This window comes from Polaromonas sp., from assembly GCF_012927485.1.
Classification (GTDB): domain Bacteria; phylum Pseudomonadota; class Gammaproteobacteria; order Burkholderiales; family Burkholderiaceae_C; genus Polaromonas.
Genome location: NZ_JABBPC010000022.1, coordinates 1 through 56,855, shown reverse-complemented (window position 1 = coordinate 56,855; position 56,855 = coordinate 1). Strand labels below are relative to the sequence as shown.

General features: G+C 57.3%; 51 protein-coding genes and 1 tRNA gene (1 of these 52 running past the window's edge). 36 read left to right on the top strand and 16 right to left on the bottom strand.

Features of this window, described 5'->3' with window-relative positions:
- The 3 genes from HHJ16_RS09160 to HHJ16_RS09150 form a co-directional block, all read right to left on the bottom strand.
- Positions 1 to 458: the 5' portion of a ScpA family protein gene (locus HHJ16_RS09160; RefSeq protein WP_293642306.1), read on the bottom strand. 400 nt of this gene lie to the left of the window's left edge; 458 of the gene's 858 nt are visible here — the first part of the coding sequence; its start codon is at positions 456 to 458; the stop codon falls past the left edge of the window.
- A gap of 106 nt (positions 459 to 564) precedes the next feature.
- Positions 565 to 783: a DUF3460 family protein gene (locus tag HHJ16_RS09155; RefSeq protein ID WP_293642304.1), complete on the bottom strand. Its 219-nt coding sequence runs from the start codon at positions 781 to 783 to the stop codon at positions 565 to 567.
- Between the two features lie 144 nt (positions 784 to 927).
- Positions 928 to 1,152, bottom strand: a complete 225-nt coding sequence (locus HHJ16_RS09150; RefSeq protein ID WP_293642303.1) for a hypothetical protein — start codon at positions 1,150 to 1,152, stop codon at positions 928 to 930.
- A 266-nt stretch (positions 1,153 to 1,418) separates the two neighbouring features.
- On the opposite strand from HHJ16_RS09150, the gene hyfB reads away from it, so the two are divergent.
- Genes hyfB through HHJ16_RS09120 form a run of 6 tightly spaced genes read left to right on the top strand, consistent with a single transcriptional unit; the run spans position 1,419 to position 8,570 of the window.
- Positions 1,419 to 3,443, top strand: a complete 2,025-nt coding sequence (hyfB, locus tag HHJ16_RS09145) for a hydrogenase 4 subunit B (protein ID WP_293642302.1) — start codon at positions 1,419 to 1,421, stop codon at positions 3,441 to 3,443.
- Positions 3,440 to 4,390, top strand: a complete 951-nt coding sequence (locus tag HHJ16_RS09140) for an NADH-quinone oxidoreductase subunit H (RefSeq protein WP_293642300.1) — start codon at positions 3,440 to 3,442, stop codon at positions 4,388 to 4,390. Before hyfB ends, HHJ16_RS09140 begins: the two co-directional genes overlap by 4 nt.
- A complete protein-coding gene (locus tag HHJ16_RS09135; RefSeq protein ID WP_293642298.1) occupies positions 4,387 to 5,046 on the top strand; it encodes a formate hydrogenlyase in 660 nt (219 codons plus the stop codon). Before HHJ16_RS09140 ends, HHJ16_RS09135 begins: the two co-directional genes overlap by 4 nt.
- A gap of 2 nt (positions 5,047 to 5,048) precedes the next feature.
- Positions 5,049 to 6,503 (top strand): hydrogenase 4 subunit F, encoded by a 1,455-nt coding sequence (locus tag HHJ16_RS09130; RefSeq protein WP_293642296.1) that lies wholly within the window; start codon positions 5,049 to 5,051, stop codon positions 6,501 to 6,503.
- A gap of 4 nt (positions 6,504 to 6,507) precedes the next feature.
- Positions 6,508 to 8,058 (top strand): NADH-quinone oxidoreductase subunit C, encoded by a 1,551-nt coding sequence (locus HHJ16_RS09125; RefSeq protein ID WP_293642295.1) that lies wholly within the window; start codon positions 6,508 to 6,510, stop codon positions 8,056 to 8,058.
- Positions 8,058 to 8,570, top strand: coding sequence for a formate hydrogenlyase (locus tag HHJ16_RS09120; protein WP_293642318.1), 513 nt, complete (start codon positions 8,058 to 8,060; stop codon positions 8,568 to 8,570). Before HHJ16_RS09125 ends, HHJ16_RS09120 begins: the two co-directional genes overlap by 1 nt.
- Before the next feature lie 16 nt (positions 8,571 to 8,586).
- On the opposite strand, the gene metG is transcribed toward HHJ16_RS09120, so the two are convergent.
- Entirely contained in the window at positions 8,587 to 10,677 is a 2,091-nt protein-coding gene (gene metG / locus HHJ16_RS09115) for a methionine--tRNA ligase (RefSeq protein WP_293642294.1), read from the bottom strand.
- A 200-nt stretch (positions 10,678 to 10,877) separates the two neighbouring features.
- Here metG and apbC point away from each other — a divergent pair, with 200 nt between their 5' ends.
- The 13 genes from apbC to HHJ16_RS09050 all read left to right on the top strand — a co-directional run bounded on the left by apbC (position 10,878) and on the right by HHJ16_RS09050 (position 25,554).
- Complete coding sequence (gene apbC, locus HHJ16_RS09110) at positions 10,878 to 11,969, top strand: iron-sulfur cluster carrier protein ApbC (RefSeq protein WP_293642293.1); 1,092 nt, start codon at positions 10,878 to 10,880, stop codon at positions 11,967 to 11,969.
- 139 nt (positions 11,970 to 12,108) lie between these two features.
- A complete protein-coding gene (locus tag HHJ16_RS09105) occupies positions 12,109 to 12,681 on the top strand; it encodes a DUF3305 domain-containing protein (RefSeq protein ID WP_293642317.1) in 573 nt (190 codons plus the stop codon).
- A complete protein-coding gene (locus tag HHJ16_RS09100) occupies positions 12,674 to 13,387 on the top strand; it encodes a DUF3306 domain-containing protein (RefSeq protein WP_293642291.1) in 714 nt (237 codons plus the stop codon). The genes HHJ16_RS09105 and HHJ16_RS09100 overlap by 8 nt, the downstream gene beginning before the upstream one ends.
- Positions 13,314 to 15,401 carry a 4Fe-4S binding protein gene (locus HHJ16_RS09095; protein WP_293642290.1) on the top strand — a complete coding sequence of 696 codons (2,088 nt, stop codon included), beginning with the start codon at positions 13,314 to 13,316 and terminating at the stop codon, positions 15,399 to 15,401. The genes HHJ16_RS09100 and HHJ16_RS09095 overlap by 74 nt, the downstream gene beginning before the upstream one ends.
- Before the next feature lie 14 nt (positions 15,402 to 15,415).
- The gene (locus tag HHJ16_RS09090; protein ID WP_293642288.1) at positions 15,416 to 16,036 is read left to right on the top strand and encodes a molecular chaperone TorD family protein; all 621 of its coding nucleotides are present in this window, start codon (positions 15,416 to 15,418) and stop codon (positions 16,034 to 16,036) included.
- A 203-nt stretch (positions 16,037 to 16,239) separates the two neighbouring features.
- Complete coding sequence (locus tag HHJ16_RS09085) at positions 16,240 to 16,446, top strand: formate dehydrogenase (RefSeq protein ID WP_293642286.1); 207 nt, start codon at positions 16,240 to 16,242, stop codon at positions 16,444 to 16,446.
- A 32-nt stretch (positions 16,447 to 16,478) separates the two neighbouring features.
- On the top strand, positions 16,479 to 19,454 hold the full coding sequence (locus tag HHJ16_RS09080) for a formate dehydrogenase subunit alpha (protein WP_293642284.1): 2,976 nt from the start codon (positions 16,479 to 16,481) through the stop codon (positions 19,452 to 19,454).
- Between the two features lie 11 nt (positions 19,455 to 19,465).
- Positions 19,466 to 20,086, top strand: a complete 621-nt coding sequence (fdh3B, locus tag HHJ16_RS09075; RefSeq protein ID WP_293642282.1) for a formate dehydrogenase FDH3 subunit beta — start codon at positions 19,466 to 19,468, stop codon at positions 20,084 to 20,086.
- Positions 20,083 to 20,313: a hypothetical protein gene (locus HHJ16_RS09070; RefSeq protein WP_293642281.1), complete on the top strand. Its 231-nt coding sequence runs from the start codon at positions 20,083 to 20,085 to the stop codon at positions 20,311 to 20,313. Before fdh3B ends, HHJ16_RS09070 begins: the two co-directional genes overlap by 4 nt.
- A gap of 11 nt (positions 20,314 to 20,324) precedes the next feature.
- Entirely contained in the window at positions 20,325 to 21,545 is a 1,221-nt protein-coding gene (locus tag HHJ16_RS09065; protein WP_293642280.1) for a formate dehydrogenase subunit gamma, read from the top strand.
- Positions 21,542 to 21,931, top strand: a complete 390-nt coding sequence (locus HHJ16_RS09060) for a hypothetical protein (protein ID WP_293642279.1) — start codon at positions 21,542 to 21,544, stop codon at positions 21,929 to 21,931. Before HHJ16_RS09065 ends, HHJ16_RS09060 begins: the two co-directional genes overlap by 4 nt.
- A 64-nt stretch (positions 21,932 to 21,995) precedes the next feature.
- Positions 21,996 to 22,910 carry a formate dehydrogenase accessory sulfurtransferase FdhD gene (locus tag HHJ16_RS09055; protein WP_293642278.1) on the top strand — a complete coding sequence of 305 codons (915 nt, stop codon included), beginning with the start codon at positions 21,996 to 21,998 and terminating at the stop codon, positions 22,908 to 22,910.
- 70 nt (positions 22,911 to 22,980) lie between these two features.
- Entirely contained in the window at positions 22,981 to 25,554 is a 2,574-nt protein-coding gene (locus tag HHJ16_RS09050; protein WP_293642277.1) for an FtsX-like permease family protein, read from the top strand.
- Positions 25,555 to 25,722: 168 nt separating this feature from the next.
- Here the strand turns inward: HHJ16_RS09050 and HHJ16_RS09045 are convergent, their stop codons facing one another.
- Together HHJ16_RS09045 and radC are read right to left on the bottom strand one after the other, a co-directional pair.
- Positions 25,723 to 26,403 (bottom strand): Smr/MutS family protein, encoded by a 681-nt coding sequence (locus tag HHJ16_RS09045; protein WP_293642276.1) that lies wholly within the window; start codon positions 26,401 to 26,403, stop codon positions 25,723 to 25,725.
- Positions 26,404 to 26,430: 27 nt separating this feature from the next.
- On the bottom strand, positions 26,431 to 27,105 hold the full coding sequence (gene radC / locus HHJ16_RS09040; protein WP_293642275.1) for a DNA repair protein RadC: 675 nt from the start codon (positions 27,103 to 27,105) through the stop codon (positions 26,431 to 26,433).
- A gap of 153 nt (positions 27,106 to 27,258) precedes the next feature.
- Between radC and HHJ16_RS09035 the strand changes: the two genes are divergently transcribed.
- From HHJ16_RS09035 to greB, 6 genes are all read left to right on the top strand, one after another.
- Positions 27,259 to 27,756, top strand: a complete 498-nt coding sequence (locus HHJ16_RS09035; RefSeq protein ID WP_293642274.1) for an FKBP-type peptidyl-prolyl cis-trans isomerase — start codon at positions 27,259 to 27,261, stop codon at positions 27,754 to 27,756.
- Positions 27,757 to 27,773: 17 nt separating this feature from the next.
- Positions 27,774 to 28,754: a 4-hydroxy-3-methylbut-2-enyl diphosphate reductase gene (ispH, locus tag HHJ16_RS09030; protein ID WP_293642273.1), complete on the top strand. Its 981-nt coding sequence runs from the start codon at positions 27,774 to 27,776 to the stop codon at positions 28,752 to 28,754.
- Between the two features lie 20 nt (positions 28,755 to 28,774).
- Positions 28,775 to 29,716, top strand: a complete 942-nt coding sequence (locus HHJ16_RS09025; protein ID WP_293642272.1) for a threonine/serine dehydratase — start codon at positions 28,775 to 28,777, stop codon at positions 29,714 to 29,716.
- A 40-nt stretch (positions 29,717 to 29,756) separates the two neighbouring features.
- Positions 29,757 to 31,100, top strand: a complete 1,344-nt coding sequence (serS, locus tag HHJ16_RS09020) for a serine--tRNA ligase (RefSeq protein WP_293642271.1) — start codon at positions 29,757 to 29,759, stop codon at positions 31,098 to 31,100.
- Positions 31,101 to 31,145: 45 nt separating this feature from the next.
- Positions 31,146 to 31,235 (top strand) — tRNA-Ser (locus HHJ16_RS09015).
- Positions 31,236 to 31,705: 470 nt separating this feature from the next.
- Complete coding sequence (gene greB / locus HHJ16_RS09010; protein WP_293642270.1) at positions 31,706 to 32,293, top strand: transcription elongation factor GreB; 588 nt, start codon at positions 31,706 to 31,708, stop codon at positions 32,291 to 32,293.
- Here greB and HHJ16_RS09005 read toward each other — a convergent pair.
- The 4 genes from HHJ16_RS09005 to HHJ16_RS08990 form a co-directional block, all read right to left on the bottom strand.
- Positions 32,290 to 34,527 (bottom strand): bifunctional (p)ppGpp synthetase/guanosine-3',5'-bis(diphosphate) 3'-pyrophosphohydrolase, encoded by a 2,238-nt coding sequence (locus HHJ16_RS09005; protein ID WP_293642316.1) that lies wholly within the window; start codon positions 34,525 to 34,527, stop codon positions 32,290 to 32,292. The two genes, greB and HHJ16_RS09005, sit on opposite strands and share 4 nt — an antisense overlap.
- A 118-nt stretch (positions 34,528 to 34,645) precedes the next feature.
- Positions 34,646 to 34,849 carry a DNA-directed RNA polymerase subunit omega gene (rpoZ, locus tag HHJ16_RS09000; RefSeq protein ID WP_293642269.1) on the bottom strand — a complete coding sequence of 68 codons (204 nt, stop codon included), beginning with the start codon at positions 34,847 to 34,849 and terminating at the stop codon, positions 34,646 to 34,648.
- Positions 34,850 to 34,874: 25 nt separating this feature from the next.
- Complete coding sequence (gene gmk / locus HHJ16_RS08995; RefSeq protein WP_293642268.1) at positions 34,875 to 35,495, bottom strand: guanylate kinase; 621 nt, start codon at positions 35,493 to 35,495, stop codon at positions 34,875 to 34,877.
- Positions 35,496 to 35,540: 45 nt separating this feature from the next.
- On the bottom strand, positions 35,541 to 36,458 hold the full coding sequence (locus tag HHJ16_RS08990; RefSeq protein WP_293642267.1) for a YicC/YloC family endoribonuclease: 918 nt from the start codon (positions 36,456 to 36,458) through the stop codon (positions 35,541 to 35,543).
- 68 nt (positions 36,459 to 36,526) lie between these two features.
- Here HHJ16_RS08990 and HHJ16_RS08985 point away from each other — a divergent pair, with 68 nt between their 5' ends.
- From HHJ16_RS08985 to hemW, 5 genes are all read left to right on the top strand, one after another.
- Positions 36,527 to 37,534: a serine/threonine-protein kinase gene (locus HHJ16_RS08985; RefSeq protein ID WP_293642266.1), complete on the top strand. Its 1,008-nt coding sequence runs from the start codon at positions 36,527 to 36,529 to the stop codon at positions 37,532 to 37,534.
- A complete protein-coding gene (locus HHJ16_RS08980; protein ID WP_293642265.1) occupies positions 37,531 to 38,433 on the top strand; it encodes a protein phosphatase 2C domain-containing protein in 903 nt (300 codons plus the stop codon). The genes HHJ16_RS08985 and HHJ16_RS08980 overlap by 4 nt, the downstream gene beginning before the upstream one ends.
- Positions 38,434 to 38,521: 88 nt before the next feature.
- Positions 38,522 to 39,250, top strand: coding sequence for a ribonuclease PH (rph, locus tag HHJ16_RS08975; protein ID WP_293642264.1), 729 nt, complete (start codon positions 38,522 to 38,524; stop codon positions 39,248 to 39,250).
- Between the two features lie 42 nt (positions 39,251 to 39,292).
- Positions 39,293 to 39,898 (top strand): RdgB/HAM1 family non-canonical purine NTP pyrophosphatase, encoded by a 606-nt coding sequence (rdgB, locus tag HHJ16_RS08970; protein ID WP_293642263.1) that lies wholly within the window; start codon positions 39,293 to 39,295, stop codon positions 39,896 to 39,898.
- 39 nt (positions 39,899 to 39,937) lie between these two features.
- Entirely contained in the window at positions 39,938 to 41,101 is a 1,164-nt protein-coding gene (gene hemW, locus HHJ16_RS08965) for a radical SAM family heme chaperone HemW (protein ID WP_293642315.1), read from the top strand.
- A 64-nt stretch (positions 41,102 to 41,165) separates the two neighbouring features.
- Here hemW and HHJ16_RS08960 read toward each other — a convergent pair whose 3' ends face one another.
- Together HHJ16_RS08960 and HHJ16_RS08955 are read right to left on the bottom strand one after the other, a co-directional pair.
- Complete coding sequence (locus tag HHJ16_RS08960; RefSeq protein WP_293642262.1) at positions 41,166 to 41,576, bottom strand: EF-hand domain-containing protein; 411 nt, start codon at positions 41,574 to 41,576, stop codon at positions 41,166 to 41,168.
- A 156-nt stretch (positions 41,577 to 41,732) separates the two neighbouring features.
- Complete coding sequence (locus HHJ16_RS08955) at positions 41,733 to 42,932, bottom strand: cation:proton antiporter (protein ID WP_293642261.1); 1,200 nt, start codon at positions 42,930 to 42,932, stop codon at positions 41,733 to 41,735.
- Between the two features lie 331 nt (positions 42,933 to 43,263).
- Here HHJ16_RS08955 and HHJ16_RS08950 point away from each other — a divergent pair, with 331 nt between their 5' ends.
- Positions 43,264 to 43,500 (top strand): DUF6139 family protein, encoded by a 237-nt coding sequence (locus HHJ16_RS08950; RefSeq protein ID WP_293642260.1) that lies wholly within the window; start codon positions 43,264 to 43,266, stop codon positions 43,498 to 43,500.
- 150 nt (positions 43,501 to 43,650) lie between these two features.
- Here HHJ16_RS08950 and HHJ16_RS08945 read toward each other — a convergent pair whose 3' ends face one another.
- From HHJ16_RS08945 to cphA (HHJ16_RS08935), 3 genes are all read right to left on the bottom strand, one after another.
- The gene (locus tag HHJ16_RS08945; RefSeq protein ID WP_293642259.1) at positions 43,651 to 44,082 is read right to left on the bottom strand and encodes a hypothetical protein; all 432 of its coding nucleotides are present in this window, start codon (positions 44,080 to 44,082) and stop codon (positions 43,651 to 43,653) included.
- A gap of 124 nt (positions 44,083 to 44,206) precedes the next feature.
- Entirely contained in the window at positions 44,207 to 46,804 is a 2,598-nt protein-coding gene (cphA, locus tag HHJ16_RS08940) for a cyanophycin synthetase (protein WP_293642258.1), read from the bottom strand.
- Entirely contained in the window at positions 46,804 to 49,038 is a 2,235-nt protein-coding gene (cphA, locus tag HHJ16_RS08935; protein ID WP_293642257.1) for a cyanophycin synthetase, read from the bottom strand. The genes cphA (HHJ16_RS08940) and cphA (HHJ16_RS08935) overlap by 1 nt, the downstream gene beginning before the upstream one ends.
- A gap of 342 nt (positions 49,039 to 49,380) precedes the next feature.
- Here cphA (HHJ16_RS08935) and HHJ16_RS08930 point away from each other — a divergent pair, with 342 nt between their 5' ends.
- Together HHJ16_RS08930 and HHJ16_RS08925 are read left to right on the top strand one after the other, a co-directional pair.
- Positions 49,381 to 51,789, top strand: coding sequence for an ABC transporter ATP-binding protein (locus HHJ16_RS08930; protein WP_293642256.1), 2,409 nt, complete (start codon positions 49,381 to 49,383; stop codon positions 51,787 to 51,789).
- Entirely contained in the window at positions 51,786 to 52,304 is a 519-nt protein-coding gene (locus HHJ16_RS08925; protein WP_293642255.1) for a DUF1854 domain-containing protein, read from the top strand. The genes HHJ16_RS08930 and HHJ16_RS08925 overlap by 4 nt, the downstream gene beginning before the upstream one ends.
- A 13-nt stretch (positions 52,305 to 52,317) precedes the next feature.
- Here the strand turns inward: HHJ16_RS08925 and HHJ16_RS08920 are convergent, their stop codons facing one another.
- Positions 52,318 to 53,541 (bottom strand): ArgE/DapE family deacylase, encoded by a 1,224-nt coding sequence (locus HHJ16_RS08920; RefSeq protein ID WP_293642254.1) that lies wholly within the window; start codon positions 53,539 to 53,541, stop codon positions 52,318 to 52,320.
- Between the two features lie 699 nt (positions 53,542 to 54,240).
- Between HHJ16_RS08920 and HHJ16_RS08915 the strand changes: the two genes are divergently transcribed.
- The 3 genes from HHJ16_RS08915 (at position 54,241) to HHJ16_RS08905 (ending at position 56,238) form a co-directional block, all read left to right on the top strand.
- Entirely contained in the window at positions 54,241 to 54,933 is a 693-nt protein-coding gene (locus HHJ16_RS08915) for a DUF1697 domain-containing protein (protein WP_293642253.1), read from the top strand.
- Positions 54,917 to 55,291: a GFA family protein gene (locus HHJ16_RS08910; RefSeq protein ID WP_293642252.1), complete on the top strand. Its 375-nt coding sequence runs from the start codon at positions 54,917 to 54,919 to the stop codon at positions 55,289 to 55,291. Before HHJ16_RS08915 ends, HHJ16_RS08910 begins: the two co-directional genes overlap by 17 nt.
- A 581-nt stretch (positions 55,292 to 55,872) precedes the next feature.
- Complete coding sequence (locus tag HHJ16_RS08905) at positions 55,873 to 56,238, top strand: TipAS antibiotic-recognition domain-containing protein (protein ID WP_293642251.1); 366 nt, start codon at positions 55,873 to 55,875, stop codon at positions 56,236 to 56,238.
- The last annotated feature ends 617 nt before the right edge of the window (positions 56,239 to 56,855 follow it).

Below are 56,855 nucleotides of genomic sequence, written 5' to 3'. Positions count from 1 at the left end.
TGTTTGATTTGTTCGTACTCAAGCAGACGGCGCACCAGCTCGGCCCTGGGGTCTTCCGCCTCTTGGCCTTCTGCTGCCTTTTTGGGGGGCAGCAGCATGCGCGACTTGATTTCAATCAGCATGGCGGCCATCAATAGATATTCGGCTGCCAGCTCCAGATTGGTGGCGCGAATTTCGTCCACATACGTGAGGTATTGGCGCGTGACCGCCGCCATCGGAATGTCAAGAATATTGAAATTCTGCTTGCGGATCAGGTAGAGCAGCAAGTCCAGCGGGCCCTCGAACGCCTCCAGAAAAACCTTCAGTGCATCCGGTGGGATGTACAAATCGTGCGGCATGGCAAACAGCGGCTCGCCATACAGGCGGGCGAGGGCGACTTGGTCAATCGCCACAGGCAGGTCTTGCCCGATTAACGGCGGCAGTTCCTGGACCTGCGAGGAGGAAATAATTTGGGGCATGAAAGCAGCAGCTACGGCCAAATCGACTCAGAAGTCTGCTCTGAAAAATATAGCGACGTTCGCTCGCCTGATGGATCTCAGATCGAATTGCGAAAAAGCTCTCTTATTATTGGCTGTTGGAGTGGTTGTCGGTGCCATACACGTAGGGCTGTTGCGCGACCCGCGCGTCGCTGTAGTCCGCCTGGGCGGCGAGGTTGAGATTTTTGTCCCATAGAAGGGAGCGGCCAGCCCTTTGCTCCGCCTCAAGCGTGGGTTTCTTCGCCTTCAGCTGGTCGATGAACTGAGTGACTTCAGAGGTGTAGTCGGGACGGCGAAAAATGGACATGGTTCTAAGCTGCCTAAAACGTATAGTTAATTGATTTTAGCGGGGTCTGCCTGGCACTCATTTTAGGTGTTCCCGCGCCTGATAGAACGGGCCGTTGTTCACCTGTTTCTTAACCAGGATGTTGTCCGGCAAGTGGGGGTGCTGTCAGGCGTTTTTGGGCTGGTTGGCTGCGAATCGCAGCGCGTTGCCGAACTGGAGGAGGTGTCTCGCTAGAGGCCGATGTACGCGCCCGTTTCGGGGGCCTGAAAGAGTCTGGGATGCCAGGGACATGGCCACGACGCCCTTGTCGGGTGTTGCGAGCGTTGCGGTGGCCTCGGGTGCCCGCACGCTTGAATACAACCGCCAGCCTGAATGCTTGGTGAATGACATGATCACCATCGGACGCTTGCTCCGCACTTCAAGTAGGGGGGGCTGTCTGGCAGCGTTAGCCACTGCTGAACTTACTTCTGGCGGGAACGAATGTCAGGTCCTGAGACCGACTTCGGATTTGTTCTGCCAACGCGTAAATTGGTCGGTAAATGAGCGCTCGCTGCAGGTTGCCATCATGCATTGCCTTTGCAATCATGTGCGTCAATGCGACGTCAGCGAGTACCATACAGCCATGCCCTCGAATCTGTTTTCTTGACTGACGCTGAATGAGCGGTTTGACTCATCCTGCAGCTTGGGTTCATTTGGACTGGGTTCTCATCGTCGTCGTCGGCTGGCTGTTGATTGGTGTACTTGGTGTGTTTGCACTTCGACGTTTCACGTTGGTAGCCAATGTGTTGTTCCCGGCGGGTGGTCTTCTTTCCCTCGTGTTGTTGGGGCTGGCCTGGAGTGCTGCGGGTAGTGGGCCCGAGGTGGCTGTACTGCCAATCGGGCTGCCCCAGCTGCCTTTTCACCTGCGTCTGGACAGTCTCTCAAGCTTCTTCCTGATGGTGATAGGCGGTGTATCGGCAGGGGTATCAGTTTTTGCCGCAGGTTATTTTCGCAAGGGTGCGGGAACGCCCCCGGGCTTGCTCTGTCTGGAATATCACATTTTTCTGGCCAGTATGGCCATGGTCGTAATCGCCGACGATGCCTACGCCTTCATGGTGGTCTGGGAGACGATGGCTTTTTCCTCGTTTTTCCTCGTCATGGCAAATCACCGAATTCCCGAAATTCGCAACGCAGGTTACCTTTATATGCTGGTCGCGCATATTGGTGCCCTCGGTATTCTGCTGTGTTTTGGTGTGTTGCAGGCCAACACCGGCGACTACACCTTCGCCAACATGCGTGCCCAGCATTTGTCGCCGTTCTGGGGTTCCGTCGCGTTTGTTCTGGCCTTGTTTGGCTTTGGCGCCAAGGCTGGCATATTGCCATTGCACGCCTGGTTGCCAGAGGCGCATCCAGCGGCGCCGTCCCCTGTTTCTGCGCTGATGAGTGGCGTGATGCTGAAGGTTGCACTGTATGGTCTCTTGCGGATTTCGTTTGATTTGCTGCAAACGCGTATCTGGTGGTGGGGTGTGCTCTTGATGGCGATTGGTTTGACCACCGCGCTGTTCGGGGTCGTGTTCTCCACCGTGCAAGCGGAAATGAAACGTTTGCTGGCCTATTCCTCGATTGAAAACGTAGGTTTGATGTGCGTTGGCTTCGGTTTGTCGCTGCTGTTCTCGGCCTATGGCATGAAAGCGCTGGCTGCGTTGGCTCTGACGGCAGCCTTGTACCATCTGGTCAGCCACGCGTTCTTTAAAGGTTTGCTGTTCTGCAGCACCGGGGCGGTGATGCATGCCACAGGCGAGCGTAGTCTGGGCAAGCTCGGTGGCCTGATGCGCTACATGCCCTGGTTGGCCTGGCCTACTTTGATCGGTGCGCTGGCTTGCGCCGGCCTACCGCCCTTTGGGGGCTTCGTCGCGGAGTGGCTGCTGCTGCAAAGCTTTCTGTTCACGACGGGGCTGCCCGGTTCGTTCCTTAACATGCTGGTGCCTGTGGTGGCTGCGCTAATTGCGCTGATTGCCGCGCTGTCCGGCTTCACCATGGTCAAGTACTTTGGTGTCATTTTTCTCGGCAAGCCACGGGAAGAAAAATTATCTCAGGCGCATGATGTCGATGGCTGGGAGCGCATGGGTATGCTTTGGCTGGCGGTGGGCTGTGTAGTGCTGGGGCTGTTCCCCAATCAGGTGATCAGGCTGATTGATCCGGTGACGCAGTTGCTGGTCTCGGCGGGCATTGCGCAGACGGTGGCGGCCAGTGGCTGGTTGCTGGTGCCGGTCAGTATTGAGCGCGCCAGCTATGCGCCTGCAATCTTCTTGCTGGTCGTGATGGTCTGCTTCGGCGTGGCTTACCTGCTGGTGCGCAAGTTATACAGCGGGCGGACGCGCCGCGCGCCGCCCTGGGATTGCGGCTATCCGTGGCAAAACGCCCGTATGCAGGACACGGCAGAAGGGTTTGGACAGCCGATCCGACAAATCTTCCAGCCCATGTTCCGCATGAAACGGGAGTTGCCCACGCCTTTCGATGAGCAGCCGGTCTACCGTGTCACGATAGAGGACCCACTGTGGCACTGGCTGTATTTGCCGGTGGCGGCGCTGGTCGAACGCATCTCTAAAGTGATTGGACTGTTGCAGCAAGGGCGGATAGCGGTCTATCTGATCTACAGCTTTGTGACCCTGATCGCCGTGCTGCTGGTGGTGAAGCAATGAGCGTCCTTGGTCTGCTATCCCAACTGATGGCGATTGTGATGGCCCTTGTGCTGGCGCCTCTGTTGACTGGCTGGGTGAACCAATGGCACGCCTGGCTGCAAAACAAGTCGGGCCCCGGGTTGTTGCAGCCTTACCGTATGCTGCACAAGCTGTTTAACAAGGAATCCGTGTTGGCCGAGCACGCTTCGCCACTGTTTCGAATGGCACCCTACATTGTCTTTGGCTGCATGCTTCTGGCCTGCGGCATCATTCCGACCCTGTCCACCGATCTGCCCTTGTCGCCTGCGGCAGATGCCATCGCACTGGTGGGCTTGTTCGCGCTTGCCCGCGTGTTCATCTCTCTTGCAGCGATGGATATTGGCACGGCGTTTGGTACGCTCGGCGCGCGCCGCGAAATGCTGGTCGGGTTTCTTGCCGAACCGGCTTTGCTGATGGTGCTTTTTTGTGCTTCCATGATTTCCCGCTCGACCTCCCTCACCACCATCGTTGAAACGCTGGCGCATCGGGAGTTTGCGATCTATCCAAGCTTTCTGGTGGCCGGTGTAGCCTTCACCATGGTATCGCTGGCTGAGAACGCGCGGGTGCCGGTGGACAACCCGGAAACCCATCTGGAAGTCACGATGATTCACGAGTCGTTAATTCTCGAGTATTCGGGGCGCCACCTGGCGCTGCTCGAATGGACGGCCAGTCTGAAACTATTCGCTTATTCCTGTATTGGACTGGCGCTGTTTTTCCCCTGGGGTGTGGCGCAGGCCAATGCGCCGCTAGCCTTGCTATTGGCACTCCCGGTACTCCTCATCAAGCTGGCGATAGGCGGCTTTTTTCTGGCGTGCATCGAGACGGTCAACGCGAAGATGCGCATTTTTCGCGTACCTGAATTTCTCGGCACCGCTTTTTTGCTGGCGGTGATCGGCCTTCTGGTCAATATTTTGCTCGGACTGTCATGATCAAATATGTGCCTCAATTGATCAATCTGTTTGCGACGCTGATTCTGATGCTGTCGTTTGCCATGATCTCCCAGCGGCGCATTGTTTCCTTGATCAACCTCTTCACCATACAAGGCGCCGCCTTGGTAGCGGCGTCTATCCTGATCGGTTATGTCACGAATCAGCCCGATCTTTACGTTTCGGCGGGCTTGACCCTGGCGCTCAAAGTCATTTTTATTCCCTGGTTGTTACACCGGGTTATCCGGCGGCTGAACGTACGCTGGGACGTGGAAACCCTGATCAATATTCCGACTACGATGCTGGCGGGTATTGGGCTGGTCATTTTTTCCTTCAGTCTGGCCTTGCCGATATCGCGGCTCTCTCACTCGGTGGCGGGTGGTTCCCTGGGCATTGCGCTGGCCTGTGTCTTGCTGTCCTTCATGATGATGATCACCCGCTCCAAGGCGGTGCCGCAGGTTATCGGATTTCTTTCGATGGAAAACGGTTTGATTTTTGCAGCCACGACGGTCACTAATGGCATGCCCATGATTGTGGAGTTCGGCGTTGCACTGGATGTGCTGGTAGGCGTTCTGATTCTTGGTGTGTTCTTGTTCCAGATCCGCGAAAAATTCGACAGTCTGGATATTCACAATCTCGAAGCGCTCAAGGAAGACTGACCGTGCATGCCTTGTTTTTTGTTCTTGGTATTCCGCTGCTCGGCAGCGTCGTTCTGGCTTTCACTGGCCATCGTGATTTCGCACGCGACATCAATGTCGGATTCAGTTTTGGAACCTTCGTCGCCGCCTGCGTATTGACGGCCCGGATCGTTGCCGATGGACCGGTGCTGCTCTGGGATAAACAATTTTTCATTGATCCGCTGAACGTATTTCTGGTCACCCTGACCGCCTTTGTGGGATTCACCACCGCCATCTTCTCCCGGCCCTACATGCAGGTTGAGCAAGATCGCGGCAAGATGACGTCGCCACGGATGCGTCTGTACCACAGCATGTACCAATTGTTCAGCTTTACCATGCTGGTAGCGCTGACGACCAATAATTTGGGCATCACCTGGGTGGCGATGGAGGCCGCCACATTGACAACCGTGCTGTTGGTCAGTGTCTACCGCACTGCAGCCAGCCTGGAGGCGGCGTGGAAATATTTCATCCTGTGTGGTGTAGGTATTGCACAGGCGTTGTTCGGGACGGTGTTGCTTTACATGGCGGCCGAAAAAGTACTGGGCCCGGAAAGTGCCACCTTGCTATGGACCAGTCTGGATGTCATCAAGACTCAGCTTGACCCGGCCATCATCACGCTGGCCTTTGCTTTTCTGTTGATAGGTTACGGCACCAAGGTCGGTCTGGTGCCCTTGCACAGTTGGTTGCCCGATGCGCACGCGGAAGGCCCGACCCCGGTGTCCGCCGTGCTCTCCGGCCTGCTGCTGAACGTGGCCATGTACGCCGTGCTGCGCTGCAAGGTGCTCACTGACGGTTCTTTGCAGCGGCCCTTGGCCGGCCAACTCATGATGGGTTTCGGCTTGCTGTCGGTGGTGGTGGCTTCGTTTTTTCTGTCCCGTCAGAAGGACGTCAAGCGCATGTTTTCCTATTCATCGATAGAGCATATGGGTCTGATCACTTTTGCTTTCGGTATGGGCGGGCCCGTTGCCAACTTTGCCGGCCTGCTGCACATGACGGTGCATTCCCTGGTTAAATCAGCGGTCTTCTTTACCGTTGGCCACGCTACACAAAAAGCCGGTACCCAGGTCATCAGTGAAATTCGCGGACTCATCAAGGTCAATCCGACGGTTGGCTGGGGCCTGATTTTGGGGGTGATGGCGATTCTGGGCATGCCGCCGTTCGGTGTTTTTGCCAGCGAGTTCCTCATCCTGACCACGGCCATGCGTGAACAACCCTGGGCGACGCCGTTTCTATTTCTCTCGCTCGGGGTCGCTTTTGCATCAGTTCTCGTCCGGGTGCTGCCGATGGTGTTTGGTGAGACCTCGCTCAAGCCACTGGCACATCCGCCCGCTTTGTTGCCGGTGTTCGTTCACCTAGGTCTTGCTTTGGTACTGGGTTTGTATATTCCCCCTTACCTCAATATCTGGTACGTTCAGGCAGCGCGAATGTTGGGGGGCTGAATTGATGAATATTTTCGGTTTGAATGTCGCCCTGCAACCGATGTCGAGTCCCCTGCCAATCTGGCACGCCAGCGTGACTGCCGATGACTGGCAGACCACTGCCTTTGTGGTGCGCGAGGCGGGTGGGCGACTGTTGGCCGTGTGGGGCGGATCGCACGCTGCGGTTGCGACCGTGTTTGCGGCTTATGTGACGCTGGAGGGTTTGGTTTGGCTGGAATTGCCTCTAGAAGGTGGCCATTCCAGCTACCCCGATCTGGTTCCCTTCTTTCCGGCGGCCGCCAGAATGCAGCGGGCGGCTGCAGAGTTGTCAGGTATCCACGCCGAAGGTGCCAAAGACCAGCGCCCGTGGCTTAACCACGGAGCGTGGCCGGTGGATTATTTCCCATTACGCGAGGGTACCGACGAATTGCAGGCGTTTCCTGACGCCGACTTGCTAGATTACCCGTTCGTCCGCGTCGAAGGGGATGGTGTGCATGAAATTGCGGTGGGTCCGGTACACGCCGGCGTCATCGAACCCGGACATTTTCGTTTTTCTGTCGTCGGTGAAAAGGTTCTGCGCCTGGAGCAGCGGCTCGGCTACACGCACAAGGGGATCGAGCAGCGCATGACGCAATTTGACCCGCTGCAGGCGTACCGTCTGGCGGGGCGGGTGTCGGGTGATTCAACGGTGGCTTACGCCTGGGGCTACTGCATGGCCTTGGAGTCCGCGGCGGACTGCACTACTTCGCCGCGGGCGTCGTGTTTGCGCGCGTTGATGCTGGAGCGGGAACGGGTCGCCAATCATTTGGGTGATCTAGGGTCGCTCGCAAACGACGCAGCATTTTCTTTTGGTCTGGCCCAGTTCTCACGCCTGCGCGAAGACTGGCTGCGTGTATCCAAAGAAGCGTTTGGCCATCGCTTGATGATGGACTGTGTCGTGCCCGGCGGCGTCATCGCCGATATTGACCCCGCACAGATAGACCAGTTATGCCGCCAAGCTGATGCCGTTGAAAGCGAAGTGCGAACCCTGAGAGCGGTGTACGAAGAGCACGCGGGCTTGCAGGATCGCTTCATAAGCACCGGACGTGTGAGCCCGGCGCTGGCTGCGCAATTGGGGTTGACAGGTTTGGCCGGCCGGGCCAGTGCGCAGGCGTGGGACCTTCGCTGTAATCATCCCGTGCCGCCTTACGACACCTTGCAGGTGAAGATGGCCACACACCGCAATGGCGATGTTGCGGCCAGAGTGATCGTCCGATTCGATGAAGTGTTTGAGTCGCTGCGATTGATGCGGGAAATTCTGGCGGACCTTCCCGCGGGTGATCTTCGCCAGGCAGTTTTTTTGCCCGATCATGCAACCCGTGGTGCGGGTTGGATCGAGGGCTGGCGCGGGGAAATATTTGTTGCGCTGGAACTCGACTGGGTGGACGGCCAGCAGCGTATCCAGCGATGCTACTTGCACGATCCTTCCTGGCAGAACTGGCCAGTGCTGGAGCACGCGATGATCGGCAATATCGTCCCCGACTTTCCGCTCATCAACAAATCGTTCAACCTCAGCTATTCGGGGCAGGATCTATGATTTGGAGAATAGCCAAGCAGATTACCAAAAACGGTATTCGTACCGAGCCGGCGCCTTATTTCGGGGACGCCGTGCAAGACGAAGTCGGACGCATTCAGGCGAATGTGCTGGACATCCTGGGGCGCGCCTTGACCATTCGCATGGTGGATGCCGGTTCGTGCAACGGCTGCGAACTGGAGATCAATGCCTTGAGCAACCCTTATTACAACATTGAGGGTTTGGGTATCAAGTTTGTGGCCAGCCCGCGCCATGCCGACATGCTGCTGGTGACCGGGCCAGTATCCCGAAACATGGTGACCGCGTTGCTGCGTACCTTTGACGCCACCCCCGAACCCAGATTGGTGGTGGCGGTGGGCGATTGTGGTTGCGATGGCGGCATTTTCGGCGAGAGCTATGCCAGTTGCGGTCGAGTCTCCAACGTGATTCCGGTGGATCTCGTGGTGCCGGGTTGTCCGCCGCCGCCAATCGATATCTTGCGTGGCATCCTGGCCGCCGTACGCCGACGCGCCTGAGTACAGTCTGCCGCTTTTAGCTTACCCGCATGCCCGGTTGCGCGCCGGGAGTGGGCTCCAGCACATAAATGCCGGGCGTGGCTTTTTCGTCGGCATGGCTGGCGGCCAACACCATGCCTTCGCTGACGCCAAACTTCATTTTGCGCGGCGCCAGATTAGCCACCAGCACCGTGTGCTTGCCGATTAACTGCTCAGGTTTGTAGGCCGAGGCGATGCCGCTGAAGACATTGCGCATCTTGCCTTCGCCCGCATCCAGTGTGAGGCGCAGCAACTTGGTCGAGCCTTCCACCGCTTCGCAATTGACGATCTTTGCGATACGCAGGTCAATTTTGGAGAAGTCGTCAATGGTGATGGTGGGTGCGATGGCTTCGCCACCGGGCAGTGTCGCTATTGAATCTGTAACTTCCTGCTCAAATTCTGCCTGGGCTGGTGGTTCAAACAATGCGTCAAGTTGCTTGATATCGACGCGCTGCATAAGGTGCTGGTAGGGTGAGACTTTCTTGGGAAGCGGCCACGCATCGTCCCATGTGAAGTCCCGGTCAAAACCAAAGAAGTCTTTAGCGACGCGTTGGCTCAAAGCAGGGAGAATCGGGGTCAGCAAAACCGAAAGCAACTTGAATCCATGGAGTGTTCTGGAGCAAATGTCTTGTAAAGCGGCTCGCTTTTCTGGATCTTTGGCCATCACCCAAGGTTGGGCCGCATCGAAGGCTTCATTGATTTGATCTGCCAGCGCCATGGTGTCGCGCAAAGCCTTGTTGTATTCTCGATTTTCGTAGGCTGTTCGCACCAGAAAGGCGCTTCCCTTGGCACCCTCTAGCAAAGCCGATGTGTCGCCAAGAAATGCCAATTTACCATCAAAATTTTTCGTGATGAAGTTTGATGCCCGGCTCGCAATATTCACATACTTGCCAATCAAATCGCTGTTCACCCGCGCCATGAAATCGCCGGCATTGAAGTCAATATCTTCGTTGCGGGCATTGAGCTTGGCGGCCAGGTAGTAGCGCAGCCATTCCGGGTTCATGCCAAGGCTCAGGTACTTCAGCGGGTCCAGGCCGGTGCCGCGGCTTTTGCTCATTTTCTCGCCGTTGTTGACGGTCAAGAATCCATGCACGAAGACGTTGTTTGGGGTTTTTCGACCGCTGAACTTCAGCATGGCCGGCCAGAACAAAGTGTGGAACGTGACGATGTCCTTGCCGATGAAGTGGTACTGCTCCAGGGCGGGGTCGGCCATATAGTCCTCATAGCTTTGCCTACGTTTTTCCAGCAGGTTTTTCAGGGACGCCAAGTAGCCGATCGGTGCGTCCAGCCAGACATAAAAATACTTGCCGGGCGCATCCGGTATCTCAATACCAAAGTAAGGCGCGTCGCGACTGATGTCCCAGTCACCCAGACCTTCACTGGTACTGCCGTCGGCATTTTGCCGCGTCGAAAACCATTCCTTGACCTTGTTCGCCACTTCCGGCTGAAGCTTGCCGTCCTGAGTCCACGCTTGTAGAAACTCGACGCAGCGCGGGTCGGAGAGCTTGAAGAAAAAATGCTCCGAACTTTTCAGTACTGGCGTTGCGCCTGACAAGGCCGAGTAGGGATTAATCAAGTCGGTGGGGGCATAGACAGCGCCGCATACTTCGCAGTTGTCGCCGTACTGGTCCTTCGCATGGCACCTCGGGCATTGGCCCTTGATGAAACGGTCGGGCAGGAACATGTTCTTTTCCGGGTCAAAGAACTGCTCGATGGTTTTGGTCTCGATCAGCGAGCCTTCCGGGTTGTCGCGCAGGTCACGGTAGATCTGCCGGGCCAACTCATGGTTTTCCGCTGAGTCGGTGGAACTCCAGTTATCAAAACTGATGTGAAAGCCGTCCAGGTAGGGCTTGCGGCCGGCAGCAATGTCGGCCACAAATTGTTGCGGTGTTTTGCCGGCTTTTTCAGCGGCGATCATGATGGGTGCACCGTGGGCGTCGTCGGCGCCAACGAAGTTCACCTCAAGGCCCTGCATGCGCTGGAACCGCACCCATATATCGGCCTGGATATATTCCATGATGTGGCCGATGTGGAAATTGCCATTGGCATAGGGTAGGGCGGTGGTGACAAACAGACGGCGCTGGGGCATAGAACGGCTTTGAAGGGGACTTGGGAATGTTGGGGGACTAAGCAGCGATCTTAAGTCTCTAATGAAGGAGTCTGAAGACAATTCCCCGCGAGCTCATGGTTTAAGTCACCGGGTTAGACTTCCGGGTAGCCCCGCAGTTTGGACGCGCCCGAGCAAACGCATCCACCCCGCCTTGTCAAATTTAACCGGAGAGTTTCCCGATGGCCCTAGAACAACAGACCGTTTTGAATGCCTTGCAAACCGTAGTCGACCCCAATACCGGTAAGGATTTCGTTACGAGCAAGGCCATCAAGAACCTGCAGCTTAGCGGCGGCGATGTGTCGTTTGATGTGGAGTTGGGTTATCCCGCCAAGAGCCAGATCGCGGGGCTGCGAAAGAATCTGATTGCGGCCACCAAGGGTGTCGCGGGTGTGGACAACGTGTCGGTTAATGTCACGGTAAAAATTGCCAGCCATAGCGTTCAGCGCGGCGTTCAGCTCTTGCCGCAGGTCAAGAATATCATTGCCGTCGCTTCCGGCAAGGGCGGCGTAGGCAAAAGCACCACGGCAGTCAACCTGGCGCTGGCGCTGGCCGCTGAGGGTGCTAGCGTGGGATTGCTCGATGCCGACATCTATGGCCCCAGCCTACCCATGATGATGGGCATAGAAGGCCGACCTGAAAGCGTTGACGGTAAAAACATGGAGCCGATGGAGAACTACGGTGTTCAGGTGATGTCGATTGGCTTTCTGGTGGCGCAAGACGAAGCCATGATCTGGCGCGGCCCAATGGCCACCCAGGCGCTGGAACAGTTACTGCGTCAAACCAACTGGAAAGATCTCGATTACCTGATCGTGGACATGCCGCCTGGCACGGGCGACATCCAGCTTACGCTGAGCCAGCGCGTGCCCATGACGGGCGCCGTGATCGTCACCACACCGCAAGACATCGCACTGCTCGACGCCAAAAAAGGCATCAAGATGTTCGAGAAAGTTGGCGTGCCGATTTTGGGCATCGTCGAAAACATGGCGGTTCACGTGTGCAGCCAGTGCGGCCACACCGAACACATTTTTGGTGCTGACGGTGGCAAGAAGATGGCCGCTGAATACAACATGGACTACCTCGGTGCGCTGCCGCTAGACATGCAAATTCGCGTTCAGGCGGACAGTGGCATGCCCACGGTGGTGGCTAATCCGGACGGCGACGTCGCCGCCATTTACAAGGGCATCGCGCGCAAGATGGCCATCACCGTGGCGGCCAAGTCCAAGGACTTCTCAGCGAAGTTTCCAACCATCACGATTTCCAAAACCACCTGAAGCCCCCGGGACTCCTCTGTCCGCATGATTGGCCGATTGGCTTCCCAGCGGCGAAGCGCCGATAGACAAACTACCCAAAAAGCCCTTTCGACTGCGGGTATGAAGACCGCCGTACACTGCGGCCATGTCTGATTTTCTGATGCAATCTCCCGAATTGGATGCGGCGATTCGGCGACCCTTTGTAGCCGTGGCGGTTGTCATGCGCCGCGAGCGCATCGACAACCGCTGGCAGCCGTGGCGCTGGGTGTTGGCCGACGTTGTGCCGGACGAGGTCGGCTTTGGCGAGCGGCCGCGCTTGCTTCTCAAGGACGAGCGCGAAGAACGCTGGCTGCACCCTGGCTTTAAAGTCGAACTTTTTACCGATGATGCGGAGGGTTACTACCTCAACGTCACCACGTTGCGGCCCTGCTTCTGGGTGGTCTGGCGCATGGAAGAAGAGGCGGCACTTGCCGACGAGCCCGTGGCCGTTCCGCAGATTGTCACGCTGAGCTACCACGATGCCGGGCGCTGGCTCGATGCGCAGGAAACTGTGGAGCAGGTAGCCGCGCCGCTTGACGTCGTGCAGTGGCTGCAGCATTTTGTGGACGAGCATCACGTGCTGGAAGCCAAGCGCCGCCAGCGCCCGCAAAGCTTCAAGCCTTTGCAAGACCGCTTTGGCAACCCTGCGCGGGTGAGTACTGACAAGAAATTTGGCGGCGCTGGCCATGGTTGAGGCGTCCAAGGGATTCCTGGGTCGGTGGGCGCACCGAAAAACGGAAGCTTTAAAGGGCAACCCCCTGGAGGAGCCAGTACGGGGTGCAAAAACTGAGGCGTCGGACGCCGCCACGGGCAGGATTCCGTTGCCGGGCGCCGCACAGCCTCCTTCGCCCGCTGCTGGCGATTCCGTTTTGCAAGAACTACCGGCGGAACAAGCGCTGTCCCTTGACGATGTGAAGCACCTGACCAAGGACTCCGACTTCAAGCCCTTCATGGCAGGCAACGTCGGACCCGAAGTACGCAACGCCGCGATGAAAAAGCTGTTTGCTGATCCGCATTTCAACGTGATGGATGGGCTGGACATCTACATTGACGACTATTCCAAAGCGGATCCGATACCGGAGTCCATGCTCCGGCAGATGGTTGGATCGAAATTTCTCAAGTTGTTTGATGACGAGGAAGATGGAGAAAGCGGCTTAAATCGGAATGACGCCCCCTCTTTGTCCGGGGAAAGTTCGAATAACCTTAATACTGAAACCGTGGCACAGTCCTTGGAGTATCCGGATATAGCGCCTTCGGACCCTGTTAGCCTCGAAAATTCCAGCCCACCGAAGTTATTGCCTGACTCCGGTGGCAGCCCACAAGACCATGCCGACTCTCATTTGCGATTGCAACCAGACCATGCCCCTGAAGCCCCAGATCCTGGGCGCGGCACTTCATGAAAACCTAACCCTGCATTCAGCGCTTTGCCGGCGCGAAGCAGGTTCGTTTCAAAAGGCAATTCAATCGGGCGATGACGTCGTCGTGGCCTGCACCCAGGAAAAGCGTTTGTTTGCCGAAATCGGGCAGCAAACTGTTGGTGCTACCTCGGTCATCAAATTCGTCAATATCCGCGAAACTGGCGGCTGGAGTAAAGACGCGGCCGGTGCGATGCCGAAAATTGCGGCACTGCTGGCGGTTGCCCACTTGCCCGATCCCGAGCCGGTACCCACCGTCAGCTACAAAAGCGCCGGCCGTTTACTCATCATCGGTGAACTCGACGCCGCCGAGCGTGCTGCCGAGTTGTTGTCGGACACGCTGGAAGTGACCTTGTTTAGCATGGGGGCTGGCCGTGACGGTGGATTGCAGGAGCGGCGTTACCCGGTGCTGGCGGGACAGATTCGGCATTTGACGGGATGGCTCGGAGCGTTCGAATTGAAGTGGGAACGCAACAACCCGATTGATCTTGACCTGTGCACCCGCTGCAATGCCTGCCTGGTGGCTTGTCCCGAAGGGGCGATCGGTTTTGATTATCAAATTGATAGCGCCCTATGTAAATCTCACAGGGACTGTGTGAAGGTTTGCGGTGCCGCCGGGGCAATCGACTTCAATCGCGAACCGGTGGGATCGAGCGAAACATTTGACCTGGTGCTCGATTTGCGGGCCACGCCAGCGTTTACGCAGCAGGCACCGCCTCAAGGCTATTTCCGCTGGGATGGTCGGGACAGCCGTACCTTGCTTCAGGTGCGCTCGCTCGTGGGTGAATTCGAGAAACCCAAGTTTTTTGTCTACAAGCAAAAACTGTGTGCCCACAGCCGAAATGAGAAAACCGGTTGCAATGCGTGCATCGATGTTTGTTCGGCCTCCGCCGTGAGTAGCGAGCGCGACCGGCAGCAGATCAAGGTGAACCCTTACCTGTGTGTGGGTTGCGGTGCCTGCACCACGGTCTGCCCCAGCGGGGCGTTGACCTTTGCCTACCCGCGTGCCAGCGACCAGGGTACAAAAATCAAGACGTTACTGACTACCTACGAGCGCGCAGGCGGCAGGCACGCGGCATTGCTTTTGCACAGCCAGGAAGCGGGCGCGCGTCTGCTTGGAGATCTGGGACGGTTGGCTCAGCTTGATTCCGCTACCCGGGGCGTACCGGCGCGCGTTCTGCCGATGGCGTTATGGCACACCGCATCGACTGGTCTGGAACTTTGGCTCTCGGCCATTGCCTACGGCGCTTCGCAAGTGTGGCTACTCGTGACAGGCGAGGAAGCGCCACAGTACCTTGACGCCATGCGGACGCAGATGGATGTTGCGCAGGCCATCCTCAGCGGCCTGGGTTACCAAGGCGAGCACTTCCGGATTCTTCAGGCAAAAGACGCGCGCGATCTGGCCACGCTGGATGCCCAACTGCAGGCAGATCCGGCCCAGGGTGCGACGAAAGCGGCCGGTTTTTCCGTCCAGGCCGACAAGCGCGCCACGCTGGAGTTGGCACTCGACCACTTGGTGTCACAGGCCCCCGCGCATCCCGAGGTGATTTCACTGCCGGCGACCGGATCTCCCCTGGGCGCGCTGGCTATTAACAAGGACACCTGTACGCTGTGTCTGAGCTGCGTCAATGCCTGTCCAGCGGGCGCCCTGCAAGACAACCCGGAGCGCCCCCAACTCAAATTCATCGAAAAGAATTGCGTGCAGTGTGGCCTGTGCGTGAAAACCTGCCCGGAAAAGGCGCTCTCGCTCGTCCCGCAGTTCAGGCTTTCGCCGCAGCGCAAGGAGGCCATGGTGCTGAATGAAATGCAGCCTTATGCCTGCATTCGCTGCGGCAAACCCTTTGGCACTCTCAAGGCGATCGAATCGATGCTCGGCAAACTGGCAGGACACGCCATGTTTCAGGGAGCTGCCGCCGACCGCCTGAAAATGTGCGGAGACTGCCGGGTCATTGATCTCTATTCTGCGGACGATGAACTCAAAATTACCGATATTCGCTAACCAGGCCGCTACCCATGACGCAAGCCCAACTCGTAGCTTCCACCCTTGATGAAGAAACTGCTCGCGCCGAAGTCTATGGACTACTCGCAGCCCTTTACTACGCAGCGCCATCGGCTGAGCTGCATCAAAACCTGTGTGTTGCCGTTACTGAAGCGCCGGCCGCAGGCGCGTTGCTTGAAAGTTCATGGGGTGAATTGGTGGCTGCGGCACGCGGGCAATCCGTGGCGGAGCTGGGCCAGGAATACGACGCCTTGTTCGGTGGCGTGGGCAAGCCGGAGGTGTACCTATTCGGCTCTCACTACCTCAGTGGATTCCTGAACGAAAAACCGCTGGCTGCCCTGCGTACCGATATTGCGGCACTGGGGCTGGCCCGCGATGACGGAACCATGCCGGAAACGGAAGACCATATCGCCTATCTGTGCGAAGTCATGCGCTACCTGATTGCCGGCGACGATGTGGAAGTAGCCAACCTGACCCGTCAACGCGAGTTTTTTGCGCGTCATCTGCAGCCCTGGGTTTCAAGGATGTGCGAAGCCATCATGCAGCACCCCAGGGCTCGTTTCTATCGCGCTTTGGCGGTCTTCACACAAGCTTTTATCGGCGTCGAATCGCAGGGGTTCGACATGTTGGCCTGAATCGGCGTGTCTCTTGATCTGGTTGCCCTTAGTCGCCTTAGGTTGAGATCGGAGCGTTGAGCAGAAACCGGGCAGTACGTATAGGATCCGCTAGCGTTTTCCCTCGGGTTGCCAGTTTGATTGATGCGACCCATTGTGGTGCACGGCGCTCTGGCGTAAAGTAGAAAAAATTACAGATACATACAGTTTCTTTGGAGATAGAAATGCAAGATAGCCAGCCAAAACCCTCCCGCAGAAGTTTCTTTTTGGGTGCCGCAGTCGCCAGCGCGGCAGCCGCAGCCGTCGTTGCGCTGCCGGGCGTGCCCGCTGTAGACGCCATCCCTCGGGAGCCCAAGCCGGCCCCTGAGAAAGGCGGCGGCTACAGCTTGACGGACCACGTTCAGCGCTACTACAAAACCACACGCGTCTAATTTCTTCTTGTTTTATTGTTACGGAGAGCTGCATGCTTCTCACGAAAAAAACGCCCGGCATATCCAGCGATACGGCGCATCGCACCGGCTCGGCACGCTTTGTGCAAAGCCTTTCGCGGGGCCTGTCCAATGCGCTGCCCACCATGGACCGGCGTGCATTCCTGCGGCGCTCGGGCCTGGGCGTCGGTGTCGGCCTCGCGGCCACCCAGTTGACGTTGGTTAAAAAAGCCAGGGCAGCGACACCCGGAGCCGGTGAGGCGAAGGGGAAAATCGAAGTCAAACGCACGGTCTGCAGCCACTGCTCGGTGGGTTGTGCGGTCGATGCGGTGGTTGAAAACGGCGTCTGGGTGCGCCAGGAGGCCGTATTTGATTCGCCCATTAACCTGGGTGCTCATTGCGCCAAAGGCGCCGCCCTGCGTGAACATGGCCACGGCGAGTACCGCCTGCGCTACCCGATGAAGCTGGTCAACGGCAAATATGAGAGGATCACCTGGGACACGGCGCTTAATGAAATCAGCGCCAGGCTGCTAGAGTTGCGCAAGACCAGTGGCCCTGATTCCGTTTACTGGATCGGCTCTTCGAAACACAACAATGAGCAGGCGTACTTGCTGCGTAAGTTCGTCAGTTTTTGGGGCAGCAATAACTGCGACCACCAAGCCCGTATTTGCCATTCGACCACGGTGGCAGGGGTCGCAAACACTTGGGGCTACGGCGCCATGACCAATTCGTACAACGACATGCAGAACAGCAAGTGCGCGTTGTACATCGGCTCGAACGCAGCCGAGGCGCACCCGGTCAGCATGCTGCACCTGTTGCATGCCAAGGAAACCGGTTGCAAGATGATCGTGATCGACCCCCGTTTCACGCGCACGGCGGCCAAGGCAGACGAATACATCCGCCTCCGTTCGGGCTCGGACATCCCGTTCCTGTTCGGCATGCTTTATCACATCTTCAAGAACGGCTGGGAAGATACCCGGTACATCAACGACCGTGTTTATGGCATGGACAAAGTCAAGCAAGAGGTGCTGGCCAAGTGGACCCCCGACAAGGTTGAAGAAGCCTGCGGCGTTCCTGAAGCGCGCGTCTACATGGCGGCTGAAATGATGGCCAAGAATCGGCCCTCGACCGTCGTCTGGTGTATGGGTCAGACCCAGCTCACCACGGGTAATGCGTTCGTTCGGGCGTCGTGTATTTTGCAGCTTGCACTCGGCAACGTCGGCGTTTCCGGCGGTGGCACCAATATTTTTCGGGGCCACGACAACGTGCAGGGCGCTACTGATGTCGGCCCCAACCCCGACTCGCTGCCTGGCTACTATGGTCTGGCGGAGGGGTCGTGGAAGCACTTTGCCAAAACCTGGGGCGTGGACTTCGACTGGATCAAAGGACGTTATGCCTCACCGGCCATGATGGGCAAGCCGGGTATCACGGTCTCGCGCTGGATTGATGGCGTGATGGAGAAGAACGAGTTTATTGATCAGGACTCGAATCTGCGCGCAGTTCTCTTTTGGGGTCATGCGCCCAATTCGCAGACCCGTGGTCTGGAAATGAAGCGGGCGATGGATAAACTGGATTTGCTGGTCGTTATTGACCCGTATCCTTCGGCAACCGCCGCCATGGCGGCGATGCCCGGAAAACCGGAAGACCTTAACCCGAACCGTGCGGTGTACCTGTTGCCAGCGGCTACCCAGTTCGAGACTACCGGCTCAGTGACGGCCTCGAACCGCTCCTTGCAATGGCGCGAAAAAGTGATTGAACCGCTGTGGGAAAGCCGCAGCGATCACATGATCATGTACCAGCTCGCCGACAAGTTGGGCTATGGTAAGGAACTCGTCAAAAACTATAAGCTGCAGAAGGTCAAGGGTATGGACGAACCCGTGCCCGAAGACATCCTGCGCGAAATCAACAAGAGTTGCTGGTCCATCGGCTACACCGGCCAGAGTCCTGAGCGCCTCAAGGCGCACATGCGCAACATGAATCTTTTCGATGTGAGAACGCTGCGCGCCAAAGGCGGAAAAGACAAGGCGACCGGTTACGACCTCACGGGCGATTATTTTGGTCTGCCATGGCCCTGCTACGGAACACCGGAATTCAAACACCCCGGTTCACCCAACCTCTACGACACCTCAAAGCATGTCATGGACGGAGGTGGTAACTTCCGCGCTAATTTTGGCGTGGAGCGCGAAGGCCAGAGTTTATTGGCAGAAGACGGCTCACACTCTTTAGGCGCCGATATCACCACGGGCTATCCGGAGTTCGACCACTTGCTGGTGAAAAAGCTGGGCTGGTGGGAAGAGCTGACCGAGGCCGAAAAAGTGGCGGCCGATGGGAAGAATTGGAAGACTGATTCTTCTGGCGGCATCATTCGCGTGGTCATGAAAAATCATGGTTGCCATCCGTTTGGCAACGCCAAGGCGCGGGCGGTGGTGTGGAATTTTCCCGATGCCATCCCGCAGCACCGTGAGCCGCTTTACGGCATTCGGCCCGATCTGGTCGCCAAATATCCAACGCACGATGACAAAAAGACTTTCTGGCGGCTGCCGACTTTGTATAAATCGCTTCAGCAAAAGAATGTCACCGACAAGATACATGAGAAGTTTCCGCTGATCATGACCTCCGGCCGACTAGTGGAGTACGAAGGCGGTGGAGAGGAAACACGGTCGAATCCCTGGCTGGCTGAGTTGCAACAGGAAATGTTCATTGAAATTAATCCCAAGGTCGCGGCCGAAAAAGGTATTCGCAACGGCGAGCGTGCCTGGGTGAGCACCCCGACGGGCGCGCGTCTCAATGTTCAGGCGATGGTGACGGAACGGGTGGGTGTCGATACGGTGTTTATGCCATTTCACTTTTCCGGACGCTGGCAAGGGGCCGATATGCTGGCCTACTACCCGAATGGTGCGGCGCCGATAGTGCGCGGCGAGGCCATTAACACCGGAACCACTTACGGTTACGACAGTGTGACGATGATGCAGGAAACCAAAACGACGGTCTGCAACGTCGAGAGAGCGTAAGGGAAAAGTTTATGGCACGTATGAAATTTGTTTGTGATGCGGAACGCTGCATTGAATGCAACGGCTGCGTCACAGCTTGCAAGAACGAAAACGAAGTTCCGTGGGGCGTTAACCGTCGCCGCGTCGTGACGCTTAACGATGGTGTTCCAGGCGAAAAATCCATCTCGGTGGCTTGCATGCATTGCAGCGATGCACCGTGCATGGCGGTTTGCCCTGTCAATTGCTTCTATCGGACTGATGAAGGCGTGGTGTTGCACGACAAGGACATCTGCATTGGCTGTGGCTATTGCTCTTACGCCTGCCCCTTCGGTGCGCCCCAGTTTCCATCCACGGGCACTTTTGGTGTGCGGGGAAAGATGGATAAATGCACTTTCTGCGCGGGTGGTCCCGAGGTCAATGGCAGTCAGGCTGAATTTGAAAAGTACGGACGCAACCGTCTTTCAGAAGGTAAGTTGCCAGCGTGCGCCGAGATGTGTTCCACCAAGGCGCTGCTAGCCGGCGATGGTGATGTGGTGGCTGACATCTTCCGCAACCGGGTCGTACACCGCGGCAAAGGCGCTGAGGTCTGGGGCTGGGGAACAGCCTATGGTTCCAAGCAGGCGGGCCAGCCGCCCACAGGGGCGAAATCATGACCCGTTTTTTAATGCTGATCTCGGCGCTGGCCACTTTAGCCAGTATGTCGGCTTGTGGTGAAAAACCACAGACCTTGGGCAACATGAAAAACGATGTCGAGCCGTTTTATGGTGCGCAAAACAATTTTGTGGCGCCTGGTTGGAAGCCGGGGGACAAGGCGAGCTGGGAGCAAGCGCTCAAGGTCCGCGCCCAAAATAACCAAAACGAATATTCCAAGACAAAGTGACCGGAGCCATCATGGAACGAGCACTCTTAGCTATATTATTAACAGCATTTGGCTTGACCGGTGTAGCAGTCGCCGAGACTGCTCCAAGCCGATCAGCGCAGGCTTCGGGCGTCCTCACTCCAGCGCTGCCCGCTGCATCGGCGCCGGCTGCGGCGACAACTGCCGGCATTCAGAGCCAAAATATTTTTGAAGTGAAGCCTGACGCCAGTGCCGATCCCAACTATGCCAAGCAGACCAACGGCGAACGGGCCAAAGTCCAGCCGGGCAACAATGCGCCGATGTGGCGACAGGTCGGTAGCGGCGTGACCGGCCATAGCAACTTGCCTAAAAGCGAGGCGCCAGAAGCAGGCAACCTGATTCAGCCTTTTGTGCAGTACCCGGGTTCACGCCTGACCAATGCCGGCGAAGCGTGGCGTCAGGTTCGCAACAACTGGCTAATTCCTTACGGGGGGGCGCTTTTGCTGATCATGGCCGGTGCGATCGCATTGTTTTACTTTGGCAAGGGCCCGATTAAGTTGCATGGGGCTGAGACCGGCCGCAAGATCGAGCGGTTCACCTCCTTCGAGCGTTCGGCGCACTGGTCCAATGCCATTGCGTTTTGCCTGCTTGCCGTCTCCGGTTTGGTGATGGCGTTTGGTAAATTCTTTATTCAACCGGTCATTGGCGGCACGCTGTTTGGCTGGTTCACTTATGTGCTCAAAAACATGCACAACTTCGCCGGGCCGTTATTTGCCGTTTCGCTGGTGATCGTTTTCATTACTTTTATTCGGGACAATATCCCTGACCGCGATGACCTCAACTGGATCCTCAAAGGGGGTGGCCTTCTGTCGGGCACCGAGGTGCCATCGCACCGCTTCAACGCGGGTGAAAAAGTGGTGTTCTGGGGCGGCGTGTTTTTCCTGGGAATCATCGTTGTGGGCTCAGGTTTTGTGCTCGACAAGCTCGTCCCCGGCCTCGTCTACGTGCGTGGCACCATGCAACTCGCGGAGATGGTTCACGCGATTGCGACGGTGCTGATGATGGCGATGTTTGTCGGCCATATTTACATTGGCACCATCGGAATGGACGGTGCCTACCATGCCATGAAATCCGGCTATGTGGATGAAACCTGGGCCAGGGAGCACCACCAATACTGGTATGACGATGTTAAGGCCGGTAAGATTCCGGCCCATCGAGGCGGGTCAGTGCTCGCAAGTCAGATTGTTCAGGTATCAAGTGCGAGGACTTCATGAAAAAACTTCTAATGGCGAGTCTGCTTGCCAGTGCATGCGCGCTTACGTGGGCCACACTTCTTCCGCTGAGCAACGAAGCCAAGGCCAAAGCCGCAGAGGCTGCTGCCAAGACGGCCTGGGACGGGAAAGTGGATGCTTATAAATTATGCAAGTCCCAAGACAAAACGGCGGCCAGCTATTTCGCTGCGGCCAAGTCTGCAGGCAAGGAAACCAAGCCGCCGGCGGAAGCGCCTGCTTGCGCGGACCCGGGCGCTTTCGTTTACCTGCTGTCAGAAGCCGCCAAGCCCATAGAGGCTTCGGGGGCGCACTCTCCAACGACTTTGGCGATCAGTCCGCCCAGCAGCAAGCGGCCTGATGCTGATGTCAACCCTGCCAAAAAACCCTGAGACGCCATCCCGGGTAAAAGGCTGGCCCGCGAGGTGCCGGCCTTTTTTGTTGTAATCTTCATCGATGTTTTTGCCACTGCCCCACCTTACGTTAGCCCAGGCGCCGTTGACCTGCGAAATTGACGCGGTCAACGAATATGGAGAGCAGCATAAAGTCTCTATTCCTGCTGAGCGCGCGCTCACGGTGTATGTCGACAAGCGCGAGCTGGTCACCCTCATGACGCTGGGCGCCCACCCCGAGTTGTTGGTGCTCGGCTACCTGCGCAACCAGCGACTGGTCAAGTCGGTGTACGACATCGAATCCATCACGGTCGATTGGGAGGTCGGTGCTGCTGCCGTCAAAACCCGCCAAGGCATCGCGGATATTGAGGAAAAAACCTCCCGGCGCGTGGTCACCACCGGCTGCGGTCAAGGCAGCATGTTCGGCGGCCTGATGGATGAAGTCGATCAAATCGAACTGCCTCCGGGTGCCTGCATCACGCAAAGCCAGCTCTACGGTTTAGTCAATACGATTCGGCTCAAAGAAACCACCTACAAGTCTGCGGGCTCCGTGCACGCTTGCGCTTTGTTCGGTACGGCATCCGGTGATCCCGAGATGCTGTTTTTTGTAGAAGATGTGGGGCGGCACAACGCTATTGACACGATCGCGGGCTGGATGTGGATGCGGAACACCTTACCCATCAACGGCGGGAGCAGCGTGTTCTACACCACCGGCCGTCTGACCAGCGAAATGGTGATCAAGTCGGCGCAGATGGGTGTACCGGTTGTGGTCTCACGCAGCGGCATTACGCAGATGGGGCATCAGGTGGCCCAATCCGTGGGGCTGTGCGCCATTGGCCGCGCAACCAACAAACGCTTTATTTGCTACGCCCATCCGCACCGCCTTAAGTTGCAGGCTGGTCTGGTGGCCAAGCTGGAAGCGAAGCCCGGTAGCCCAGTCGACAATAGAAGCTATTTGAAGGCGGGTCAGGAAGCTTGATTAGCGGAGGCAAAGTCCTCCAAAATCCGGCAGCGTGATCTCGTTACCCTTTCCGTACTATGGTCGCGTTATGAACACCCTCTTTCTGAAGCTTGGCTGGAGAACTCTGTTCCGCGATTTGCGGGCCGGGGAGCTTCGCCTGCTGATTGTGGCCGTCACGCTGGCAGTCGCGGCCCTGACCGCCGTTGGATTTTTCGCAGACCGGCTCAAGGGTGGTTTGCAGCGTGATGCACAACAACTCTTGGGCGGTGATGCGGTGCTCCGCAGCGATGGCGTCACTCCGCCAGCGTTTATCGCCAAGGCTCAAGCGCTGGGTCTCAAGGCCGTTTCCACCGTCACTTTTCCAACCATGGGCCGCGCCCGAGACGAAGACGGCGGTGCCAGCAAGCTGGTGGCCTTCAAAGGCGTTCCTGATGGCTATCCCTTGCGCGGCGCTATGAAAGTTTCAGAAAGCACGGAGGGCGCGGGCCAGGTGACCCGTGAGATACCGGCGCGAGGTACGGCTTGGGCAGATGCTTCGTTGCTTGATGCCTTGGGTCTTCAGTTGGGCAAAACTATTTTGATGGGCGATGCCAGCTTCACGCTGACCCGCATCATCGTCCAGGAGCCGGACCGTGGGGCCGGTTTTATCAGCTTCTCGCCGCGTGTGATGATCAACCAGGCCGACGTTGCTGCAACCGGACTGATTCAGCCGGCCAGTCGCACCAGCTATCGGTTTGCAGTGGCGGGTGATGCCATCGCTGTCAAGGCGTATGTCAAGTGGGCGGCGGACGAAATCAAAAATCCGGCCAACCAGTCCGGCCTGCGTGGCGCACGGTTAGAGTCCCTGGAAAGCGGCAGCCCCGAGATGCATCAAACGCTGGACCGGGCCGAAAAATTTCTAAATTTGGTGGCCTTGCTGGCGGCGCTGCTGAGCGCCGTGGCCGTCGCGATTGTGGCGCGCGGATTTGCCGCGAAGCATCTGGACGACTGTGCCATGCTGCGCGTGCTCGGCCAGCCTCAGCGCACCATTGCCCTGGCTTACGCTTTTGAGTTCGTAGTGGCGGGGCTTTTCGCCAGCGCGTTGGGGGTGGCGCTGGGCTTTGCAGTGCATTACGGCTTTATTTTGTTGCTCGCCGGATTGGTCGAGACGGCGCTACCCGCTCCAACTTTCTGGCCGGTGGCGTTCGGAATGGGCATGGGCCTGACGCTGCTGTTGGCTTTTGGCCTGCCACCCGTATTGCAATTGGCCCAAGTGCCACCGCTGCGCGTGATTCGCAGGGAAGTTGGCAACCTCAAACCGGCCTCGCTGGTGGTGCTGGGTGTGGGCATGGCCGGTTTCGCGGCCCTGCTGGTGGCCGCCAGTAGCGACCTGAAGCTGGGCCTGATTTCGGTGGGCGGATTTTTAGGGGCGGTGCTGGTTTTTGCGCTGGCCAGCTACGTTGCCGTCAAATTGCTGCGAGCCAGCGTGAACGAGGCCACGGCACCACGTTGGCTGGTGCTGGCGACACGTCAATTGTCGGCACGCCCGGCCTATGCGGTCGTCCAAATCAGCGCCTTGGCCGTGGGCCTGCTGGCCTTGATGCTGCTGGTGCTGTTGCGCACTGACCTGATCAGCAGCTGGCGTCAAGCCACTCCCGCTGATGCGCCCAACCGTTTTGTAATCAACGTCCAGCCCGAGCAGGGCGATGCCTTTCAACAGGCGTTGCGTGCGGGTGGCGTGAAAAAATTCGATTGGTACCCGATGATCCGCGGTCGCCTGGTGGCGGTGAATGGCAAGGCCGTGACACCCGATGACTTTGCAGACGAGCGCGCCAAACGCCTGGTGGACCGGGATTTCAACTTATCGACCAGTGCGCAACAACCCACTTATAACCAAGTGGTTGCAGGCCGCTGGATCGCCGGTGAGCAAGACGCCATCAGTGTCGAAGAAGGTCTCGCCAAGACGCTCGGTCTCAAGCTCGGTGACCGCCTGCGTTTCGACATCGCGGGGCAGCTCAGCGACGCCAAAATCACCAGTCTGCGCAAGGTCGACTGGGGCTCGATGCACGTCAACTTTTTTGTAATGTATCCGGTGGCCCAACTGGCCGATGTTCCGGTGTCGTACATCAGCGCCTTCCGGGCGCCCGAACCCGCGCCTCAAGATGTCCGGAGTAACCCGGCCGATGGCAAAAGACCTCAAAGCTTCGACAACGCCCTTGTTAAAGCCTTTCCAAATATCACCAATGTGGACATGAGCAGCACACTGAGCCAGGTACAGCGGGTGCTGGACCAGGTGATTGGTGCGGTGGAATTTTTGTTCAGCTTTACATTGGCTGCCGGTCTGGTGGTGCTGTTTGCCGCCGTCACGGCGACGCGGGAAGAACGTGCCCGGGAATTCGCCATCATGCGTGCGCTGGGCGCGCGTGCTTCCCTGCTTCGGCAGGTGCAGCGTGCAGAGCTGGCCGGTGTCGGCCTGCTGGCTGGCTTCCTTGCTTCCCTTGCGGCGCTGGCCGTGGGATGGGCCCTTGCTCGCTACGTCTTCGATTTCAGCTGGACCGGTTCGTGGACGGTACCGATCTTTGGCAGCCTGGCTGGCGCAGTTCTGGCGCTGGCCGCAGGTTGGTGGGGGCTGCGCTCAGTGCTCAACACACCGGTTGTTGAGACACTTCGTAAAGCCCAGTAGGCACACGACGGGGCCGGGAATCGGGAAAGTGCGCTGGAACCGTCGTCCACCACGGGTGCCAGCGACCACAGAGCCGGTGGTAAATATTTTTAAAGCAGCGGAGGATCTGCTAATTTAATGACGAATGCAGGGAGCCATTTAATGGCTAGCAAACAGGTAGCAGTTAATTCAGCTCTGCGCCAGCAACACCACTAGCGCACCGGCACCGCCCTCGGCCGGTCGCGCCTGTACAAAGGCAAGCACTTCCTGCTTTTGAATCAGCCAGCTTTGTACCCTGCCTTTGAGAACCGGAGTCTTGCCAGGGGAGCCCAACCCTTTGCCATGCACCACGCGCACGCAGCGCAGGCCGGCTTTGTTGGCTTCGCGGATAAAAGCTGCCAGCGCTTCTCGGGCGTCTTCACGACGCAGGCCGTGAAGGTCGAGCTGGCGCTGAATGCTCCAGTTACCTCTGCGCAGCTTACGGACCACGTCGGGCCCCATGCCGGGACGCCGAAAGCTCAGGGCTTCGTCAGTGTCGAGCAGGGTCTCGGCATCGAACTCGTCGGAAATGGCCTCGCGCATCACGGCCAACTCGTCGCGCTGCTGCTGCACCGGAATCGGCGCTGGCTGGGCTCGCTGCAGGCTGGCCTTGTGGCCGGGCAAATGCTTGGTCGAAAGGGCCTTGATCGGCCCGATCGCGCGCGAGAACAGTTCTTTTTCAGATCTGTTTTTTGCGGTGGCAGCCAAGCGGGCGGCCACGCGCCCCTGTTCCAGCCGAGCGCGTGTTTCAATCTCTTTTTTCACCGCCTTGAGATCTTTTAAATCCTTGATCAGGTGATCTTTGAGACGTTTCGTGAGGAGCTGCTTCATGATGTGGCCGGAGGGTAATGCCCGATGCTAAAGCAGTCCCAGTTCGGCCATTGAAACTGCCTGGGTACTGGTCACCACGAAGTGGTCGAGCACGCGGACATCGACCAGCGCCAGCGCCGCCTTGAGCGTTTGGGTCAGCGCTTCATCGGCGCGTGAGGGTTGGGCGCTGCCGCTCGGGTGGTTGTGCGCCAGTACCACGCTGGCGGCGTTGAGCCCTAGAGCCCGCACTACCACCTCGCGGGGGTAAACGCTGGTTTGGGTAAGAGTGCCCCGAAACAGCTCCTCCAGCGCAATGAGCCGATGTTGGCTGTCCAGAAACAGCACGGCAAAAATCTCGTGAGGTCGGTGTCCCAGTTGCAGTTGGAGGTAGTCGCGGACGGCTTGCGGGGTGGCAAACACCGCCTTTTCTTTCAGCTCTTCGGCCAGTGCGCGCCGGGCTAGTTCCAGCACGGCGACCAGCTCCGCGCGTTTGGCCGGACCTAGGCCCTTGATACCTTTGAGCGCTTCGAGTCCAGTGTGAAGCAGCCCCGCTACGCCGCCGAAAGTAGTCAACAACTCCTGCCCCATCTGCAGCGCATTTTTGCCCGGCAAGCCGGTGCGCAGCAGCAGGGCCAGCAACTCGGCATCGCTGAGCGCACCGGGGCCACGGGCGAGCAGTTTTTCGCGCGGACGGGCGTCCTCGGGCAGGTTTTTGAGAAGCATGGGGAACTTCGTTTGGTTCAGGGTGAGTGACAGTGAGGATGAAAGGTGTGCGAAAAGGCCAAAAACCGGGGAATGGTTCGGATAATCCGTAGTTTCTACAATAGAGGCAGTTTACTAACAGTTGCTGGCCGTTTGAGCTGGTCCCAAAGTCTTATGTCCACCGTGGAGTCCTTCGTGCCATCCCTTGTTCATCCCATTATTCAGCCCACCGTCCAGCCCGGTTCATTTCTGACCCTGCATTACCGCATGGCGGGGCTGGGCGGTGCGGACATCATCAATACCTTTGACAGTAAACCTGCCACGCTGAGCTTGGGTACCGGCGAGTTGTCGCCGGCAATCGAGCAGCGCTTGCTGGGCTTGCAGGAAGGTACGCGGGCTACGTTTGAACTGGCTGAAGGCGTTGCTTTTGGTGACCGCAATCCCGAGTTGTTGCAATGGGTGGCGCGCAAACTGCTTAAAGACCTTGGTGATCCCGACGAACACTATGAAATCGGCGATGTGGTGCGGTTCCCCACGCCCGATGGCAGGGGGGAGTACGCCGGTTCGGTGCAGCAGATCAAAGAGGATGGCAGCGCAGTGCAATTCGATTTCAACCACCCTTTGGCGGGTAAGCGGGTGGAGTTTGAAGTGCAGCTTATCGGCGTTTTATGAGCACGGAAAGCAACGGTTTGAAAGAAATTCTGCTGGCGGAGCCCCGCGGGTTTTGTGCCGGGGTTGACCGCGCGATCGAAATCGTGGAGCGGGCCCTGACCAAGTTTGGCGCGCCGATTTACGTGCGGCATGAGATCGTGCACAACACCTATGTGGTGAATGACCTTAAGGTCAAAGGCGCGATTTTCATTGAGGCGTTGTCTGACGTGCCACCAGGCGCCACGCTGGTGTTCAGCGCGCACGGTGTGAGTAAGGCCGTGCAGGAGGAAGCTGCCGCGCGAGGTTTCCATGTATTTGATGCCACCTGTCCTTTGGTTACCAAGGTCCACGTGGAGGTGGCCAAGTTGCACAAGGAAGGGTACGAGTTCATCATGATCGGGCACAAGGGGCATCCCGAGGTGGAAGGCACCATGGGCCAGCTGGATTCCGGCATTCATCTGGTCGAAGACGTGCGCGACGTCGCGCGCATTTCGCCGTTGCAAACCGAGCGGCTGGCGGTTGTGACGCAAACCACGTTGAGTGTGGACGATGCGGCCGAAATCAGTGCGGCGATCAAAGCGCGCTTTCCCCAAGTGCGGGCGCCCAAGCAGCAAGACATTTGCTACGCCACGCAAAACCGTCAGGACGCCGTGAAGGTGTTAAGCCCGCAGGTTGATATCTTGATCGTGGTTGGAAGCCCGACGAGCTCCAACAGCAATCGCTTGCGCGAACTGGCGGCCAAATTGGGGACGGAAGCCTATATGGTGGACGACGCCAGCGAATTGCAGGAACAGTGGTTCGAGGGCAAGAGCCGTGTCGGTCTGACTGCCGGTGCTTCGGCGCCAGAGATTCTGGTCAAGCAGGTGATTGACCGCATCCGGGCGCTGGGAGCGGTTTCGGTTCGCAAAATGCCGGGGATTGAAGAAGCCATTAAATTTCCGCTGCCAAAAGGCCTGAAGGTCGATGCGCAGGGCCACACGCTCGCGGTTAGCGGTAGTCAGCTCCATCAATCCAGCTGACCGTGGTGACCGATCGTCTTATGCCTATTCGCGTTGAAATCGAGCGCTGCCAGCGCACTTTCGACAAGAACTACAGCCACTTTATTCGTCACACCCCGCTCTGGAAGCTGCCCGGCAAAGCATTGGGAGTGAACTGCGCCGAAGTCTGGCTCAAGCTCGAGCATTTGCAAACAGGTGGCAGCTTCAAAGCACGTGGCATGCTCAACCGTTTGATGTCGAACGTCATACCGACTAGTGGTGTGGTTGTGGCCTCAGGTGGCAATGCTGGCATTGCCACGGCCGCAGCAGCCAAAGAACTGGGGGTGCATTGCGAGGTGTTTGTTCCTGAAATTACCAGCCCCGCAAAACGCGCCCGATTAGCAGCGCTAGGTGCCCATGTCGTGGTGGCAGGCGCCGCCTACGCTGATGCACTGCGCGCCTGCCTGACCCGCCAGCAAGAAACCGGCGCATTGCTGACGCATGCCTACGACCAACGGGAAGTACTGGTGGGGGCCGGCACGATAGGGTTGGAAATCGAGCAACAAGGTGGACTGCCGGATTCGGTGCTGGTGAGCGTCGGAGGGGGTGGACTGATTGGTGGGTTAGCGAGCTGGTTTGAGCAGCGCAGCCGCTTAGTCGCCCTCGAGCCCGAGCGGGCGCCAACTCTGTTCAGAGCGCGAGAAGAGGGACGCCCAGTGGACGTGGTTATCAGCGGCATTGCGGCCGATTCGCTGGGCGCCCAACGCCTTGGTGCCTTGGCATGGGAAATCACCCAGGCTCAGGTGGTGGATGCGTTGCTACTCGATGACGAGTCGATTCGGGCGGCGCAGCTTTGGCTCTGGAAGGAATTGAAACTCGCGGTCGAACCCGCTGCCGCACTGCCGCTGGCTGCACTGCATAGCGGCCGTTACCTGCCGCGGGTGGATGAAATGGTGTGCCTGGTTATTTGCGGCGCCAATATGGATCCCGCTAGTCTGAACTGAATTTACCGTGACCGGTGCGGTACAAAATACAATCAACCCCATGCTAGATATCAACTTGCTCCGTAAAGATTTGCCGTCGGCAATCGCGCGTCTCGAGACCCGCAAGAAGCCACAATCATTCCTCAATGTGGAAGCGTTTCAGTTGCTGGAGGCTGAACGCAAAGCGCTGCAGATCAGGACGGAAGAGCTGCAAAACCAGCGCAACATCCTGTCGAAGCAGATTGGGCAACTCAAGTCAAAAGGTGCAGACGCCAGCGCCGTGATGGCCGAGGTCAGCGGCTTCAAAGTCGAGCTGGAGTCTTCTGCCGCTCGGCTGGACCAGATTCAGACCGACATGCAGGCCCTGCTGCTGGCCGTCCCCAACCTGCCGCACGATAGCGTGCCGCTGGGCATGGGCGAGGCTGGTAATGTGGAGGTGCGCAAATGGAGCCCGCAGGAGGGCTTGGGCGGCTCACCAGCGGCTCTGACGTTCGAAGCCAGGGACCACGTTGACGTCGGGCAGCCGCTGGGGTTGGACTTTGAGCTGGGTACCAAGCTGACGGGCTCACGTTTTACCGTGATGAAAGGTCCTCTGGCGCGCCTTCATAGGGCCTTGGCCCAGTTCATGCTGGATGTGCAGACGGAGGAACATGGCTACACCGAGTGCTACACGCCCTATATTGTCAATGGTGACTCATTGCGCGGTACCGGCCAGTTGCCCAAATTTGAAGAGGATCTGTTTGCTGCCAGGAAAGGAGGACAGGAGGGTGCTTTGGAGGCTGAAAGTACGGCGCTGTACCTTATCCCTACGTCCGAGGTGCCGTTGACCAATTTTGTCCGCGATGAAATTGTTGCCGAGTCGAAGCTACCTCTTAAATTTACCGCCCATACGCCTTGTTTTCGCTCAGAGGCTGGCAGCTACGGTCGCGATACGCGCGGCATGATCCGCCAGCATCAGTTCGACAAGGTTGAAATGGTGCAGATTGTCCACCCCGATAAAAGCTACGAGGCGCTCGAAGACATGACGGGCCACGCCGAAGCGATTTTGCAAAAGCTTGGCCTACCTTATCGCGTGATGTTGCTGTGCACGGGCGACATGGGCTTTAGCGCGAGCAAAACCTACGACCTCGAGGTTTGGCTGCCGGCCCAGAATACCTACCGCGAAATCAGCTCGGTGTCTAATTGCGAAGCTTTTCAGGCCCGCAGGCTGCACGCCCGCTTTAAAAATACGCAGGGGAAAAACGAATTCGTTCACACCCTGAACGGCTCTGGTCTGGCCGTGGGCCGCACGCTGGTGGCGGTTCTCGAAAACTATCAGCAGAAAAACGGCACAGTGGACATTCCGGCTGTGTTGCAACCTTACATGGGGGGACTCACGGTGCTGGTGCCCCTTGAATCAACTTGAACGTCATACGGCCTCTTCAGCCTGCTAGAATTAACGCTCGACACAGGAGAGGTGGCAGAGTGGTCGAATGTACCTGACTCGAAATCAGGCGAAGGGGCGACCCTTCCGAGGGTTCGAATCCCTCCCTCTCCGCCAGTATAGAAAAAGCCTTGTAATTCAGTGAGTTACGAGGCCTTTTGCTTTTCGACGGGTGGCAGTCATGCTGACTTCGACGTGCAGTGCTGGGCAGTGAGGTGAATTTCTTCCTGCCCAAAAACTACATCATCAAGGTTTTATCAGGCTGTAGAAATGTCCCCAGGAGGTCTACACAAGTAGTCTCTGGAACGCTAATTTGAGAGCGAGCTACAGAGCGCACTTCATGCGCGGAGCCGACACCATCAGCGAGACGAGTTGTTCTCCGCCATCTACGAGGCAGGCAGGTCTCTGGATGATCGTGAAGCATTGCGTACTTATTGATCCTGGAGGCGACAAACCGACGCAGCGCGTGTTCCATTCATGCCAGCCGCACCAAAAGAAAAAGCTGCAACGAAAGTTGCAGCTTTTTTCGTTTTCAAGCCCACTATTTTTCACGTAAAGAACTTCTTAAATGCTATTGTGTCTAGCGTATGAACAAAGCTTTTACCAAAGAGACTGAGCCGGACGAAGAAGAGTGGGCAGCTGCGCCATTGCCGGTTGGGGGCAAAAATTACATGACCCCTCAGGGTTATGAGAGCCTCCGATCCGAATTGCTGGATCTGATTGACAGCGAGCGGCCCAAAGTGGTCGAAATAGTTCATTGGGCTGCAAGTAATGGCGACAGATCAGAAAACGGTGATTACATTTACGGCAAAAAACGCCTGCGCGAGATTGATCGACGTATCCGGTTTTTGACTCAACGCCTGGAAGTCGCTGAAATCAGCAACCCGTCTATTCATCACGGAAGTGATCAGGTTTTTTTTGGCGCCACCACCACTTACGCCCATGGCGATGGGCAGCAACGCTCGGTCACCATTTTGGGCATCGATGAGGCCGATAGTGCCTTGGGACAAATTAGCTGGGTATCCCCGGTTGCAAGAGCGCTGCTTAAGTCACGAGTGGGTGATGAAGTCAACCTCGTCACGCCTCAAGGCGTGCAAGTGATCGAGGTACTAAAAGTGGAATATCCTGCCCCAGCCGTGTCCGCGCCCGTGGTGAAAAGCGAGGAGGGGCGTTAACCGGTGGACTTGGCGCGTTGTACCCGAAGTACGGAAGGCGTGCGTTTGACGCTGCGTAGCGCCGAGGCCATGTGGGTGCGATCCCGCACCGCTACCCCGAAGCGCAGGTCTGTCGCGTCATGCGCGGGTTCATGTCCCATCTCGACGTGGGTGATATCGACTTCCGCGCTGGCCAGGGCGGCTGCCACGCGGGCCAGAACCCCTTTGCCATTGGAAACCGTCACCAGAATATTGGTCTCAAAGGTACGTACTGGCTCGTCCGACCAATCGACTGCAATGAATCGCTCACTGTCGCGTTGCAGCAGGCGCTTGGCGACGGCGCAGTCGTCGGTATGTACAAACAAGCCTTCCCCCCGACCCAGATAGCCAACAATGCCGTCTCCCGGAATCGGACTGCAACAGGGCGCGAACTGCACTGAGGCGCCTTCGCTGCCATCCAGCACCAGTCCGCCCTGAGATACCGACTCACGCGGGGTAAGGCGTTCACGGCTCATTAGCAGGGCGTTCGGTTTTTCGCCGCTTTCTGCGAGCAGGGTGACGATTCGTTTGGCGATGATGCTGGCGATACGCTTGCCGAGCCCAATGTCGGTCAGCAAATCAGCGCGTGAGCGGTTGCCGGTAAAGCGCAGGATTTTTTCCCATGTCGCGTGATGGGCATCATCGTCGGCGGATAGGCGCTCCCGGTCTATGCCTTCGGCCCGCAACGCCTGGGCCAGCATTTTTTCGCCCAGTTCCTGCGATTCTTCCAGTGCCATGGTCTTGAGGTATTGGCGTATCTTGGAGCGCGCCTTGCCAGTGCGCACGAAACCTAACCAGCCCGGATTGGGACTGGCGACGGCCGCTGTAATGATCTCGATCACATCGCCGTTGTGTAATTCCGAACGCAGCGGAACCTGTTCGCCATTGACTTTTGCCGCTACTGCTCGGTGGCCGACATCGCTGTGAATGGCATAGGCAAAGTCCACAATGGTCGCGCCGCGCGGCATGGCCATGATCTGGCTTTTCGGAGTGAACACGTAAACTGCTTCAGGAAACAAGTCAATCTTGACGTGGTCCCAAAACTCGGCCGCATCGCGCGTTTCCTGATGAATATCCAGCAGCGACTGCAACCATTGCGCTCCCAGTCGTTGTGAGGCATCACTGTCGGGTTCGTTAGCCTTGTAGAGCCAGTGAGCGGCCACACCTGATTCAGCCACCACCTGCATGGCCTCTGTGCGCATTTGGAATTCGATATTGGTTCCGAACGGACCAATTAAGGTGGTGTGTAGCGATTGGTAGCCATTGATCTTCGGAATCGCAATGTAGTCCTTGAATTTTCCAGGCAAGGGCTTGTACAACTGATGCAAAACGCCCATCGCGGTGTAGCTCGTCGTCAAGTCTTGCACGATGATCCGGAAGCCGTAGAGATCGGTGACTTGCGCAAAGGACAGATGCTTCTCGTCCATTTTTCGATAAATGGAATACAGCGTTTTTTCGCGCCCATAAATATGAGTCGGGATGTGGGCATTTACAAATGCTGACTCGACTTCAGACTGCACCCGCTTGATCACATCGCGCCTGCGGCCGCGTGCTCGCTGCAAGGCTTTGGTCAACGTCGCGTACCGCCACGGATGCAAATGCTGGAATGACAGATCCTGCAGTTCACGGTAGGTCGTGTTCAGTCCCAGGCGGTGGGCAATTGGGGCGTAAATGTCCAGAGTTTCTTGCGAAATTCTGCTCCACTTGGCGCGCGGCGCATTCCCCAAGGTGCGCATATTATGGGTGCGATCAGCCAGTTTGATCAGGATGACACGTACGTCGCGAGCCATGGCCAGTAACATTTTTCGAAAAGACTCGGCCTGATTCTCTTCCCGGGTATTGAATTCCAGCTTTTCCAGCTTGGTCAGGCCATCCACCAGCTCTGCCACTGGCGCACCAAAACGCTCGATCAGCTCAGGTTTGGTTACGCCACAATCTTCAATCGCATCATGCAGCAGGGCGGCCATCAATGCCTGCGCGTCAAGTTTCCATTCTGCACACTGTTGGGCGACCGCAATGGGGTGGGTGATATAGGGCTCGCCACTGTTTCGCAACTGACCAAGGTGCGCTTGATCGGCGTAACGGTAAGCACGGCGGACATTCTCGATGTCGGCGACGCTCATATAGTCCAGTTTGGCCGTGAGCGTAGCAAAACTGGCTGCTGCGGCGTTGGCGGCTGCCGGGGTTGACTTGCTGGGAATGTCGGGCGAAAGCATTGCGCACATGCCTTAAATGTAGCGCGCTAGCAATAAGATTTTAAAAAACGGACTTTACCGGGTTAAAAACAAAAATAGCACCGGGTTACGGTGCTATTTCTTAAAAGACCTGGTCAGATCAACCGGGCACTTTTTTCAGCATTTCCAGTCCAATTTTGCCTTCAGCGATTTCACGCAAGGCGGTTACGCCAGGTTTGTTTTTGCTTTCAATCTTGGCGGCATGTCCCTGGCTAAGCATGCGGGCCCGGTACGTGGCGGCCAAAACAAGCTGAAAGCGGTTAGGAATCTTTTCGAGGCAATCTTCGACGGTAATGCGGGCCATGGTGATCTCCGGTGTGATCGGTAGCTTAAGGAATGTGAAGGGCTTTGAAAGTCTCGGTCCGGGCACGTCGCTGGGCCGAAAACTTGAGCCGCTGGGCATGAACAATGGTCTTCAAGTCGAAAACCGCCCGTTCAAACAACTCATTGATTATAACGAAATCGAATTTTCTGGCCTGCGCCATTTCGATGGCTGCATTTTTCAGCCTTAGCTCAATGACTTCTGCCGCGTCTTCTCCGCGCCGTTGCAGGCGGGATCGCAGTTCCTCCCAACTGGGCGGAAGTATAAAAATCAAGACGGCGTTGGAAAAAATTCGCTTGATGTTGATGGCGCCCTGAAAATCAATTTCAAGAATCACATCGGCGCCATGTGTAACCCGCTCTTCAATGGTGTGGCGCGACGTGCCGTACCGGTGGCCGTGGACCTCTGCCCATTCCAGAAAAGCATCGCGCTGCACCATGCCGTCAAATTCTTCCGGGGACAGGAAGAAATACTCCCGGCCATGCTTTTCCTGTCCGCGCGGTGGCCGGGTCGTGTGCGACACCGCAGGCTGAATACGCGAATCCAGTTCCATCAGGGCCTTCACCAGGCTGGACTTGCCCGCGCCACTCGGGGCGGCAACAACAAATAGATTTCCAGGATAGTCCATGCTTAATAGTTGCTTATTGCTATGAATTTCGTAGTAAACAATCAGCTACTCGATGTTTTGAACCTGCTCGCGAATTTGCTCGATGAGCACTTTCATGTCCACAGAAACCCGCGTCAACTCCAGCGAGGCAGATTTGGAGCCCAGGGTATTGGCTTCGCGATGCAGTTCCTGGATCAAGAAGTCTAAGCGCTTGCCTAGCTCGCCGCCGCTGGAAAGCAAGCGCTCTATTTCTTCGAGGTGCGACGAAAGTCGGGTTATTTCCTCCGCTACATCAATTCGGATCGCAAAGGCGGTCGCCTCGGTCAGGGCCCGATCATGGGCTATTTCGGGCAGCGTGGTGTTGTCTGACAACGCCATCGCTTCTTGCCAGCGCTCCAGAAACCGGGCCTTTTGTTGCTCCACCAGCTTTGGAACCATGGGCACCGCAAGCGCCGCCAATACCCTTAATTGTGCAGTGCGGTCGAGCAGCATGTGGGTTAGGCGGGCTCCCTCGCGCTCGCGTGCAGACATCAATTCTTTCAAGGCCTTTTCCACCAGCGCGAGCAGTTCTTCACTGTGGTCGTGCGGCTTTTTGTCTTCATTGATAGCGATTCTGAGGATGTCGGCCACGCTGAGTGCCGCGGCCTGCGGCAACCAGGACTTGATGCTATCCTCCAGACAGCTTAAACGCTGCAAGGTCGCGGGCGACGGTGGACGAAGGCTGCCGCTCGATGCGCTTTCAAGCGCTACCCGCACTTCTACCTTGCCGCGCTTCAGCTTGCCGGTTAGCAGTTCCCGCAAGGCCGGTTCAGCCTGTCGCAATTCATCGGGTAGACGGAATGCCAAGTCAAGAAAGCGGCTGTTCACTGATCGTATTTCGACGCCGAGCCGCGACACGGTATCTTGGCGCGGTTCAGTTTCTGGAACAGCCTGTGTCGTGCTGGATTGCACGGTTGCATAACCCGTCATGCTGTAAACTGACATGTATTGATACGCTTTATTAGAGAGAGAAGAAGACCTGGTGGCTTTGTCACCGTGGCAAATCCCAAATTATGTCCAAGGTCAAGCCCGCACCATTGCCGCCCGACACCGTAATTGGGGGCTATCGTATTGTGCGAAAGCTTTCGGCTGGCGGGTTTGGTGTAGTTTACTTGGCTGTCGACAACGAAGGCCAGCAAGTCGCCATCAAGGAATATTTACCGTCTTCACTGACCAGCCGTTCCCCCGGTGAGTTGCTGCCGCAGGTGCAGCCTGAAAAGCTTTCGTTATACCGATTAGGTTTAAAGAGTTTTTTTGAAGAAGGCCGGTCGCTTGCCCAGATTTCGCATGGTTCGGTTGTGAGCGTACTGAATTTTTTTCGCGAGAATGAAACCGTCTACATGGTCATGAACTACCTGGAAGGCGGGACCTTGCAGGACTTCATCATTACCGCCCGCGAGCTAAAAAAACAGAAGGTGTTCCGCGAATCAACCATACGCTCGCTGTTCGACGAAATCCTGCGTGGGCTGCGAATCGTGCACCAGCACAAAATGCTGCACCTGGACATTAAGCCCGCCAACATTTTTATCACGGACGACAACCGGGCCGTGATGATTGACTTCGGTGCGGCTCGCGAGGTCTTGAGTAAGGAGGGCAACTTCATCCGGCCTATGTACACGCCTGGTTTTGCCGCCCCTGAAATGTACCGGCGCGACTCGTCAATGGGCCCCTGGACAGACATCTATGCGATTGGTGCCTGCATCTACGGATCCATGCAGGGCTACCCGCCTAACGATGCACCGCAACGCCTTGAAAAAGACCGCCTTTCCTTGGCGCTGTCTCGCTTGCGGGGTGTTTATTCCGACAATCTGATTGAAGTCGTTGAGTGGTGCATGTCGCTGGACCCGTTGTCACGGCCCCAATCAGTGTTTGCGTTGCAAAAAGAGTTGAGTCGGGAAGGTGAGCGTCGTTACACCAAACTGACTGTTGGCGAAAAGGTGCGCTTGCAGTTCGACAATATGGTGTCGGATACCAAGAAAACCGCGCGCAAAGCTACTGCCTTTGCGACCAGATTTAAATGAAATTTTCTGTTTTTCAGGTGAGCCGCAAAGGCGGGCGTGAGAAAAACGAAGACCGCATGGGTTACTGCTACACCCGCGAGTCGGGCTTGTTCGTGCTGGCCGACGGCATGGGAGGTCATCCCGAGGGGGAAGTCGCAGCGCAGCTCGCCCTACAAACCATTTCTGCGTTGTATCAAATGGAAGCTCGGCCCGCCGTTCCGGACCCGGCTGAATTTTTATCCACCGCGTTGATGGCGGCGCATCGCCAGATTATTCGCTATGCCACCGAAAAAGGCATGTTGGATACGCCCCGTACCACGCTGGTTGCCGCTATTTTGCAAGGCACCAGCGCCACTTGGGTGCATTGTGGAGATTCTCGCCTGTATGTTGTGCGGGATGGCGAATTGTTGATGCGCACCCGCGATCATTCTTACATCGAGCAGCAGAAGGCGGGGATGATTAAGCTTGAATGCATCAACCGCAATATTTTATTTACCTGCCTGGGCTCCCCCACCACACCCGTTTTCGACATCACAGGCCCTGTGACCCTGCTGCAGGGTGACAAGCTGCTGCTGTGTTCTGACGGTCTGTGGGATAGCCTGAGTGACGCTGAAATTGTCCGGCAGCTGGGCAGCAAGTGCGTTTCTGATGCGGTCCCCGAGTTGGTCGAGAATGCGCTGCGCGTCGGTGGCGAGCACAGCGACAATGTGACGGTTCTCGCCATGGAGTGGGAAACACCCGATGCGTTCGAGTCTACCCGTGGCGTGTCGACAGACAGCATCATGGATGGGGTGTTTGCATCCACCATTCAAGCCGGAGGGCTTGACTCGCTGGTCGACGATCTTGACGAGGCGACGATTGAACGATCAATTGCCGAAATCAACGAGGCCATACGCCGCTCGGCCGCAAGAAAAACCTGACAGCCGTGTTTCATGCGTTGGCGCAAGCGTAATCCTGTGCGCTCTTTTTCCAATCCGTAGGGCGTTTTTCGCCAGAAAGCCATTCACCATGAACCAGTTTTCCAGAGGCGGCGAACGGGCGGCCGATGCCCTCCGTCCCGTGCGCATCACGCGCCATTACACCGTTCACGCTGAAGGTTCTGTACTGATTGAATTTGGCGGCACCAAAGTGCTGTGCACGGCCTCGGTTGAGGAAAAGGTACCCGGGCATAAAAAAGGGAGCGGCGAAGGCTGGGTGACTGCCGAATACGGCATGCTGCCACGCGCCACGCACACGCGCAGCGATCGCGAAGCCGCTCGCGGCAAGCAAAGCGGCCGCACGCAGGAAATTCAGCGACTGATTGGCCGCTCCATGCGCTCTGTGTTTGATCTGAAGAAATTGGGCGAACGCACCATTTACCTTGATTGCGACGTGATTCAGGCGGACGGAGGCACCCGAACGGCCAGCATCACCGGCGCCTTTGTCGCTGCGCAAGATGCCGTCAACCAATTGCTGGCGCAGGGAAAACTCGAGGAGACGCCGATCCTCGATCACGTTGCCGCGATCTCGGTGGGCATTGTTCAGGGTACGCCCTTGCTGGATCTGGAATACACCGAAGACTCGGTCTGCGACACGGACATGAATGTCGTCATGACCGGTGCTGGCCACTATGTGGAAGTGCAGGGCACCGCAGAAGGCGCTGCGTTTTCGCGTAAGGAAATGGATGCGCTGCTCGTTCTGGCAGAAAAAGGCATCACCGAATTGCTTGCTCTGCAAAGGCAGGTATTAAATCAATAGCGGCTACTGATCTTCTCTAATGAACTGGCCCCACTTTTTGGTATGAAAATTGTCCTCGCATCGAATAATCAAGGCAAGCTCGCAGAGCTGCAAGTCATGCTGGCGCCACTGGGCCTGGACTTGCTGAGCCAGGCTGAGCTTGGTATTCCCGAAGCAGAAGAGCCTTTTCGCACCTTTGTGGAAAATGCACTGGCCAAAGCCCGTCATGCAGCCAAGCTGAGCGGCTTGCCTGCGCTGGCCGACGACGCGGGCTTGTGTGTAGACGCTTTCGGTGGCCTTCCCGGGGTGGATACGGCGTTTTATGCCATGCAGTTTGGCTACCCCAAGGGCGACGAACACAATGTCAAAGCCTTGTTGGAGCAGATGGCGGGCATGACGCAGCGCCGCGCTGCACTCGTGAGTACGCTAGTGGCGGTCCGGTCTGCCGACGATCCAGAGCCCCTGATCGCCTCCGGGCGGGTGTCTGGTGAGATTACCCTGGAGCCCGTGGGAAGCAACGGATTTGGCTTCGACCCGGTGATGTTTCTTCCGGAATTCGGCCAAACCTTTGCCCAGTTGCCAGTGAGCGTGAAAAATGCCAACAGTCATCGCGGCAAGGCCACGCGCCAGATGATCGAACTGATACGTGAACGCTGGCTGCAAGCTTGAGTTGAACTACAAGTGACTCAAAAAGATATTCAGCACTACATGCGCAGCGGCACACTACAGCTTGCTGCGCTGCCACCCCTGTCGCTTTACGTGCATTTGCCTTGGTGTCTTAAAAAATGCCCCTACTGCGACTTTAATTCGCATGAAGTTTCTGGAGAAATGCCTGAGCAGCGTTACATAGATGCATTGATTGCCGACTTGGAGGCGTCACTGCCACTCATTTGGGGTCGCGCGGTGCACAGCATTTTTATTGGCGGGGGCACGCCCAGTCTCTTTTCACCGCAAGCCATTGATCGCCTGCTGGCTGATATTCGCGCGCGACTGAGGCTCGACGCCGATTGCGAAATCACCCTTGAGGCGAATCCGGGAACGTTTGAAAAAGACCGCTTCAGGGCTTTTCGCTGCGCTGGGGTCACGCGCCTTTCCATCGGTGTGCAGAGTTTCGATGACCACCACTTGAAAGCGCTCGGCCGCGTCCATGACGGTGCTCAAGCGATCGCTGCCGTTGAAGAAGCGGCGCAGGCTTTCGATACCTTCAACCTCGACATCATGTATGCGCTGCCTGGCCAGACCCTGTTAAGTCTGGAGCAGGACATGCGGCAGGCCCTTGCGCTGCAGCCGCCCCATATTTCTATTTATCACCTGACGATTGAGCCGAATACCTACTTTGCGAAGTTTCCGCCGGTGATTCTCGAGGAAGACATGGCCTATGCCATGCTCGACCAGATCACCGAAATGACCGAAGGCGCCGGGCTTCAGCGCTATGAAGTCTCAGCCTACGCCAAGCCGGGACATCGCTGTTTTCACAACCTCAACTACTGGCAATTTGGGGATTACCTGGGAATCGGTGCGGGTGCGCACAGCAAGCTCAGCTTCGCCCATCGGGTGATTCGTCAAGTCAGGTACCGCGAGCCCAAGCTCTATATGGAACATGCGTTGGCCGGGGATGCTGTTACGCAGGAATCCGAAGTCAGCCGCGCTGACCTCCCGTTTGAGTTCATGCTCAATGCCTTGCGCCTCAAGGATGGATTCAAACTGCAGGATTTTGTTGAAAAAACGGGCCTGCCGTTCACGGCTATTCAGGCGGGGCTGGAAGAGGCTGAACGCAAAGGTTTGATCGAGCGCGATTTCGTCCGTGTCAAACCGACCGAGCGAGGCTTTGACTTTTTGAACGATCTGCAGCAACTGTTTTTAGCGGATTGACGAGTAACGCGACCGTCGCTCCATGTCGACGGGGCTTGCGCCGTTCGGCAGCAGCCACCCGGACTTATTGCGGCTTGACGGCATTCATCGCGTTTTCAAATTCCTCACGCGACAGAAAATTGTCTTTATTGGTGTCCGCTTCATCGAAGTGTTTCGCCACGCCGGGGAAGGCCGCCGCTTCTTCCCGGCTGATCCTGCCATCGTGATTGGCATCCATGAAGTCGAAAGCGCGTTCAAGATCTTGCGCCGCGTATTTGGGGGCCGTGGTGGCCGCAGGGGCTGTCGTCAAGGGCTTAACCGGACGCGTCTGTGCTACCGCTGGGGGCGAAGGCTCTGCGGCCTGAACTTGCAGACTAATGGTGACTAAAGCGAGTGCAGCAACCACCGTGAACATCATTCTGTAGCCGCCCAGATGAGACGCACGAAAGCGGGAGGGGGTCTGCTGGAAAATCTGTTTAACGGCGGTAAAAGTCATCGTATGGTTAAGGGTTTGTTCGACACAAAGTCTATTGAATGGCAATAAGTGTTTCAAGGCCAGTGTTCTTGCATGATGTTTCGCCGGTTTACATTCCACGCGGATGCGAAACATTTCTTTGCGTGAGTTGGCCTCCCAAGACTATGGGGGCGCCTTTTACGTGGACCGAAAAATAATCTCTTTGAGTCGTTGAAGCCGGGGCGACACTACCGGCACCGTGAGCATGGTGCTGGCGATGGCCATTAGCAGCAATGCAGTAAAGGTTTCGCTGGTAATGATGCCTTTGTCCAGCAAAATGTTGGAAAAAATAATCATGATGAGTGCTTTGGTTTGCAACAGCCAGCCAATGATTGAGCTTTCCCCTGGCGCCCATTTGAGAAGTTTTCCCGCGATGTGAGTACCGATCAGTTTGCCCCCTACAGAGGCGACGAGCAGTACGCCAGCAGCAACAAATACCGCTTCACCGCCCACGGTCCAGTTGGTTCGCAGTCCCGTGCTGAGGAAAAATACCGGCATCATTACCAGCAATACGTGATGACGCAGTAAGTCCATGTGGGCCTGATTGAACCACCCGCTGTCCATGATGGCACCTGCCAGAAAAGCCCCGACCATGAAATGAAGACCCGACCAGTCGGCGCCAAAGCTACAGACAATTAACCACACCAGACCTGCGTACCATCGGTCGCGCTCCGGCAGCCACAGCATGAGTTTTCTAAAGGCGTAGCCAATGCCCGCGAAGGCCGTCAGAAAAACAGCTTGCTTACCGACGCGCTGCCAGTCCATAAGGATGAGTGCGAGCACTCCCCAGATCGCGATGTCGTCCAGGCTTGCATAGCGCAGGATGCGCTGCCCGATAGGTTGTCGCAGGATGGCGAGCTTCTCCATCAGCAGAATCAGAATAGGCAGTGCAGTGACTGCACAGGCCATGCCGACGCCCATCACAAACTGCCAGTAAGTTCCGCGAGGCCCTACCCAGCCCTCATACATCAGCAGGCCAGTGGCGGCCAGACAGCCGAAAACCAATGGCGTGCCGAGCGCCAAGCCGGCGGTGATGCTACTTTCTCTCCGATGTGCCCAGGCCTTCTTCAGATCCAGTTCGATGCCGGCGACCCAGACGAAAATCATCACCGCCCACCAGGCGATGCCGTTCAAGGACTGAACGACCGGGGCACTGAACACCAACGAGTAATAGCCCGGGAACATTTTGCCAAGAACGCCGGGGCCCAGCAGGATGCCGACAATAATCTGAACCACCACGAGAGGCGCGTAATAGTCGGTTCGCCCGACTCGCCAGATCACATAGGGGAGCGTGAAAATAATCGCCATGGCGATCAGATAGATTTCGGTCGTTGTCATCGCGGGGTGCACAGCCTTTATTAAGAGTGGACGCACAAGGTCCAATCTTGCAGCTGTGGATGGTAAGGCATCCATGACGCACGAAAAGCGGGCGACAAAGCGCTAGGCGCTGAAGAAGCTTTATTGACCAGTCACTGCGTGCGCGCTAACAACGGGTTTTCAAAACGGTCCGTGCAAGCGCGAGTTCGAAAGGCATCACGACTCACGTCGTTTGCAAGATCCGAAAGCCAAGGCACTTTCCCTCCGAGGGCTCGCCGGGCTTTTATCCTACAAAAAAAATAGCGCCTAAGCGGTACTGTCGAGCGATCACCATTATGTGAAGGACTGAACCATGCGAGTAGACATTTACCGGCGAGCCGAGGCCAATAATAAATTTTCTTATCTCGCCGTGCCCGAGGGGCGGCTCATTCCCGAAGAGGCTACAAATTTTGATTGGGAAACCGATGGTCAAGCCAAAGAAATGGGAGAAAACGCCGAATCTCTGCGTTCCTACGGCATCGATGACCTAGACCAGCAAATCGCCGAGAAGGGTTACGCCATCACAAGCGTGGCAAGTCAGCCAAGTTGATTTTCAGACCCATTCCTCGACTTTTACGCACTTCCGTTGAGCGAATCAGCAGACCAGTCTAGCGGCGCGTGACTTGTCTTTGCCCATATTGGTCACTAGCAATGGGCTCTAGGTGCACGCAGTATCCGGTGTCCAGTGCCGGTTCACAAATTAAGGCTGAACCGGCGCTACTACCGTTTCAAGTTCCCGAATCACACCACCTTCGGCAACGCTGCCTTGAATTTTGACATCGCCGTCAATTCGGGCTTTGCAGGCGGCTTGATCGTCGCCTTTGAAGACATCGCAGCGTTTCAGGGCGTTGGCGGAAAATTGGCCGCCATTGTTGTCAAGCTTGCCCGCGCGCTTGGCTGCGTTAGCGTTTTTGACCTCGGTAATGCAGGTAGCCCGATTTTGTTGAGTCTTGCCGCTGTTGCAAGCAGCCATTTCGCTTTTCTCGTTTCCTGTGGCGTCGATACCGGTGGTCCCCGATGCAATCTGGGCAGAGGCTACGGTCAGGGTTAACGAAATGGCCAGGCCGAGGTACGCGACCCCCTTTCCAAGGCGGTTAAATTGGGAAGGGCAGAAACGGGTTGCTACAGTCATGGCCGAACTCCTTGGTTATTTGAATCTTCAACTCCAAGGATGCATCGATGGCCCGAGTTGCGATGAAAGACAACGCTGGAAACCAAAGTCGCCGCTCGCCGATTCTGCTGTAGGACGAAAGCTATTAGCGGACAGACGCCGTCTCTTTGGCTTCCTTCATGCGTTCGGCGAGATGATCTAGCGCCTCTTGCACCTGATCGATCAGGATCAGGCACAAATCGCCCGGCTGCAGACGCGCCAACGCGGTGTCTATGGCCAGAAACTCGCCGCGTATTTCCTCGATATGACGGGTTCGGCTAGCGATGTTTTTTCCTTCCAGTCCCTCTCGCAGCAAGGCCATCACTTCGCCATCAGCCCGCCCGCGCTGGGCGGCGTCCTGGTAAAGAATGACGTCGTCGAAGGCGGCTCCAAGGATGACGGTCTGGTCGCGGATGTCGCTGTCGCGCCGGTCCCCGGCCGCGCTGATCACCACGCTGCGCCGCTGTGCGGGGATGGCGTCTACAGCAGCCACCAGGGCGCGCATGGCGTCGGGGTTATGGCCATAGTCGGCAATCACCGTGGCGCCGCGGTAGTCCATCACATTGAAGCGCCCCGGCGCGTTGTGCGCGTCGGTGGCAAAGCTTGCCAGGCCGCTTTTAAGGGTGTCCCAGTTAACCCCGACGCTCCAGGCCGCAGCGACAGCGGCCATGACGTTCTCCACCTGAAATCCGATGCTGCCACCCCGTGTGACCGGAATTTCCTGCAGCGGGATGCGCTCCACCCAGGATCCTTCGGCGGCCACCAGCATCGGTCCGTCCACATACACCGTGCGTTTGCCTTGCGCCCGGTGGGTAGCCATAAGCGGGTGGTGCCGGTCTGCCGCAAAAAAGATCACTTTTCCAGGGCAGGATGCCGCCATGCTGGCGGTGATGGAGTCTGCAGCGTTAAGCACCGCATAGCCGGTCGGCGACACGTTCTGCACAATCACGCGCTTGAGAACGGCGAGATCTTCCACGGTGGTGATGTAGTTCAGCCCCAAATGATCGCCATTGCCCATATTGGTCACTACAGCCACTTCGCAGCGGTCAAAACCGAGGCCTTCCCGCAGTACGCCGCCGCGTGCCACTTCAAATACGGCTGCATCCACGTCGGGGTGCATCAGCACATTGCGGGCGCTTTTGGGTCCACTGCAGTCGCCGCTATCGGTCTGGCGGCCGTTGATGTAGACGCCGTCGGTATTGGTCATGCCGGTGCGCAGGCCGTGCGCTGCCAACAGATGGGCAATCAAACGCGTTGTGGTGGTTTTACCATTGGTGCCGGTCACGGCGATCACCGGGATGCGGCCGTCATTGCCTGGCGGAAATAGTTCATTGATCATGGCAAGCCCTACCGGGCGGCCCTTGCCATAGGAAGGCGATAGATGCATGCGCAAGCCGGGCGCGGCATTGACTTCCACCACACCGCCGCTTTGTGATTCAAGTGGCCGCAACAGGCTTTCGCAGACGACGTCGACCCCGCAGATGTGCAGCCCCACCATTTGTGCGGCTGCCACGGCCCGAGCCGCCACGGCCGGGTGGACATCGTCGGTCACATCGGTGGCGGTCCCACCGGTGCTCAAGTTGGCGTTGTTGCGCAGGACGACGCGGCGTCCCTTGGCTGGGATCGATTCAGGCGTCAGTCCCTGCGCTTCGAGCTGGGCCACGGCGATGTCGTCAAAGCAAATTTTGGTGAGGGAGGTGGCATGGCCTTCACCACGCCGCGGGTCCAGGTTGACGATCTGCACCAGTCCGCGGACGGTGTGCACGCCGTTGCCGACCACTTGTGGTGGGTCGCGCCGGGAAGCGGCGACCAGCTTGTCGCCGACGACTAGCAGCCGGAAGTCGCTGCCGGGTAAAAACTTTTCGACCATGACTTCACCATGCTCGGCCGCCGCCCGGAAGGCGATCGCAAGATGCTCGCGGGTTGCCACATTAACGGTGACGCCTTTACCTTGGTTGCCGTCTTGAGGTTTGACCGCGACCGGCAGGCCGATCTGTTGAGCCGCCGCCCAGGCATCCTCGACGTCGCTTACCGGTCGGCCCAGGGGCACGGGTACACCCGCTGCACGCAGCAGCTTTTTGGTGAGGTCCTTGTCTTGCGCGATGGCTTCGGCTACGGCGCTGGTCGCGTCAAGTTCGGCCGCCTGGATGCGGCGTTGGCGCGAACCCCATCCAAACTGGACCATGCTGCCTTTGGTAAGGCGCCGATATGGAATGCCGCGCGCGACAGCGGCATCAACAATCGCCCCAGTACTGGGTCCGAGCCTCTCGTTTTCGTCGAGGACTCTCAATTGGGCGATCGCGTCATCCAGGTCAAAAGCGGCCTCATTCAGGGCCGCGTGAATCAGGGCCTGCGCCAATTCGAGCGCCAGGCGACCCACGGCCTCTTCGCAGTATTCCACGACGACCTGGTAAGTGCCTCGCTCGACCGTCACTTCCGTGTGGCTGAAGGTGACAGGACAGCCTGCCGCCGCTTGCAATTCAAGCGCCGCGGCCTCAAGCACATGCGCCAGCGAAACCGGACCGGCATGACCGGTCTGGCGAAGTGCGCCAATGGCCGGAAACAGCGCGCGCACTCGCGGCTCAAAACCAGGCAGAGTCTCGACGGAGGCCTCCGCCGCCGTGCAGGCCACGATGGCTTCTAGCGCCGTGTGGCGGCTCCAGAGATTAGGCCCGCGCAGAGCCCGGATACGAGAGACTTCCATCAGACTGCCCTCCCGGCAGGTTTTTCACTGGATTCAAAGGCTTTCATGCCCGCCCCTATCAGATTGAGCGGGATTCCCAAGGCCCATGCGGCGCCTATGGCGGCCAGCAAGCTACCTTCCGATAGCGCTCGTCGCTCGTCCCGGTCTCTCCAAGCAGCCAGTTTTCCCAAGCTCGGCAAGAAGGCTTCCGTGGCGCCGGTGGCCAGAACGACCTGGTCCTGGCGCACAAAGAGGGCGCGACCGTTTTCGTTGCGGTGCGCCGTAATGGCAACCGAGTCGGGTTCATTGCTGTAGAAAATGACTTCACCATCACACAGCGCTTTCATTTCCACCACGCGCGCATGGGCGGCATTGAGCACTGCGGCGCCACTCGGCAGGACCGCGTCAACTTGCGAGCGCATGACCTTGAACATTTGATCGTCTTCGGTAATGTCGAATTCGGCGAGGCTGGAGGCACCGCCGAGGTCAGTGACGACACCGATCTGGCAGCGGTCATAGGACAAACCGCTGCGCAAAATAGTGTCGGCGCCGTTTTCAAACACGGCGGCCTGCACCGCCCGGTTCATCAGCAGACGTTGGCCAGCCTCCCAGTGGGCACAGTTACTGGTGTCCACGCAGCGCTGGTCCAGAAACAGGCCGTCGCGGCAGGCCAGGCCCGTGTAGCGGCCCGACAGGTGCAGCAACCAGGCGACCAGGCGCGCGACATACGGAGTGCCTTCGGACCCGGCGATGCCGACCAGGGGAATGCGGCCGTCTTGACCGTGCTGGCTGTGGTCCAGGGTTTCGGAGAGATGAGGGAAAAGATGCTCACAGATGGCGCGTCCTACCGGGCGCGGCGCGCCTTCCGCGGGTTTCAGGTGCATCAACAGACCGGGGCCCGCGTTGACCTCGACAATTGCGCCGCCCTGGCTGTGCAATGGGCGCGAGATGTCTTGCGCCACCACATCGATCCCCGCAATGTCCAGACCTACCACGCGGGCGGCGAGCGTGACGATGTACTCGACTTCGGGGTGAACTTCGTCCGTGCAGTCGATGGCGACATTTCCGTTGCGCTGAATCAGCACCTCGCGGCCCGCCATCGGTATCGCGTCGGGCGTCAAGCCCTGGCGCTGCAGGTCAAGCACGATGGCGCCATCCGTTGCCGTTTTGATCTGGCTTAATGGAAAGTCCTCGCCCAGACCGCGCCGTGGGTTGGTATTGAGTTGCGCGTCCACCAGCTGCACTACGGTAGAGCTGCCATCGCCGGTAACCCAGGCGGCTTCTCCGCGTGCGGCCGCCACCACGCGGCCACCCACCACCAGCAGGCGGTGTTCATGACCGCGCACAAAGCGCTCGACCATGACTTCGCTGCCGTGGCGCTTGGCCACTTCAAAAGCGGCTTTGACCTGTTCTTCGGTTTTCAGGTCCAAAGACACGCCGCGACCGTGGTTGCCGTCGGAGGGCTTGACAACCACGGGCAAACCGATGTCTTGCGCGGAGGCCCAGGCCTCCTGTGCGTTGTGGACAATTTCACCTTTCGGCACCGGCACGCCGCAGGTGGCCAGCAGGCTTTTAGTCAGATCCTTGTCATGCGCAATACCTTCTGCAATCGCGCTGGTAAGTTCAGTTTCTGCAGTCCAGATGCGGCGCTGGCTGGCGCCATAGCCCAGCTGCACAAGGTTGCCGTCGTTCAGACGGATATGAGGAATGCCTCTGTCCGTGGCAGCCACCACAATCGAGGCGGTGCTGGGCCCCAGGTAGCAGTCATCGACCTTGGCTCGAATTTTTTCGACTGCAGCCTGAACCTGTGTTGAATCAAAGGCTTGGTCGTTGATGGCGGCCATCAGAAGTCGGTGCCCTTCAGCCAGCGCGATGCGGGCCACCTGTTCGTCTCTCGCTCTCACCACCATGCGGTAGACGCCCCGCTGCGAGGTGCTACGCGTCTGGCCAAAGCCGGTCGGCATGTCGGCCAGATTTAGCAGCTCGATTACGACATGTTCCAGTACATGGCCGGCCCAGGTGCCCTCCTGCAGGCGCTGTAGAAAGCCGCCACGTTCGCCGACGCCGCAGTGGTGTTCGCGCAAGGCGGGCAGTAGTTCGACCAGTCGATCGTTGAAGCCCGGCAGCAGGTTGGAGGGAAAGTCTTCCAGGCCGCCCAAGTCCAGCCACACTTCAAGTACCGGTCGATAGGTCCAGATGTTGGGACCGCGCAGGTAATTGATGCGCAGTAGCTTGATGTCGTCCTGTTGGCTCATGTTTTGCAAAAGTTTTCAGTCCAGCGGACTTTGCCGCTGCAACGTTCCGATTTTCGGCCGGGAGAATGTAAATGAAAATGACTAGCAGACTTGGTAAAAGTCCTGCCAGCCTGGAATAGGTGCTTACGGAGAGGAGACGACTGCGCTGTCGAGCGCAGAGTTGATTCAACTTTAATCGTTTTCGCGAGCGCGAGAAGGTAACAAAAATCCTCGCTGGCCGGCTTGGGCGAAAATCCGTGTTCCGGGTCATATTGCGCGTCACTCCTGATCCAGCCAGAAGCTGGATCTGTCGCGCCACGCGCTGTGCGCCAAATACCGGACTTTAAAAAATTAATAACCACAATGCAACATAACTACCCGGTGGACGATTCAAGCCAAACCGGCCCTGCGGCAGGACTCCGTTCGCAGCTCGCAAACCAAGAGAACGTTTTGTGCACCTTGGTGGTTGACTTGGACCAGCAACTTCGCTTTGCCCAGGGTCTGCTGGCCCTGACGGACCGGCGCCTGCTGGCTTGTAGCCCCGAGGGCACCTGGATCAGCTGGTCCACCCTGGACACCGGCGGAACCCAGCCGAAGCGGCGCGGGCTGGAACTTCGCCATTTCGACCATGCCGGGGTGGGAACGCTGGAGCTTTATGACAGCGATAGCGATGATTCCAGCCGGCTCGGCAGCTGGCGTTTTACCCTGGGAGCCAATGTCCAGGCGGTGCGTTTGGTGCGGATGTTTGCGCAGCAGCAGGCCCGGACACCAGCCGAAGCCTCCGGCGCGGCAGCCAAAGCAGACCCTGCGTTTGGACCCGCCGACGAGGTCTCACTGTGCCCGGAATGTGACTTGCCACTGCCTCCGGATAGCGACGAGTGCCCGGCTTGCGCCCGGGAGTTGCATACGCCACCCTCGACCTGGGTGCTGCTGCGACTGTGGCGTTTTGCCCACCCGTACCGCTACCAACTGCTGACCGGCTTCTTGCTGACGCTCGCCTCCACGGCGGCGACGCTGGTGCCGCCTTACCTCACCATTCCACTGATGGACAATATTCTGATCCCGTTCCAGAACGGCCAGAAAATTGAGTCCTCAAAAGTGCTGCTCATTTTGGGTGGGCTGCTCGGTGCAGCGGTGCTGGGTTGGGCGCTGAACTGGGCTCGGACCTACTTGCTGGCACTGGTGTCCGAGCGCATCGGAGCCGATTTGCGGACCGCTACTTTTGACCATTTATTGGAGCTGTCGCTGGATTACTTTGGGGGTAAGCGGACCGGCGACCTGATGTCACGGATTGGCTCCGAAACGGATCGAATTTGCGTGTTTTTATCATTGCACGCGCTGGACTTCGCCACCGACGTGCTGATGATCGTGATGACGGCGGTCATTTTATTTTTCGTCAACCCATGGCTGGCGCTCGTGACGTTTATGCCCTTGCCTTTTATCGCCTGGATGATTCATGTGGTGCGCGACAAGCTTCGCACCGGTTTTGAAAAAATTGACCGGGTATGGTCCGATGTGACCAATGTCCTGGCGGACACGATCCCCGGCATCCGGGTCGTCAAAGCGTTTGCCCAGGAAAGGCGTGAAGCCCAACGTTTTCGCGATGTCAATCAATACAACCTGGCGGCCAATGACAAACTGAATAAAACCTGGTCGCTGTTTACGCCTACCGTTTCGTTGCTGACGGAAGTGGGGCTGCTGGTAGTCTGGGCGTTCGGCATCTGGCTTGTAGCCAGGCAGCAGATCACGGTGGGCGTGCTGACCGCATTTATTGCGTATATCGGTCGCTTTTATGGGCGACTTGATTCCATGAGCCGCATTGTCTCCGTGACGCAAAAGGCGGCAGCGGGCGCCAAGCGGATTTTTGACATTCTTGACCACGTGTCCGACGTGCCCGAGCCGGCCCAGCCGATAAAAATCGAAGCGCTCCAGGGCCGCATCGAGATGAAGGGCATCGGATTTCGCTATGGCAACCGTACCGTGATTCGCGGACTGGACCTGCAAATCCAGCCTGGCGAGATGATCGGTCTGGTGGGCCACAGCGGCTCGGGTAAAAGCACGCTGGTCAATCTGTTGTGCCGCTTTTACGATGTGAGCGACGGCGCCATCAGCGTAGACGGCACCGACATTCGGCGCTTCAGCGTGGCCGACTATCGGCGCAATATCGGCTTGGTGCTGCAGGAGCCGTTTCTATTTTTTGGCACCATCGCGGAAAACATTGCTTATGGCAAACCGGGCGCGACGCGTGCCGAGATTGTGGCCGCCGCTCGTGCCGCCCATGCACACGAATTCATCCTGCGCCTGACTCAGGGCTACGACTCGCTGGTGGGCGAGCGCGGCCAGGGGCTGTCGGGCGGGGAGCGCCAACGCATTTCGATTGCGCGCGCCTTGCTGATCGACCCGCGCATTTTGATCCTGGACGAGGCGACCTCATCGGTGGACACGGAAACTGAAAAGGAAATCCAGCGCGCGCTCGACAATCTGGTGCAGGGCCGCACCACGATTGCCATCGCGCACCGGCTGTCAACATTGCGCAAAGCCGATCGGCTCGTGGTGATGGACCGTGGGCAAGTGGTGGAAGTCGGACCGCATGATGAACTGATGGCGCAGCAGGGCGCCTATTGGCGGCTGTACGAGGCCCAAGCCCGGCAGGTCGACAGCGAAGGGCAGGGCGGCGAGGTCGAGGAGAGCCAGGGAGCCCGGATAGCCCTGGCCACGGCGCAGCTGGCGCACACGGCCCATCATGCCCCCCAGCAGGCAGGTAACCCATGAGCGAAGGTCTAAGCATGACAGCCCCCCATTTTGATTTCGATTCCCTTGTCTCTCCGGGCTTTCGGCTCGAGCGCCAAGCGTCGGGGCGGTTGTTGTTCATTGACGCTAATGGTGAGCAGCATGCTGGCGTGGTGCCGGTGCGGGCGTTTCCCCTCGCGGCGCCCGATGAAGGTATTTCGCTGGTCAATACCGAGGGTCACGAGGTGGCGTGGATAGAGCGGCTGCAGGCCTTGCCGACGGCACTGCGCGCGCTGCTTCAAGAAGAGTTGGCCCTGCGCGATTTCGTACCCGAGATCAAGCGGCTTGTAAGTGTCTCGACTTTTGCGACGCCGAGCATCTGGACGGTCGAAACCGATCGGGGCGACACCTCGTTTGTACTCAAGGGCGAAGAGGATATTCGCCGTTTGGGACGTCAGGCCCTGCTGATTGCGGGTAGCGAAGGAGTGCAATACAGCGTGCCCAATATGACGGCCCTGGATCGTGCCTCACGCCGATTGTTGGAGCGCTTTCTTTAACGCGCGTGGCGGCTTAACTCAGCAGGTCCTTCAGCGTCCTCGCAATGACCTTGGTGGCACGACGCAAGTCCTCGAGATCAAGTCGCTCGTCAGAACGTTTGGCGTGGGACTCCAGCACGCTGCGCGGCCCCGCGCCGTAGACGACACCGGGAATGCCAGCTTCCGCATACAGGCGGACATCGGTATACAGCGGTGTACCCATGGTGGGGATCTGCTGGCCGAACAACGTTGCAGCGTGTTTTTGGAGGGCCTCCACCAGAGGCTTGTTGCCAGGAAGTGCTTGCATCGCGTGGGCCAGCAGCAGCCGCCTGATTTCAACGCTGATTCCCGGAAAGCGGCCCGCCGCATCGGTGATTACCTGGCGGATAACAGCCTCCACCTCTGCAGGATTTTCTTCCGGGATGATGCGGCGGTCTAGCTTGAACGTGACTTTTCCCGGAACCACATTTGTGTTGGTGCCACCTTCAATACGCCCCACGTTGAGATAGGGATGCTGTATGCCCTCGACGTTGGAGGTGACTCGCTGGTACAGCGCGTTCTGCGCATACAGCGCATTGAGAATGCCAACGGCGCATTGCAGCGCATCCACCCCGGTGTGCGGAATGGCAGCGTGAGCCATCTTGCCGTGTACCGTCACTTCCATTTGCAGGCAGCCGTTGTGGGCGGTCACGACTTCGTAGGAGAACCCCGCTGCAATCATCAGATCGGGGTGAGTCAGGCCCTTCTTGAGCAGCCACCCAGGCCCCAATTCACCCCCAAATTCCTCGTCGTAGGTGAAATGCAGTTCGACGTTGCCGTGCAGCGGTGCGCTCAATGACTCCAGCGCGCGCACGGCAAAGGTGAAGCTGGCGAAATCGCTTTTGCTGACAGCGGCAGCGCGGCCATAAATCTTGCCATCCTCGATCTCGCCGCCATAGGGGTCGTGAGTCCAGCCCTCGCCAGGAGGCACCACATCGCCGTGGGCATTCAGGGCAATCGTGCGGCCAACCCCATAGTGACGGCGTACGATTAGATTGGTAATCGACTCCATGCCATAGGCCTTCACATCGGCCTGTGGCACCGGGTACTTCTCGGCCTCAAAACCGAAGGCGTTGAGTAACTCGGCGGTGCGCTCGGCATGGGGTGCGTTGTTACCCGGCGGCGTATCGGTCGGCACGCGAATGAGGTCCTGCAAAAAGCGGACTTCTTCGTTGAAATAGGTGTCCACCCAGGTGTCGAGTCGGTCGTAATCAGTCATTAGGCGGTATGCGTGAATAGCCCGCGCTTGATGCAGAGCCATAATTTTCATGAATTCGGAGGCGTGGCCGGCAGCAGTGTTCGGCCAAAAACAGAGGGTCAAGCGTTGGAGGCCGAACTTCTGCTTCCGACTGAAAACGACCATGCAGTTTTGCGAGCGACCGACAGCTGCCCACCCAATCCGGCCGCGCGATTCTCTCCAAAGAAAAGAGTCAAGCGGAGTTTATCAGGCTGCAAAAGAACAGCTCTTGTGGGCCCACTGGGGCCATGCTGTTGGAAGGAATCGGCAATTGGAGAATAAATATCACGCTCGTCATGTCTCGAACATGGTGCTGAGTTCCTGATAGCTGACCGCTTCATTTGCGAACTCGAAAGTGCCGTGCTCGCGCATCTCGCGACCAGCGCGGGAGAGTGCACTGCCAACCCTAATGCGCGTTTAACCCAGTCCGTATAAGCCTGCTCAGTACGGGTACTGTCATGCTTCAAGCGGATTTTCCCCCTGACTTAATCGAGCAACGTAGGTTCTTGCCTAGGTAAATTTTCTGATGGGCATTGCATTTATTTTAGAAGGTGCTAAATTTCGCTACATGGATAAATTTAAAATCATCTTACATTTTTATAAATAATTAGACATCCGAATAGACGCAATGTTTTGCGTCTATTCGGATGTCTAATATTAGTTAGGCCCCAGGAGCGACAAATGCCTCGCTACGTTGCATTTCTTCGTGGTGTCAGCCCAATGAACGCCAAGATGGCCGATCTCAAGGAATGCTTCGAGAAGATCGGCTTCACGGACGTTAGAACGATTCTGTCCAGTGGCAACGTGGTTTTTACCGGCGCCAAAAAACAAGAATCGAATCTGGCCAAAGTTATTGAATCCGGCATGGAGAAATATCTCCCTCGTAGCTTTCCTGTTATTGTGCGTACTACTAACCACCTGCTCGCGTTGCTCAAGACGGACCCCTACTCTGACTTTCACATCTCGCCAGAGGCAAAGCGAGTTGTGACCTTCTTGAGTCAACCGCACAAGGAAAACCTGTTGCTGCCTATTGAGCTCGATGGCGCCAAAATCCTAGCCATGGATGGCGCTGAGGTGTTCACGGCGTATGTTCCACATGAGTGCGGCCCAATCTTCATGACACTCATTGAAAAGACGCTTGGAAAGAACGTCACAACACGCACATGGGACACTATCAAGAAATGCGCGGCAGCACGAGGCTGGAGCCTAACAATTCATCCAAGCCGAAGCCGCATCTTAGCTTCGTCTATTTCTGCCGTTGCTGCTGTCGTGTCGGCTCACTACTGCCACGTTGCGTCTCGGCTTAATTCAAGCGTTAGGGTGCTTTTCAACTCTTTTCGTCGATTAGGAGAAATGCATGACCATCAAAGGTAGTTGTCACTGTGGGAAAACCAGCTTCGAGATAGATGGCAATGTTCCTGAGCAACTCACACGTTGCACTTGTTCGTTCTGCTCAAAACGCGGTGCGCTGTATGCCTACTATCAGCCAGAACAATTTCAGGTCAATGCTTCGACTGAAGACGATGAGATCTATCGCTGGAAAACGAAGCTCGTAGCTCACCACTTTTGCAAGAACTGCGGCATACCAATCTTCTCGGACAGTCCCGCATTCGAGCGTGACGGAAGCTGGGACAAGAAAACTCGCCGCATTGGCGTCAACGCGCGGCTCTTTGATGACTTCGATGCAGCAAGCGCGTCGGTTTCCGTGATTGACGGAAAGAACCTGTGGTAATCGGTACGCAGCCTAACAATTCATTCAAGCCGAAGCCGCTTCGCGGCTCGGCTTAATTCAGGCGTTAGAGGTTATATGCACAAACTTATTGCCTCCTTCCTATTGAAGTTCGAAAGTATGCAGTAGTTTCAAAGACAGAACACCCGTTTCCCGCTTTCGGCCACATACGTTAATGGCTCATCTGAGCCTGAACCAAAAACGGTCACATACAAGATCCGCAGCGCGGCTGATCCGAAATACTCACGTCTTGATTACCAAAGCAAGACAAAACGGCCACGATTCCATTTGAAAAATTAGTGGGGTCTAAGCAAGGGCGAGTTTTGGTGCAATTCACCAAACCGGATACCGACTATTCATTTGCGTTTAGCTTTGAAAAAACAGCCTCTTGTTGGCGTCTCGTCAAATTTGAGGACTATTCGCTGTGAGTAGCTTCACCTCTAACCCGGCGCTCAACCCCGCTCCTTTCAGTCGCTGGACGCGGCGCGATAAAGCCGCGCCGCGCCGGTTAACTCTACGTTAGGCCACCGCTCTTAACAAGTTGCAGCATATAAAAGGTAGCCCTATTCAGAAGGATATAGAACATGCAAAATTCAACCCCGGAATATCTCGCACAATGCAAAAATGCACTGAATGCCGAGCAAGCAAAATCCCTGTCGGAGACCAACAATTGGTCGCACGTCAATAAACAGCAGGTGCATATTGATTGGGACGCACTTTATAAAAGGTTGGCTACCATGCTGGACGGTTCGCAAGCCTCCTCGCCAGCAGTCCAGGAGATCATGGCCCAGCGTTACGCTATTGCTTCCCGGTTTTATGTGCCTTCGAGAGAAGCCTACATTGGCATGGGTCTTTTCTACAGCGACAACAAGGATATGAAGGACTTCCACAACGCGTATCACCGGAATATGGTGGGATTCTTGGGTGAGGCTATCTATGTTTATGCATAACGTAACCTGTAAGCGGGTTTGCTTCGCCACTGCGCATCACATCTCGCCTAACAGAGCGTTCGAGAGGGACGCGTCAAAAGCGGCGCACCCCTCAACTTTACGTTAGACCTGCGCACGAACCTCATCGCAGCGACGAATTTTAGTGTTCTGACAATTGTCGGTCAGCATCTTTTCTTGCTTTAGGAGACGACATGAAAATTTGGCTAGCGCGAGTTTTCGCACTATTAGGGATCGTGCTCACCCTCCTTGGCGTGCTTTGGTCCTTACAGGGTGCTGACTTAATTCATTTGGAGCCTATCGCTTGTGTGGCGAACTGCGAACCTCTCACTGGTCCGTCAACTACGTGGCTGTTGGCAGGATTGGCAACCGTAGTCATTGGCCTGATTGTCACAATTGGATGTATCCGCTATCTCAAACGCGAGCGGAAGATGCGGAAGGCACAGGTCTAACAGTTCATTCAAGCCGAACCCGCTTCGCGGGCCGGCTTAATTCAAACGTGAATCGCCCCGGGTTTCGTGGAGGCCCGTTGGGTTAAGTCAGGCAGACACTGCAGCCTGACTGGTTAATTGCCGATAGTAATTTTCTTCAGCTTCGGCAGGGGGAATGTAACCGATGGG

Bases quoted from the DNA above. Each gene is read 5' to 3' on its own strand.
- HHJ16_RS09095 (WP_293642290.1), top strand. From the start codon at position 13,314: ATGCCGACTCTCATTTGCGATTGCAACCAGACCATGCCCCTGAAGCCC.
- HHJ16_RS08950 (WP_293642260.1), top strand. From the start codon at position 43,264: ATGCGAGTAGACATTTACCGGCGAGCCGAGGCCAATAATAAATTTTCT.
- HHJ16_RS09065 (WP_293642280.1), top strand. From the start codon at position 20,325: ATGGAACGAGCACTCTTAGCTATATTATTAACAGCATTTGGCTTGACC.
- cphA (WP_293642257.1), bottom strand. From the start codon at position 49,038: ATGAGCCAACAGGACGACATCAAGCTACTGCGCATCAATTACCTGCGC.
- HHJ16_RS09055 (WP_293642278.1), top strand. From the start codon at position 21,996: ATGTTTTTGCCACTGCCCCACCTTACGTTAGCCCAGGCGCCGTTGACC.
- HHJ16_RS09105 (WP_293642317.1), top strand. From the start codon at position 12,109: ATGCAATCTCCCGAATTGGATGCGGCGATTCGGCGACCCTTTGTAGCC.
- fdh3B (WP_293642282.1), top strand. From the start codon at position 19,466: ATGGCACGTATGAAATTTGTTTGTGATGCGGAACGCTGCATTGAATGC.
- HHJ16_RS09085 (WP_293642286.1), top strand. From the start codon at position 16,240: ATGCAAGATAGCCAGCCAAAACCCTCCCGCAGAAGTTTCTTTTTGGGT.
- HHJ16_RS09060 (WP_293642279.1), top strand. From the start codon at position 21,542: ATGAAAAAACTTCTAATGGCGAGTCTGCTTGCCAGTGCATGCGCGCTT.
- HHJ16_RS09050 (WP_293642277.1), top strand. From the start codon at position 22,981: ATGAACACCCTCTTTCTGAAGCTTGGCTGGAGAACTCTGTTCCGCGAT.
- greB (WP_293642270.1), top strand. From the start codon at position 31,706: ATGAACAAAGCTTTTACCAAAGAGACTGAGCCGGACGAAGAAGAGTGG.
- HHJ16_RS08960 (WP_293642262.1), bottom strand. From the start codon at position 41,576: ATGACTTTTACCGCCGTTAAACAGATTTTCCAGCAGACCCCCTCCCGC.
- radC (WP_293642275.1), bottom strand. From the start codon at position 27,105: ATGCTTCTCAAAAACCTGCCCGAGGACGCCCGTCCGCGCGAAAAACTG.
- HHJ16_RS08920 (WP_293642254.1), bottom strand. From the start codon at position 53,541: ATGACTGATTACGACCGACTCGACACCTGGGTGGACACCTATTTCAAC.
- HHJ16_RS08915 (WP_293642253.1), top strand. From the start codon at position 54,241: ATGCCTCGCTACGTTGCATTTCTTCGTGGTGTCAGCCCAATGAACGCC.
- rph (WP_293642264.1), top strand. From the start codon at position 38,522: ATGAACCAGTTTTCCAGAGGCGGCGAACGGGCGGCCGATGCCCTCCGT.
- HHJ16_RS09140 (WP_293642300.1), top strand. From the start codon at position 3,440: ATGAGCGTCCTTGGTCTGCTATCCCAACTGATGGCGATTGTGATGGCC.
- HHJ16_RS09080 (WP_293642284.1), top strand. From the start codon at position 16,479: ATGCTTCTCACGAAAAAAACGCCCGGCATATCCAGCGATACGGCGCAT.
- HHJ16_RS09090 (WP_293642288.1), top strand. From the start codon at position 15,416: ATGACGCAAGCCCAACTCGTAGCTTCCACCCTTGATGAAGAAACTGCT.
- cphA (WP_293642258.1), bottom strand. From the start codon at position 46,804: ATGGAAGTCTCTCGTATCCGGGCTCTGCGCGGGCCTAATCTCTGGAGC.
- HHJ16_RS08925 (WP_293642255.1), top strand. From the start codon at position 51,786: ATGAGCGAAGGTCTAAGCATGACAGCCCCCCATTTTGATTTCGATTCC.
- HHJ16_RS08910 (WP_293642252.1), top strand. From the start codon at position 54,917: ATGACCATCAAAGGTAGTTGTCACTGTGGGAAAACCAGCTTCGAGATA.
- HHJ16_RS08980 (WP_293642265.1), top strand. From the start codon at position 37,531: ATGAAATTTTCTGTTTTTCAGGTGAGCCGCAAAGGCGGGCGTGAGAAA.
- HHJ16_RS09150 (WP_293642303.1), bottom strand. From the start codon at position 1,152: ATGTCATTCACCAAGCATTCAGGCTGGCGGTTGTATTCAAGCGTGCGG.
- HHJ16_RS08955 (WP_293642261.1), bottom strand. From the start codon at position 42,932: ATGACAACGACCGAAATCTATCTGATCGCCATGGCGATTATTTTCACG.
- rdgB (WP_293642263.1), top strand. From the start codon at position 39,293: ATGAAAATTGTCCTCGCATCGAATAATCAAGGCAAGCTCGCAGAGCTG.
- HHJ16_RS09100 (WP_293642291.1), top strand. From the start codon at position 12,674: ATGGTTGAGGCGTCCAAGGGATTCCTGGGTCGGTGGGCGCACCGAAAA.
- serS (WP_293642271.1), top strand. From the start codon at position 29,757: ATGCTAGATATCAACTTGCTCCGTAAAGATTTGCCGTCGGCAATCGCG.
- HHJ16_RS08945 (WP_293642259.1), bottom strand. From the start codon at position 44,082: ATGACTGTAGCAACCCGTTTCTGCCCTTCCCAATTTAACCGCCTTGGA.
- HHJ16_RS08985 (WP_293642266.1), top strand. From the start codon at position 36,527: ATGTCCAAGGTCAAGCCCGCACCATTGCCGCCCGACACCGTAATTGGG.
- apbC (WP_293642293.1), top strand. From the start codon at position 10,878: ATGGCCCTAGAACAACAGACCGTTTTGAATGCCTTGCAAACCGTAGTC.
- gmk (WP_293642268.1), bottom strand. From the start codon at position 35,495: ATGGACTATCCTGGAAATCTATTTGTTGTTGCCGCCCCGAGTGGCGCG.
- HHJ16_RS09025 (WP_293642272.1), top strand. From the start codon at position 28,775: ATGCCTATTCGCGTTGAAATCGAGCGCTGCCAGCGCACTTTCGACAAG.
- HHJ16_RS09135 (WP_293642298.1), top strand. From the start codon at position 4,387: ATGATCAAATATGTGCCTCAATTGATCAATCTGTTTGCGACGCTGATT.
- HHJ16_RS08930 (WP_293642256.1), top strand. From the start codon at position 49,381: ATGCAACATAACTACCCGGTGGACGATTCAAGCCAAACCGGCCCTGCG.
- HHJ16_RS09045 (WP_293642276.1), bottom strand. From the start codon at position 26,403: ATGAAGCAGCTCCTCACGAAACGTCTCAAAGATCACCTGATCAAGGAT.
- metG (WP_293642294.1), bottom strand. From the start codon at position 10,677: ATGCCCCAGCGCCGTCTGTTTGTCACCACCGCCCTACCCTATGCCAAT.
- hyfB (WP_293642302.1), top strand. From the start codon at position 1,419: ATGAGCGGTTTGACTCATCCTGCAGCTTGGGTTCATTTGGACTGGGTT.
- HHJ16_RS09125 (WP_293642295.1), top strand. From the start codon at position 6,508: ATGAATATTTTCGGTTTGAATGTCGCCCTGCAACCGATGTCGAGTCCC.
- HHJ16_RS08905 (WP_293642251.1), top strand. From the start codon at position 55,873: ATGCAAAATTCAACCCCGGAATATCTCGCACAATGCAAAAATGCACTG.
- HHJ16_RS09005 (WP_293642316.1), bottom strand. From the start codon at position 34,527: ATGCTTTCGCCCGACATTCCCAGCAAGTCAACCCCGGCAGCCGCCAAC.
- rpoZ (WP_293642269.1), bottom strand. From the start codon at position 34,849: ATGGCCCGCATTACCGTCGAAGATTGCCTCGAAAAGATTCCTAACCGC.
- HHJ16_RS09035 (WP_293642274.1), top strand. From the start codon at position 27,259: ATGTCCACCGTGGAGTCCTTCGTGCCATCCCTTGTTCATCCCATTATT.
- HHJ16_RS09070 (WP_293642281.1), top strand. From the start codon at position 20,083: ATGACCCGTTTTTTAATGCTGATCTCGGCGCTGGCCACTTTAGCCAGT.
- HHJ16_RS09155 (WP_293642304.1), bottom strand. From the start codon at position 783: ATGTCCATTTTTCGCCGTCCCGACTACACCTCTGAAGTCACTCAGTTC.
- hemW (WP_293642315.1), top strand. From the start codon at position 39,938: ATGCGCAGCGGCACACTACAGCTTGCTGCGCTGCCACCCCTGTCGCTT.
- HHJ16_RS08990 (WP_293642267.1), bottom strand. From the start codon at position 36,458: ATGTCAGTTTACAGCATGACGGGTTATGCAACCGTGCAATCCAGCACG.